The following is a 54,773-nucleotide window of genomic DNA, read 5'->3' as shown; positions in this document are numbered from 1 at the left end:
TCCAGATGCCGACGCTGCAATCGGCCGATCTGTGGCGCGAGTCGGGCCGCTATGACGGCTATGGCGAGGAAATGCTGCGGATCACCGACCGTCAGGGGCGCGATATGCTGTATTCGCCCACCGCCGAGGAGATGGTCACCGACATCTTCCGCGCGCATGTGTCGAGCTACAAGCAGCTGCCGCTGACGCTCTATCAGATCCAGTGGAAATTCCGCGACGAGATCCGCCCGCGCTTCGGTGTGATGCGGGGCCGCGAATTCCTGATGAAGGACGGCTATAACTTCGACCTCAGCAAGGAAGACGCGCTGCACGCATATAACCGCCACCTCGTCAGCTACCTGCGCACCTATGAGCGTATGGGCCTGCAGGCGATCCCGATGCGCGCCGATAGCGGCCCGATCGGCGGCGATTACACCCATGAATTCCTAGTGCTGGCGGAAACGGGCGAGTCGGAAGTGTTCTACGACAGCGAGATCACCGATCTGACCTTCGGCGACCGCGAGATCGATTACGACGACGTGGCGCAGTGCCAGAGCGTGCTGGAAGAGTTCACCTCGCGCTACGCCCGCACCGACGAGACCCATGACGAGGCGGCCTTCAACGAGGTTCCTGAAGAGCGTCGCCGCGTCGCGCGCGGCATCGAGGTCGGTCAGATCTTCTATTTCGGCACGCAATATTCCGAGGCGCTGGGCGCGAGTGTCCAGACCCCGGACGGTTCGAAAGTCCCGGTTCATATGGGCTCGCACGGGATCGGCGTTAGCCGTCTCGTCGGCGCGCTGATCGAGGCGAACCACGACGACAAGGGCATCATCTGGCCCGAGGGCGTGACGCCGTTCCATGTCGGTATCGTCAATCTCAAGCAGGGGGATGTCAGCTGTGACAGCGCCTGCGAAGCGCTCTACCGCGCGTTCCTCGATCACGGGCTCGACCCGCTCTATGACGACCGCGAAGAGCGCGCGGGCGCGAAATTCGCCACCATGGACCTGATCGGTCTGCCGTGGCGCATCACCGTCGGTCCGCGCGGGATCGCGGCCAACAAGGTGGAACTTACCTGCCGCCGCACCGGCGAGAGCGAGGAGATGCCGGCGGAAGAGGCGGTCGAGAAGATCGTGAGCATCTATGCGGGGCTTTGATCTGATCATTGCTGCGGTCGCGGCGGGCCTGCTCGCCGGGCCCGCTATGGCCGAAGGCACGGGGCAGGGCGCCCGGCAGGGCCTCGTCGCTTGGTCGAGCGACGCGCTTGGCATTGCGGCCAAGGTGCCGCAGGGCTGGACGTCGGATGAGATGCCGGGGGGTGGGATCCTGTTCTCCGCCCCCGATATCGATCCGCACAAGACCGCCCATGTCGCGCTGCGCGCCCATGCCGATCAGGGGTCTGATCTGGCGGCTGCGCATGATCAACTGCTGCACACGATCCTGCTCGATGGCGATACCGTGCTGTCGGACGATGCGACCGAGGACGGGTTTGAAATCCGCTCCAAGGACACGTTCGGCAAGGTGACGCTGCGCAAGACCCAGCGGCTCGATTGCGCGGGTCGGGCGGTGCTGGCCTCCGTCCAGACCGATTACCCCGCCGCTCTGGCCGAGGGCATGGCGCCGCTTCTGGCCGATGTGCCCGGCACGTTGGGCTGCAAATAGGGGGCTCTGCCCCCGCCCGTTCCGGGCTCCCCCGGGATATTTCGACCAAGCCGAAACAGGCGCGCTCTCGCCGCTATGACCGGACGCAGGCTTGACCTTTCGACCCCGCCGCGCCAGCTTGCGCCGAATTTTCGTGGATGGAGCCGATGGCCGCACGCACTGCCCCGTTTTCCCGTTTCGAGTTCATGATCGCATGGCGCTATCTGCGCGCGCGCCGCGCCGAAGGTGGCGTCTCGGTCATGACATGGATTTCCTTGATCGGCATCGCGCTTGGCGTCGCCGCCCTGATCGCGACGCTCGCGGTGCGCGCGGGCTTCCGCGCCGAGTTCGTCTCGACCATCGTGGGATCGAACCCGCAGATCACCGTCTATTCCGCGCCGATGGAGGTGGCCGAGGGCTCGGGCGTCTATTCCAAGCTGATCCGCGACTATGCCGAGCGCACCGAGCGGATCAAGGCGATCCCCGGCGTGGTCAGCGCCGCGCCGGCGGTGCGCGGTCAGGCTATGGTCAGCTTCGGCGACCGCTCCAACGTGGCGGATGTCTACGGGCTCGCGCTGTCGGACCTGAAGAACATCCCCAATATCGCGCATTCCGACGACGCGCAGGGCGATATCGACAATTACGGTGAAGGCATCGCGATCGGCATCGGGATGGCGCGCGATCTGGGCGTGACGGTGGGCGACACGGTCAAGGTGATCTCGCCCAATGGGGCCAAGACGCCGTCGGGCACGAGCCCGCGGGTGAACGCCTACAAGGTCTCGTATGTCTTCTCGGCCGGGCGTTACGACATCGACCAGACGCGGCTTTATATGCCGTTCAAGGAGGCCCAGGGCTTCTTCAACCGCGAGGGCGGGGTGGATGAGATCGATGTCGACGTGGCCGATCCCGAAGGCATCGCCGATTGGGAGCCCGCGATCATGGATGCGAGCGGCAAGGGCACGCTTTTGTGGACATGGAAGGACGCGTCCTCGAGCTTCCTGCGCGCGCTCTCGGTCGAGGATAACGTGATGTTCATCATCCTCTCGATCCTCGTGCTGATCGCCTCGATGAATATCACCTCGGGGCTGATCATGCTGGTGAAGAACAAGGGCCGCGACATCGGCATCCTGCGCACGATGGGGCTCAGCGAGGGCTCGATCCTGCGGGTCTTCTTCCTGTGTGGGGCCTTCACCGGGGTGATCGGGACGCTGGCCGGGCTGGCGATCGGGGTGCTGTTTGCGGTGAATATCGACCACGTCATGGGCTTCGTGAACTGGCTCAATGGCGGCGATGCCTGGGATCCGTCGATCCGCGGCATCTATCATCTGCCCGCGAAATTGCAGCCCTGGGACGTGACCAAGGCGGTGGCGCTGTCGCTGACGCTGAGCTTTATCGTGACCATCTTCCCGGCACGCCGTGCTGCGCGCATGAACCCGGTGGAGGCGCTGCGCTATGAATGACGTGCTGATCTGCGAACAGTTGGAAAAGTGCTACAACCGGGGCAAGCCGAACGAGATCACGGTGCTCAAAGGTCTCGATCTGACCATTCCGAAAGGGCAGGTCGTGGCGCTGGTCGCACCCTCGGGGGCGGGGAAATCGACGCTTCTGCATATCGCGGGGCTGCTGGACACGCCCGATTCCGGTCGGGTTCTGATCGATGGCGAGGACCTGACCGGTGCGCGCGATGGCAAACGCACGGCGGCGCGGCGCGAGAAGCTGGGCTTCGTCTATCAGTTCCACCACCTGCTGCCGGAGTTCTCGGCGGTCGAGAATATCGTGCTGCCGCAGCTGGCCAATGGCGTCAGTCGCAAGGCCGCGGAAGAGCGGGCCAAGGACTTGCTGAGCCGCGTCGGTATGGCGGGCCGGATGGATCACCGCCCCTCGGCGCTGTCGGGGGGTGAGCAGCAGCGCGTGGCGTTCTGCCGGGCGCTCGCGAACGGGCCGAGCCTGTTGCTGGCCGACGAGCCCACCGGCAATCTCGACCCCGCCACGTCTGACACCGTGTTCGACGTGCTGATGGGGCTGGTACGCGAGACGGGCCTGTCGGCGCTGATCGCGACGCATAACATGGAGCTCGCCGCCAAGATGGACCGCGTGTTGCATCTGGATAACGGCGCGCTGGAGGAGGGGATATGATCGTTTACGGGATTCCGACCTGCGACACGGTGCGAAAGGCGCGCAAAGCGCTGGAAGCGGCCGGGCGCGATGTGGAGTTTCGCGACGTGCGGGCTGAGCCTTTGACCGGGGCTGAGGTCGCGGAGTTCGAGGCGGCTTTCGGCGACAAGATCGTCAACCGCGCCTCCACGACTTGGCGCAATCTGCCCGAAGGCGAGCGCGAGAAGCCTGTCGCCGATCTTCTGGGCGAACATCCCGCGCTGATGAAGCGCCCGGTGATCCGCGAGGGCGACAAGCTCACGCTGGGCTGGGCGAAGGCCACGCAGGCCGAGTGGCTCTGACCGGACACCCCTTCGTCATAGGCTGAGACAAGAAAACGGCGCGCATCCCGCGATGCGCGCCGTTTCAAATCCTTACCGTCCGATCCTAAGATCAGAGCAGGACCAGATCCGATGCCGAGGAGCGGCCGTCACGACCCGACTGCAGCTCATATTGGATCTTCTGATTGTCATCGAGCCCCTTGAGACCCGCACGTTCGACAGCAGAGATGTGCACGAACACGTCCTTGCCGCCTTCGTCAGGCGCGATGAAGCCGTAACCCTTGGTGGAATTGAACCATTTCACGGTGCCAGTGGCCATTACCGTCTTCTCCTTCGTAGTCTCCCGGCGCGATATTGCGTCCGGGCCGTGCAGCCAGTCTCTTTCGGGTCTTCCGGCTGCCTTTTTCAGAAGCGAGGCGGTAGGAAAGTCTGTAACACACGCATATTCAAGTCTCTCCGAGAATTGCAAAAATGCAATGACATTCCGTGAGGGGCGCAAGCCCCTCACAGGTCTGTGAAAATTCCGGATCAGCCTGAATTTGCGGCAATTATCCGCGCAAATCGGGCGGCGTCGATTCGGTGGTCAACTGCTCGACGATCTCGTCGATTGCCACCGTGGAGGTGCGGGTATCGCCGAGTTTGCGGACCGACACGGTGCGTTCCTCGACCTCTTTCATCCCGATCGCGAAGATATAGGGGACCTTGCCGAGCGAGTGCTCGCGGACCTTGTAGTTGATCTTCTCGTTGCGGGTGTCGGCCTCGGCGCGGATGCCCGCGGCGCGCAGCTTCGACGTCACTTCCAGCACGTAGTCGTCGGCATCCGAGACGATCGACGCCACGACCACCTGACGCGGCGCGAGCCAGAGCGGCATCTTGCCGGCGAAGTTCTCGATCAGCATGCCGATGAAGCGCTCGAACGAGCCCAGCACCGCGCGGTGCAGCATCACGGGGCGGTGGCGCTCGCCATCCGAGCCCACGAATTCCGCATCCAGCCGCTCGGGCAGGTTGGTGTCGACCTGCAGCGTGCCGCATTGCCAGTCGCGCCCGATCGCGTCGGTCAGCACGAATTCCAGCTTCGGCCCGTAGAACGCGCCTTCGCCTTCGAAGATCTCGTAATCGTAACCGGCGGCCTTGCATGCATTGCCGAGCGCGGCTTCGGTGTAATCCCAGCTCTCATCGCTACCGATGCGTTTTTCGGGGCGCGTCGACAGCTTGATGCGCCAGTCGGTGAAGCCGAGATCGTCATAGATCCCCGAGAGGAACTTGATGAACTTCTCGGTTTCCGCCTCGATCTGATCCTCGGTGCAGAAGATATGCGCGTCGTCCTGCGTAAAGCCGCGCACGCGCATGATGCCGTGCAGCGCCCCCGAGGGCTCGTAGCGTGCGCAGGAGCCGAACTCGGCCATGCGGAGCGGCAGGTCGCGATAGGATTTGACGCCCTGATTGAAGATCTGCACGTGGCAGGGGCAGTTCATCGGCTTGAGCGCGTTGACCGTCTTCTCGCGTGCATGATCCTCGTCGACTTCGACGATGAACATGTTCTCCTGATAGTTCTCCCAGTGGCCCGAGGCTTCCCAGAGCTTGCGGTTCACCACCTGCGGCGTGTTCACTTCGACATAGCCGTCATCGCGCTGCTTGCGGCGCATGTAGTCCTGCAACGCGGTGTAGATGGTCCAGCCGTTCGGGTGCCAGAAGATCTGGCCCGGCGCCTCTTCCTGCATGTGGAACAGGTCCATCTCGCGGCCGAGCTTGCGGTGGTCGCGCTTGGCGGCCTCCTCCATCATCGTGACCCAGGCGTTGAGATCCTTCTTGGTCTTGAAGGCCACGCCATAGATGCGCTGCAGCATCGGACGGCTGGAATCGCCCAGCCAGTAGGCGCCCGCGACATGGGTCAGCTTGAACGCATCCGCCGGAACCTGACCGGTATGCTGCAGGTGCGGGCCACGGCAGAGATCCTGCCAGTTGCCATGCCAATACATCCGGATGTCTTCACCTTGCGGGATCCGGTTGATCAGCTCGACCTTGTAGGGCTCTTCCGTCGCCAGATAATGGTCGATCGCGTGTTTGCGGCTCCAGACCTCGGTCTTGATGGCGTCGCGCGCGTTGATGATCTCGCGCATCTTCTTCTCGATCGCGCCGAGGTCTTCGGGCGTGAAGGGCTCTTCGCGGTCGAAGTCGTAAAACCAGCCATTGTCGCGGACCGGGCCGATCGTGACCTTCACGCCGGGATAGAGCTCCTGCACGGCGCGGGCCATGATATGGGCGAGGTCGTGGCGGATCAGCTCCAGCGCGGGGCCGTCATCCTGCATCGTGTTGATGGCGATCTGCGCATCTTCCTGGATCGGCCATTGCAGATCCCAATGCGCGCCGTTCACCTGCGCGGAGATCGCTTTCTTCGCCAGCGACGGTGCGATCGAGGCGGCCACTTCGGCCGGCGTCACGCCCGCGTCGTAGTCGCGCGAATTGCCATCGGGAAAGGTGAGGGAGATCTGGGACATGTCGTCCTCCTCGTCGGTTTGGCGCCCACGGAACGCCCGGTTGCGGGATATATGCTTCCCGAGCCTTTTGCGCGGCTCGCGCGCGGCTGTCAATGGCTTGGGGCTGGGGGAGGTGTCGCAGGGGGCGCTGCCCCCGCGCTGACGCGCTCCCCCGGGATATTTCGGCCAAGCCGAAGCTGAAAGCCTCGTGCGCGTTCGTGTTGGCAAAAATATCCCGGGGGTGAGGTGCGCAGCACCGAGGGGGCAGAGCCCCCATGGCCATGAGCCAAGAAAAAGGCGCCGCGCGGGCGCCTCTCACTTACATCTTGTTGAGCTTGCTCTGCAGATCGGCGAGCTGCTTCTTGATCGAGTCCAACTCGCCGCGATCATCGCCGTCATCGGGCGCGGGGCCGGACGAGCCTGCCGTGCCCCAGCCGGCCATCATGTTCTGCAAGAAGGCCTGTTGCTGCGCCTGCAGCGCCTCGAAGCCCGGCATCGAGGCCATGGGGTTCGGCATCTTGTTCATGTTCTCGAGCATATGCGAGTGCCCCTCGCGCAGCATCTCGAAGCTGGCTGCGAGGAATTGTGGCACCACCGATTGCGCAGCCCCCGTATAGGAGCGCACCAGATCGGTCAGCACGTCGACCGGCAGGACATTCTCGCCGCGGCTTTCGTGCTCGGCCACGATCTGCAGCAGATATTGCCGCGTCAGGTCGTCGCCCGATTTCAGATCGACAATCTGCACCTCGCGCCCGTCGCGGATGAATTTCGCGATGTCTTCGAGCGTCACGTAATCGCTGGTCTCGGTGTTGTAGAGACGGCGGCTGGCGTAACGCTTGATCAGCAAGGGCTTTTCGTCTTCGGCCATGTGATGCGATCCTCCCCGGATTGTGCTTGTGCAGCGATTGTGTGACGCCGCGCTGCCAAAAGCAATAAAAGAAAAAGGGCGCGCCACGAGGGCGCGCCCGAGATACGCGAGGCCGACTGGGAGGAGGAAGCCGGTGCCCGCGGTGAATTCTTACTTCGCAGCCGCCGTGGCTTTCTTCGTCGCAGCGGTCATGTCGGCGGTCGCCTTCTTGACGTTTGCGGAGGCTTCTTCCGACATGTCCTTGCCGGCAGCCATCATCAGTTCGACGGTGTCCATCTGAACCTTTTTCGCGATTTCAGCGAAAGCGGCCATGTTTTCGGCAGCCATCTCGGCCGAAGCCGACGCGAAGTCGCTCATCGCCTTGGCGTAATCGGCGGGCTCTTCCTTGGTTTTGGTCAGGTCTCCCATCTTGTCGATGGTGCCCTTGGTCCATTTGGTCGAGATTTCGGTCGACTTGCCGGCAGCTTCAAGCGCCACCTGCGACATCTTCTCGCCCAGAGCCGCTTGCGATTTGAAAGCGTCTTGGAATTTCGAGGTGTCGACGGGGAAGGACGCCATCATGTCCTGCATGATCTTGGTGTAGTCTTGGGTCTTAGCCATGTGAGTGCTCCGTTGGGTTGGGGCCCGTGGTCTGGAACGTTGGCGGGGCCCTTTGGGTTACGCAACGTATATACATGCTGCGGCGCAGCATTTCAAGAGGAGAATTGCTGCGCCGCAGAAATTTTCAACCCAAACGGGAAAGTTATATCTTAACTATTTCTTTTACATAAGTGCCGGGCGCATCAGCCAAAACCGGGTGATCTGCATCGCCGGGCTGGCGTGCGGGCACCATCGCGCCGGACTTCTTGGCCAGCCATTCGCCCCAGCGCGGCCACCAGCTTCCCTCGTGGAACTCCGCCTGCGCTTTCCACTCGTTGGGATTCGCGACCGGGGCTTCGGAGGTGTAGTGGCCGTATTTCTTCTTGCTGGGCGGATTGACGATCCCGGCGATATGGCCCGATTGCGACAGGATGAAGGTCTTGTCCTTCGATCCCATCTTCGCGACGCCGTTGAACGAGGCGACCCAGGGCGCGATGTGGTCGGTCTCGCAGGCGATCGCCATCAGCGGCACGTTCACGTCCGAGACCTTGACCGTCTCTCCCAGCACCTCGAAGCCGTCGCGCGCGAAGCGGTCCTTCTGGCAGAGCCCGCGCAGATACTCGACCGCCATCTTGCCCGGCAGGTTCGTCGAGTCGCCGTTCCAGAACAGCAGATCGAAGGCGGGCGGGGATTCCCCCATCATGTAGCTGCGGATCGCGGGTCGGTAGATCAGATCGTTCGAGCGCAGGTAGGAGAAGGTGCGCGACATGAAGTAGCTGTCGAGCACGCCGTCGGCCTTGCATTGCCGCTCGATCCCGTCGACGAAATCGTCCTGCAGGAAGACCGCGAATTCGCCCTGATCCGAGAAGTCGGTGAGCGTGGTGAAGAAGGTGGCCGAGTTGATCGACTTGTCCTTGCGCTTGTTCAGCAGGCCCAGCGTCAGCGAGAGCGTGGTGCCCGCGATGCAATAGCCGACCGCGTTGACCTTCTTCTCGCCGGTGATCTTCTTCACCTCGTCGATCGCGGTCAGATAGCCCTCCTGCACGTAGTCATCCATGCCGACATCGGCATAGCTCTGATCGGGGTTCTTCCAGCTGACCACGAAGAGGGTGAAGCCCTGATCGACGATCCAGCGGATCAGCGAGTTCTGCGGCTTCAGGTCCATGATGTAGAAGCGGTTGATCCAGGGCGGGAAGATCACCAGCGGGGTCTTGTGAACCTTCTCGGTGGTCGGCGTGTACTGGATCAGCTCGAACAGGCGGTTGCGATAGACCACCGCGCCCTCGGCGGTGCCGATATTCTCGCCCACGGTGAAGGCGTCCTTGTCGGCCAGCGTCACCAGCAGGTCGCCGCGGTTCGCTTCGATGTCGCGCACGAGGTTCTCGAGCCCTTTCACGAGGCTCTCGCCCTCGGTCTCGATCGCCTTCTCCAGCGCGTCCGGGTTGGTGGCGAGGAAATTGGTCGGCGCCATCAGGTCGATGATCTGGCGCGAGAAGTAGTTCAGTCGCTGACGGTCCACCGGATCGAGATCGTCGAGCTTGTCGACCGCCTCTTTCACGCCTTTGGCCGCGATCAGATACTGCTGTTTGATGTAGTTGAAATAGGGGTGGCTGTCCCAGAGCGGATTGGCGAAGCGCGGGTCGGACGGGCCGGGATCTTCCGGTGGGCGGAACGCGCCCTTGGCGAGCGCCTCCTGCGCTTCGAGGTAATGCTTCATCGCCTGACCCCAGTAATTCACCTGGGCTTCGAGGATTTTCGACGGCTTTTCGAGCCACTCGTTCATCATGGCGGCAGAGGACGTCATGTAGAGATCGGCGCCGGGGCCTTCGAGGGCCGGGTTCATCGGTCGCTTATGCGCGATCGCGTCGACCATGCGCTCGGTCAGCTCTTCGATGCGCGCCAGATTGTCCTGCATTTTCTGCGACGCAGCAATTTTGTCCGTCTCCTCGGTTGTCATAAATGATATTCCTCCCTATCCTCTGCACCAGCATAATATCGCCGCAGTCTTGGGGTAAAGCGGCGTTTCCATTGCCGAGTGAGTGCGTGGCCCGCCCCGAGGAGTTGTATATGAAAACGATCATGTCCTACGACCTGATGGAGACCTTCAGGAACACGAACGAGTGGATGGGCGCCTCGGCGCGCGCCATGGCGTCCTACCCGGTCTGGGGTCTCGCCCCGCATCCGATGTTCAAGATCATGTCGGCCTGGGGCCGGGTGACGGAGCGTTCGTTCGCACGGATGGTGATCAAGCCCGATTGGGGCATCCATTCGATCGCGGCGGAGGACGGGCGCGATCACCTCGTTGAGGTCGAGACCGTGCTCGACAAGCCCTTCGGCAGCCTCGTGCATTTCAACGTCCATGGCCGCGAGCCGATGGAACGGCGCATTCTGCTGGTGGCGCCGATGTCGGGCCATTACGCGACGCTGCTGCGCTCGACCGTGGCCTCGCTGCTGCCCGATGCGGATGTCTGGGTGACCGATTGGCATAATGCGCGCGACATCCCCGTTTCCGAAGGCAAGTTCGATATCGAGGACTACACCCTCTACCTTGTCGATTTCATGAAGAAGATGGGCCCTGACTGCAACGTGATCGCCGTGTGTCAGCCGGCACCGCTCGCGCTGGCCGCCACTGCCTATCTGGCAGCTGAAGACCCGGCTGCGCAGCCGCGCACGCTGACCCTGATCGGCGGGCCGATCGATCCCGACGCGAAGGCGACCGAGGTTACCGATTTCGGGCGCCGCGTCACGATGGGCCAGCTCGAGCAGATGGTGATCCAGCGCGTCGGCTTCAAATACAAGGGCGCGGGCCGTCTGGTCTATCCGGGCCTGATGCAGCTCGCCTCGTTCATTTCGATGAACATGGACAAGCACGCGCAGGCCTTCCAGGAGAAGATCTGGAGCGAGGCGCAGGGCGAAGGCTCCGAGCATGACAAGCATTATCGCTTCTATGACGAATATCTCGCGGTGATGGACATGACGGCGGAGTTCTACCTCTCGACGGTGGAGCGCATCTTCAAGGGTCTCGAGATCGCCCAGAACCGCTTCGAGGTCGGCGGCAAGATGGTCGATATCTCGAAAATCACCAAGGTCGCGGTGAAGACCGTGGAGGGCGAGAAGGACGACATCTCCGCCCCCGGCCAATGCGTCGCCGCGCTCGACCTGTGCTCGGGCGTACCGGATTCGATGAAGCAACAGCACCTCGAGCCCGGCGCAGGCCATTACGGCATCTTCGCAGGGTCGCACTGGCGCAACAACATCCGCCCGCTGGTCCTCGATTTCATCGACGAGAACGCCGACAACCCGGCGCCCGGGAAGGGGAAACCCGCGACGGTCACGCCGATCCGCAAGAAGAAGGTGAAGACGGCCGAGGCGGGGTGATTTGACCGCCATTTGGAATTGAAAACGCCGCTCCGAAACGGGCGGCGTTTTTCGTTCGATGTGGATCGCAGCGTTTGGCCTCTTCGAGCCCATAGACCCGGATGCTGCGCGCAGCACCAATGTCCGCTATGGTTCGCTGTTCTACACAATGCACTATTGACGCCACTGTTCTCCCACGAAGTGGTGAAAAACTGAAGTGACAAACTCACTCTGGGCGGACTTTGCAAAATCCATGCAGATCACGCCGAGCTTGTCAGAGTTGCCGAGATACCAAGTCGCCTTTCCAAGATCATAAGGTTGAGACGCTGTAGTGTCGGTAATGTGAAAGAAGAAGCCGTTCGCAAAGATCCTAAAGAAACTTTCCTGTGCGCCGTCGGGACGGAGCATTTCGTGATTCATGGGTGTAAGGTTGTGCAAGGGTCCCTTTGTAGCATACTGAAAAAGCTTGATTGGAAAGATCTTCGGATCGAATTCGCAGTGCCCAAGGATTACTTGTCTAGCTCGTTCGAGTAGCGTCTCCGAAACCTGAAAGCTCTTCAAATCCATCATATCGGAAACTCCTGCGCGCTAGAGCACACTAATTGCGAACTTTGCCAACGTAACGTGATTGGCATCGTCAAGTGTCCTTAGGCCAATTGCAGCCCCGGCTCTGAACGGCTACATCTGAAGTTCCGACGCATCCCCCCAATACCTCCATGCAAGTTTCAGTCGCTGAATCTCTTTTATTGCATCGTCGTCTATCGACGCGAGCATATCTTCGCCTTTGCGAATTACGAGCCGTTGGTCATACCAACTGTCAAAGCGCCTTTTAGGACGTGCAAGCCCGTCCGACTGAATCATCGGGCCTCCCGGAACATCTTTTGGTGTCAACGCCTTTGGAATGACATGGGATTTAACGTATTTTCCCTGCCTCCCTGTCAGCTTGCAAACGCCAGTTTCGTGTTTCTTCAACCTACTCAATCCAGCCAACCCGAGACTTAAACCCTGACACTAAGCAAGCATAACTAATGTATCAAATGGAACAGAAGCAGACAGCTCTATCATTCTGTAGAATGGCACCTTCGTCCGCAAAACGCTCCGTCACGCCAACAATAACGGCGCCTCCAGCCAGTCGCGCAGGCCTTGGGTGATCTTCTCGGGCTGCTCCAGCGGGCTCAGATGGCCTGCGCCGAGGATCAGGCGGAATTCGGCGTGGGGCATCAGCTCTGCGAGGAATTCGTGGCGGCGGGGTGGGCAGATCTTGTCGTATTCGCCGCACATAAGCAGTGCGCGGGTTTTCGTGGCGCGCAGCGTGCGTTGCAAGTCGGGGCGGCGCATCAGGGCGCGCGATTGCGCTTCGAACGTGTCGGCGCCCAAGCCTGCCGCCATCTCCAGCATCATCGCCTGAATTTCCGCACGACCGGGATCGGGGGCGAGGCTTTCGGCGGGGATCTCTTCCAGCATCATCTCGTCGAGCCGCCCGGTGAGCGCCTTCACGATCCGGGTCTCGCGCGCGGCGGCGATCTGCGGCATCTCGGGCAGGGGGGAGACGTCGAGCAGCGCGACCTGGCTCACGCGGTCGGGGGCGCGGCGCAGGATCTCGATTGCGACGACCGCGCCCAGCCAATGCCCGACCAGCGCGAATTGCGGCGGGGCCTCGTCCAGCACGGTCTGCGCCATCTCCTCGATCGTCGCGCCGCGCAGCCGCGCCACCATCACCGAGCGCTCGGAGGACAGTTCCTGCAGCGGGTGCCAGAACAGCCGTGCGTCGCACATGAAACCGGGAAGAAAGACCAGCGGGTCGCTTGGCATCGCTCGAAACCTCAATCGCGGCGCGTTTTCGCGCTTCTCGCGTCGAGTGTGCCGCAAGGGCCGAGGCCAAGCAAATCGAAATGCCGCAAGCAGCAGATCACAGCCGGGCCAGTACCTCCGCCAGCGCGGTCTCGATCAGCGCGAGGCAGTCCGGGTCCGAGAAACGGTGATCGGCGCCTTTGACCAGGGTCAGGCGCATGTCCTCGCCCTCGGCATGCTCCAGCAGCCGGATCGCGGTCTCGGTGCTGACGGCCTCGTCGGCGGTGCCTTGCAGGAAACGCGTGGGGAAGGGCAGCGCCAGCGGGCTGCGCAGCACCAGCCGCTCGCGGCCCTCGTTGATCAGGCGGCGCGTGATGACATAGGGCTCGCCGTAATCCGACGGAATGGCGATGGAGCCTTCGCTCTCCAGCTTGTGCCGTGTTTCCTTGTCGAAACTCGCCCAATAGCCGTCCTCGGTGAAATCGGGAGCGGCGGCGATGGTGACGAGGCCTGCGACTTTCTCGGGATGTTCGCGTGACATCAAAAGCGAGATCCACCCGCCCATCGAAGAGCCCACGAGGATCTGCGGGCCTTCGGTCTTGGCCATGATCACGTCGCGCGCATCCTCGAACCAGTCGCCGATGGCTCCGTCCTCGAATGCGCCGTCCGAGACGCCGTGGCCGGAATAGTCGAAGCGCAGGAAGGCCTGGCCTTCGCGCTTGGCCCAGTCCTCGAGCGCGAGCGCCTTCGTGCCTTCCATGTCGGATTTGAACCCGCCGAGGAACACCACGCCCGGCCCTTTGCCCGGCGTCAGGTTATAGGCGATGCGGCGGCCTTCTTGGGTCTCGAAATACTCGGTCATCTGCGCTCCCTGCGATCTGTTCGTGCCCAGCCTATCGGGCGGCGCGGGTGGCCTCAACCTGTCCGCTTGTGCTCAGTGCGCGGGCTTTTCCTTGCCGGTGACGGCGCGGTAGATCGGCTGGATGATCCGGGTGACGACCGGGATCAGGACCAGACCGTAGATCAGCCCGAAGATGCCGTCGAAGAACGCGGTGACGGCCCAGCTGACGAAGCCCTCCGCCGTGCCAGCCGCATGGGCTGCGGCCTCGGCCTGATGGTGGATCCAGTCATAGGGCGCGTGCCAGCCAAGCTCTGCCAGACCGTGCAGCACGATATTGCCGCCGACCCAGATCATCGCGGCGGTGCCCACGATCATCAGGGTCTTCATCAGCCATGGCATGACTTTCACCATGCCGCGCCCGAAGGCTCGGGTCGCAGCAAGGTTCGCGTTCTCGGCCAGCCAGAGCCCCGCATCATCGGCCTTCACGATCAGCGCGACGGAGCCATAAACCACCACGGTCACGCCGATCCCGATGATCGCGAGCGCAATCGCCTCCATCCAGATCGGCTGGCCCGAGGGCAGGGCGGCGAGGCCGATGGTCATGATCTCGGCGGAGAGGATGAAATCGGTCTTTACCGCGGCTTTGACGCGCTTTTCCTCGAGATGGTCAGCGGTTTCTGCGGCAACATGGCCCTCTGCATCGGGCTCATGCGGTTTGAACAGGTGATAGACCTTCTCTGCGCCCTCAAAACACAGGTAAGAGCCGCCCAGCATCAGCAAGGGCGTGATCAGCCACGGCGCGAAGGCAGAGAGCAGCAGCGCGGCTGGCAGCAGGAAAATCAGCTTGTTCTTGATCGAGCCGAGCGCGATTTTCCCCACGATCGGCAATTCGCGGGCGGGCTTGAAGCCGTGGACATATTTCGGTGTCACCGCCGCATCGTCGATCAGCGCGCCAGCCGCCTTAGAGCCCGCCTTGGCCGCCTGACCTGCCGCATCGTCGATCGAGGTCGCCGCCACCTTGGCGATCCCCGCCACGTCATCCAGCAATGCCAGCAAGCCACTCATCGCAAACCCTTTCCCAATCACGCCCGCGTGAGCCTAGGGCGCGTCTCCCCAAGCCACAAGCGCGAAGACTTGTTCCCGAATTCTTTCCGGGCGGACGTGAAAAAGGCGCCCGAAGGCGCCTTGATCGGAATTGTTCGCGAGGCTTACAGCCCCAGCTTCTGCGCGACGATCTGGTTGACCGCCTTGGGGTTGGCCTTGCCGCCCGAGGCCTTGATGACCTGACCGACGAACCAGCCAGCGAGCTTCGGATTGGCCTTTGCCTTCTCGACCTGCTCGGGGTTCGCGGCGATCACCTCGTCCACGGCGGCCTCGATGGCGCCGGTATCGGTGACCTGAATCATGCCGCGCTCTTCCACGATCTTCTCGGGGTCGCCGCCTTCGGTATAGACGATCTCGAAGAGGTCCTTTGCGATCTTGCCCGAGATCTTGTCGGACTTGATCAGCCGGATGATCGCGCCAAGCTGCGCGGCATCGACCGGGCTCGACGAGATGTCGTGATCTTCCTTCTTCAGGCGGCCGAACAGCTCGTTGATGACCCAGTTCGCGGCGAGCTTGCCGTCACCGGCCTCGGCCACCACGGCCTCGAAGTAATCCGCGTTCTCGACCTCTGCGGTCAACACCGAGGCGTCATACTCCGACAGGCCCAGCTCCTTGACGAAGCGCGCCTTCTTCTCGTCGGGCAGCTCCGGCATGGACGCGCCGATATCGTCGACCCAGGCCTGCTCGATTTCCAGCGGCAGCAGATCGGGGCAGGGGAAGTAGCGGTAATCATGCGCTTCTTCCTTCGAACGCATCGAGCGCGTCTCGCCCTTGTCGGGATCGTAGAGGCGGGTTTCCTGCACCACTTCGCCGCCGTCTTCGACGATGGCGATCTGGCGACGGGCCTCGTATTCGATGGCCTGTTGGATGAAGCGCATCGAGTTCATGTTCTTGATCTCGCAGCGCGTGCCGAGATGGCTGAAATCCTGCGTTTCCTGATATTTCTCGTAAGCGCCCGGTTTGCAGATCGAGACGTTCACGTCGGCGCGCAGGTTGCCGTTCTGCATGTTGCCGTCGCAGGTGCCCAGATAGCGCAGGATCTGGCGCAGCTTGCCGACATAGGCGGCCGCTTCCTCGGGGCCGCGAATGTCGGGGCGCGAGACGATTTCCATCAGCGCGACGCCGGTGCGGTTGAGGTCCACGAAGGACATATGCGGGTCCATGTCGTGGATCGACTTGCCCGCGTCCTGCTCGAGGTGGATACGCTCGATCCGGACCTTGCGGGCGACGCCCGGGCCCATATCGACGATGATTTCGCCCTCGCCCACGATGGGGTGGTATAGCTGCGAAATCTGGTAGCCTTGCGGCAGGTCCGGGTAGAAATAGTTCTTCCGGTCGAAGGCCGAGCGCAGGTTGATATCGGCTTTGAGGCCCAGCCCGGTGCGCACGGCTTGCGCCACGCAGAACTCGTTGATCACCGGCAGCATGCCGGGCATCGCCGCGTCGACGAAGGCCACGTTGGAGTTCGGCTCTGCGCCGAACTTGGTCGAGGCGCCCGAGAACAGCTTGGCTTTCGAGGCCACCTGCGCGTGGACTTCAAGCCCGATCACCAGCTCCCAATCCGATTTGGCACCGGCAATGACCTTGGGTTCGGGGGCTTGGAATTCGAGATGGTCGAGCATGTCCACATCCTGTCAGTAAAGGCTTGGGCAAGCTTCTAGGACAGGGCAGGGGCGGGAGCAAGAGGGCGACCGCCCCGGATTGGGGATCAGACCACCGGCACCCCATAGGATTCGAAAATCGCGCTGAGCCGGTCGAGCGGCGGCGTGGCCTCTCGTGGCAGGTAGGCGCGGCGCCCGTCGCGCAGCGTGACCATGCATTCGTCGCCCGCAAGCTTGCGCCGCCGCAGCCGCGCCGAGTCGATCTGCGCAAGCGGGAACGTGCCCAGTTGCCGCCCGTTGCGATAGACTTCCATTCGCGCAGGCGTGATGCGCAGCAGCCCCGAGCGATTGCGCATCAGCTTGTACAAAGTGAGGGCGAGATAGATCCACGCGGCGACGTGAATCCAGGTCGTCGCAGTCAGTTTCATTGCGCCGTAAAGCAGCGCCATCCCGAAGGCGAGGGCGAGATAACCTCCCGCCCGGCGGGCTTGGTGTCGGTATTCAAATTCATTGTCGTCCATGGTCGAGCCCATCCGCGAAATTGCGTAACGCCCGCAAGGCGCGGGCGTCCGCGTTTCGTAGCGCGAGAACCCGGCACGGATGGGCCGAAAATACGGCCAATCCGTGGTGAGATGGGCGCGCCTGCGGGCGCTGAGCGGAAATCAGCCCAACAGACGCTGCGTCATCTCCGACAGGTCGCGGCTGAGGCCCGGCTGAGCGGCGATCCGCTCCAGCTCGCTGCGCATCTTCTCGCGCCGGCCTTCGTCATAGCGCGTCCACGTCTCGAAAGCGGTGGACATGCGGGCTGCGACCTGCGGATTGACCGGATCGAGCTTCAGGAGCCAGTCGGCATAGAAGCGATAGCTCGCCCCGTCCGCGCGGTGGAAGCCCGCGTGATTGCCCGACAGCCCCGCCATCAGCGCGCGGAAGCGGTTCGGCGTCTTCCAAGTGAAGAGCGGATCGCCGGTCAGCGCCTCGGCGCGCTCCAGCGCCATCTCTGGCGGGCAATTGGCAAGCTGGACGAGGAACCACTTGTCCATCACCAGCCGGTCGCCCTGCCAGCGGTCGCGGAATTCGGCCATGGCGGCGGCGTCCTGCCCGGTCTGCACCAGAGCGGCGAGCGCGCCGAGGCTTTCGGTCATGTTCTCGGCCGAGGCGAAAAGCGCCCCCGCCCGTGCCCCGCCGTCGATGCGGTTCAAAAGCCGCAGAACGGCAAGGCGCAGCGCCCGCGGACCGGCCTGCTCGGGATCGGAGCTATAGGGCCCCGTCGCTTCGGTGTTGGTGAAGATTTCCGCCAGAAGCGTCTTATGCGCGCTCGCCAGATCGCGGGCGAGCCCTTCGCGCGCCGCGTAGATCGCCGCTGGATCGGGCGTCTCGCCCTGATCATAAAGCGCCTGCGCGATGCTGTCCTCGGAGGGCAGGTTCAGGCACAGTGCACGGAAGGCCGGATCGGCGGTCTCGTCGCGCAGCAGCGCCCCGATCGCATCGGAGAAGGACGCGTCGGTCGCCTGCCCTTGCACCCGCCCGATCAGCACTTTCTGGGCCAGCGCGCGGCCAGCCTCCCAGCGGTTGAACGGGTCGCGGTCGTGGGTCAGCAGGAAGGCCAGCTCGGACGTATCGGCGTCGCGCTCCAGCCGTACGGGGGCGGAGAAGTCGCGCAGGATCGAGGGCACCGGGCGCGTCGCGAGCCCGTCGAAGGTGAAGCTTTGCTTCGCCTCGGTCATCTCCAGCACGGTGGAGGGCACGACCTCGTCGCCATTCTCGGACAGAAGACCGACTTCGATCGGAATATGGCGCGGAAGTTTCTCCGGCTGGCCGGGCGTGGGGCGCGTTTCCTGTTCGAATTCAAGCGTATATGTGCCGTCCTTGAAGCTGTCGCGCACCCGCAGGGTCGGCGTGCCCGCATCGGTGTACCAGCGCTTGAACTGGCTCAGATCGCGGCCCGAGCTGTCCTCGAAGACCTTCAGCCAGTCCTCGATCGTGCAGGCCTGCCCGTCATGACGCTCGAAATAGAGATCCAGCGCGGCGCGATAGCCATCTGCGCCCAGCAAGCGGTGCAGCATCCCCACGATCTCGGCGCCTTTCTCATAGACGGTCGCGGTGTAGAAGTTGTTGATCTCGCGGTAATGATCGGGGCGCGGCGGGTGCGAGAGCGGGCCGCGATCCTCGCGGAATTGCCGTCCGCGCAGCGAGAGGACGTCGTCGATCCGCTTCGTCGCATGGCCGCGCATGTCGCCGGTGAACTGCTGGTCGCGATAGACTGTCAGCCCCTCTTTCAGGCACAGCTGGAACCAGTCGCGACAGGTGATCCGGTTGCCGGTCCAGTTGTGGAAATACTCATGGGCGATGATACCCTCGATACGCTCGTAATCGGCGTCTGTCGCGGTCTCGGGCGAGGCGAGAACCCATTTGGAGTTGAAAATGTTCAACCCCTTGTTCTCCATCGCGCCCATATTGAAGTCATCGACGGCAACGATGTTGAAAATGTCCAAGTCGTATTCGCGCCCATAGGCCTCTTCGTCCCAGCGCATCGAGCGGTGGAGCGCCTGCAGGGCGAAGTCGCAGCGGTCCTCGTCGCCCGGACGGACCCAGATATTCGTCGCGACCTTGCGGCCCGACATCGTGGTGAATGTGCCCGAATGCGCGCGCAGGTCGCCCGCGACCAGCGCGAAGAGATAGGCGGGCTTGGGCCACGGATCGACCCATTCGGCATAGCCCTCGCGGCTCTCGACGAGATCGCCATTCGCCAGCAGCACCGGCTGGTCGCCGGTGATCGTGACGTGGAAGCGCGCCATCACGTCGGGGCGGTCCGGGTAGAAGGTGATCTTGCGGAAGCCCTCAGCCTCGCATTGCGTGCAATACATGCCTTTGGACATGTAGAGCCCTTCGAGCGCTGTGTTCTTCGACGGCGCGATCCGGGTGACGGTCTCCAGCGTGAAGGCCTGAGGCGGCAGAACATGCGCCGGGATCGTCAGGCCCGTCTTTGTCAGTTCATAGTCGTCAGGCGTCAGCGCCCGCCCGTCCACTGCGACCGAGACCAGCTCCAGATCTTCGCCATCGAGTTCCAGCGCGGCCGCCTCCTGCCGGGGCGAGAAGGAAAGACCCGCGCGCACTTCGGTCGCGTCCGGGTCGAGCGTGAAATCAAGCCGCACGGTCTCGAGGGTGAAGGGGTAGGGGCGGTAGTCGATCAGGCGCTTGGCAGGGGCGTCGGCAGCCGTCAGTTCAGCGGACATTCTTACGATATTCCTCGTTAACTTCGGGTCGTGTCACGTGGAGCGCATCCCTACCAAGGCAAGTTCGCCTTTGCGTGAGGTGCGCCTCCCGTCTCGGGCGGGGGCGATCCGGTCTGGCCTCGCTGTCCCGCAGCTGGCGGAACAGTATCTGCCCCGCTCGGGGTTTTCAAAGCGGTTTCGCGGACCGCTCGGAGAGACGCGGTGGCAGGCCGGGTGAACCTGAAGCGGGTGGGTTGCGTCACCTGAGGTGAAGGGGGCCTGTCCACCACGCAAGCGCCCGAGACCACCGGCGTCGGTACTGCTGAAAGAAATGGCGCGGCGACCGAAGCCGACCCGATCCAGCAGTGAGCTCGGTCGGGTAATGAGTGGCAGCGTTGTCCCTTGGGCGATCGGAGAGCCTCTTCTCACCCTTTCACCGTCTTAGCGTCTTCCCGCCCGCGACCGGCAATCCGCTGGACATTCACGCTCAGCGGTTTCATCTAGTACGCGACTAAGCAAACCGGGAGGGCTTAATGGCACAGCGGGTCGCACGTAACGAACTGCAGGTGGCGGTCGAACTGGCCGCCTTCATCGAGGATCAGGCTTTGCCGGGAACTGGCGTCGCGCCGGAGCGCTTCTGGGAGGGGCTGTCGGACCTGCTGCATACGCAGGGGCAGAAGAACCGCGCGCTGCTGGAGACGCGCGAGGCGATCCAGTCCAAGCTCGACGATTGGCACGCGCATCACCGCGCCGAAGGCTTTGATTTCGAAGACTATAAATCCTTCCTCAAAGAGATCGGCTACCTGCTGCCCGAAGGCGACGACTTCAAGATCGAGACGCCGGAAACCGATCCCGAATTCGCCACCGTCTGCGGTCCGCAGCTCGTCGTGCCTATCACCAATGCGCGCTATGCGCTCAACGCGGCGAATGCGCGCTGGGGCAGCCTTTACGATGCGCTTTACGGCACGGACGCACTTGGCGATCTGCCGCAGGGCAAGGGCTATGACCCCGAGCGCGGCGCGCGCGTGATCGAGCGCGCGAAGGCATTTCTCGACGAGGCGGTGCCGCTTGCAGGCGGCAGCTGGACCGGCGTGACCGCGCTGCGCGTAGAGAACGGCGTCTTCTTCGTCGAGAACGCGGTGGGCGAAACGGGGCTGGCCGATCCGGCGCAGTTCCTCGGGTTCAACATTTCCGACGAGGGCGCGCTGTCGGAGGTTCTGCTGGAAAATAACGGGCTGCATCTCGTGATCGAGATCGACCCGACCACCGAGGTCGGTCAGGCCGATCCTGCCGATATCGCCGATGTCATTCTTGAGGCCGCGATCAGCACGATCATGGATTGCGAGGACTCGGTTGCCTGTGTCGATGCCGAGGACAAGGTTCAGGCCTATGGTAACTGGCTGGGTCTGATGAAGGGCGATCTGCGCGAAAACGTCGTGAAGAACGGCGAGAAGACGGTCCGGCGGCTTGAAGGCGATTACCAGTTCACCGGCGGCGGTGGCGAGAAGATCACGCTGAAGGGCCGTTCGCTGATGTTGGTGCGCAATGTCGGCCACCTGATGACCACGCCCGCGATCCTGACCCGCGACGGCGAAGAGGCCTTCGAGGGGCTGATGGATGCGATGGTCACCACGCTTTGTGCGATGCATGACCTGAAGAAGACCGAAGGTCCGCGCAACTCGGTCACCGGCTCTGTCTATGTGGTGAAGCCGAAGATGCACGGCCCCGAAGAGGTCGCCTTCGCGACCGAGATCTTCGACAAGGTCGAAGAGGTTCTGGGCCTGCCGCGCTACACCGTGAAGCTGGGCATCATGGACGAGGAGCGCCGCACCTCGGTCAATCTCAAGGAATGCATCCGCGCCGCGAAAAACCGCGTGGCCTTCATCAACACGGGCTTCCTCGACCGCACGGGCGACGAGATCTACACCTCGATGCAGGCCGGGCCGATGCTCGCCAAGGGCGAGATGAAGGGCCAGCCGTGGATCGAAGCCTATGAGGATCGCAACGTCGATATCGGGCTCGCGTGCGGGCTGGCGGGCAAGGCGCAGATCGGCAAAGGCATGTGGGCGATGCCCGACCGGATGGCCGATATGCTCGAGGCCAAGGTCAACCATCCGCTGGCGGGCGCGAACTGCGCCTGGGTGCCGTCGCCGACGGCGGCCACGCTGCATGCCACGCATTACCACAAGGTCGATGTGAAGCGCCGCCAGCAGGAGATCGCCGCGATGAACCGCCCGGCGCGGCTCGACGATCTGCTGACGATCCCGCTCGCACGGGGCAAGAACTACTCGGAAGAGGAAATCCGCACCGAGATCGAGAACAACGCGCAGGGCATCCTCGGCTATGTCGTGCGCTGGGTCGATCAGGGTGTCGGCTGCTCGAAGGTGCCCGACATCCACGACGTGGGCCTGATGGAAGACCGCGCGACCTGCCGGATTTCCAGCCAGGCGATCGCGAACTGGCTCGAACATGGGCTGGTGAGCGAAGGTCAGGTGATGGAGGCGCTGCGCAAGATGGCCAAGGTCGTCGACCGCCAGAACGAGGGCGACCCGAACTACCGCCCGATGGCGCCCGGCTATGACGGATTCGCCTTCCAGGCGGCGTGCGATCTGTGCTTCCTGGGTACGGTCCAGCCCTCGGGATATACGGAACCGGTGCTGCATCAGCGCCGCCTGCAAGTGAAGGAGGAACGCGCATGATCACGCTCGAAAAAGCGCAGAAGATGATCGAGACCGCGCTGGCGCAAGGTGTGGAAGATGGGCTGAAACCGCTCTCGGCGATCGTGCTGGATGCGGGCGGCCACCCGCTGGCTTTCGCGCGCGCCGATGGCGCCGCGCCGGGTCGGTTCGAGATCGCGCGCGCCAAGGCTTACGGCGCGGTGATGCTGGGCATGGGCGGCAAGGCGCAGATGGCGCGGGCCGAAGCGCAGGCCTATTTCATGGCCGCGGTGAACGGCATCTATGACGGCAAGACCTGCCCGGTGCCCGGCGGCGTGCTGATCCGCGACGAGAGCGGGGCGGTGATCGGCGCGATGGGCGTCACCGGCGACACCTCGGACAATGATGCGAAAGTGGCCGTGGCCGGGATCGAGGCTGCGGGCTTTACTGCCGAGGACTGATCCTCTCGCAAGGTTCGATTTCGGGCGGCCCGGCAGGCGATGCCGGGCCGCCCGCGTCGTCTCTGCCCCCGCTTGGGCCCCGCTCTGCCCGCGCTCGGGCCATTGACGCGCCCGGCGCGCTCTGGCAGGGGAGAGCGCAAATAAGGACAATGAGAATGCACCTGTTTTCCGACATCCGCGCCGCGGTGATTGCGGCACTCGATCAGATGGTTTCCGAGGGCGCGCTGCCCGAGGGGCTGGACTACGCAAACGTCGCGGTGGAGCCGCCGCGCGATCCGCTGCATGGCGACATGGCGACCAACGCCGCGATGGTGCTGGCCAAGCCCGCCAAATCGAAACCGCGCGACATCGCCGAGACGCTGGCGGGCAAGCTGGCCGCAGATGACCGGATCGTCAGCGCCGATGTGGCCGGTCCCGGCTTCATCAACCTGCGCCTCGATCCGAAGGTCTGGGCCGATGTGACCCACGCCGTGCTGAAAGAGGGCGCGGATTACGGGCGTTCCGATCTGGGCAAGGGTGTGAAGGTCAACGTGGAATATGTCTCCGCGAACCCCACCGGCCCGATGCATGTCGGCCATACGCGTGGCGCCGTGTTCGGCGATGCGCTGGCGAGCCTGCTGGACTTCGCGGGCTACGACGTCACGCGGGAATATTACATCAACGATGGCGGTGCGCAGGTCGATGTGCTCGCCCGCTCCGCCTATGAACGCTATCGCGAAGCCTGTGGCCTCGAGCCGGAAATCCGCGAGGGGCTTTACCCGGGCGATTACCTGATCCCGGTCGGCGAGGCGATCAAGGCGAAGTATGGCGAGAGCCTGCTCGAAAAGCCCGAGGAAGACTGGCTCGAGGATATCCGCGAATTCGCGACCGAGCAGATGATGGAGATGATCCGCGGGGATCTCGCCTGCCTCGGCGTGAAGATGGATGTGTTCTCCTCCGAGAAATCGCTCTACGGGACCGGCCAGATCGAGGCGGCGCTGAAGCGGCTCGAGGATCTTGGGCTGATCTACGAGGGCGTGCTCGACCCGCCGAAGGGCAAGCTGCCCGAGGATTGGGAAGAGCGCGAGCAGACGCTGTTCCGCTCGACCGACTATGGCGATGACGTGGACCGTCCGGTGAAGAAGTCGGATGGCTCCTGGACCTATTTCGCGCCCGATATCGCCTATCACTGGACCAAGATCGAGCGTGGCTACGATCTTCTGATCGACGTCTTCGGCGCCGACCATGGCGGCTATGTGAAGCGGATGAAGGCAGCGGTCGCGGCGCTGTCGGATCGCAAGGTGACGCTTGATATCAAGTTGATCCAGCTGGTGAAGCTGTTCAAGAATGGCGAGCCCTTCAAGATGTCGAAGCGCGCGGGCACGTTTGTCACGCTGCGCGACGTGGTGGAGCAGGCGGGCGCGGATGTGACCCGCTTCCACATGCTCACCCGCAAGAACGACGCGCCGCTGGATTTCGATTTCGACAAGGTGCTGGAGCAGTCCAAGGACAACCCGGTCTTCTACGTCCAATATGCGCATGCCCGGGTCTGCTCGGTGCTGCGCAAGGCGGCGGAGGCTGGCTGGGACATGTCGGATGCGCGTCTGGCCAAGGTCGACCTGTCCGGCGACTGGCATCCGTCCGAGCTGGAACTGGTCAAGAAGATCGCCGAATGGCCGCGTCTTCTGGAGATCGCGGCGCGCGCGAACGAGCCGCACCGGGTGGCGTTCTACCTCTACGATCTCGCCTCGGACCTGCACAGCCTGTGGAACCGTGGCAATGACGAGCCGGCCCTGCGCTTCCTGCAGGATGGCAATGAGGCCGCATCGGCGGCGAAAATCGCCCTTGCCCGTGCCAGCGCCGTTGTCATTTCCGCCGGTCTTGGTATTCTTGGCGTGACCCCGGCTGAAGAGATGCGATAAACGCACGCCGCCGGGAACAGGCAAATTCCGGGTCAACCGGGCAAGGCCGGGCAACCGGCGGCGAGGCGACGAGCATGACGACCTACGACTACCGCGAGAGTGGGGGTTACGGGCATGAACACCCGCAGCCCCATTACGCGCATCCCGAAGATCCCGCTCCTGAACGTGCGCCACGAGTCGTGTCGCGATGGGTCAATGTGGCCGGCGCGCTGACATCGGTCGCGATGATCGCGGGTCTGGTGGTCTGGGGCTACAAGCTGGCGATGCGCGATCTCAACGGCGTGCCGGTGATCCGCGCGATGGACGGGCCCGCCCGGATCGCGCCCGAGGACCCGGGCGGCGAACTTGCGCGCCATACCGGTCTTGCCGTGAACGACGTCGCTGGCACGGGGCAGGCGGCGCCTGCGCCCGAGAAAGTGACGCTCGCGCCCAGCCCGGAAGGCTTCACCGACGACGACAAGCCGATGGGCGAGCTGGCGGCAGAGGCCAAGGTGGCAGGCGATGAGGCCGACGCTGCGTCCAATCCGGCCGTAGAGGCCGCGATCGCGGCGCTCGAGCCTGCTGCGCTCAATGCCGATCCCTCTCAGGTGAAGGACGCGCCCGACATTCCCGTCAAGCCCGCGCTGATGAGCCCGGCGATGCCCGAGACGCGCCCCGACGCGGTCGAGCAGGAGGCAACACCCGAGAGCGAAGCGGTCAGTGGCGTGATCCCGGCTACGGTTCCGGGCGTATCGCGCTCGCCGCGGCCGCAGACCAAGCCGATGCGCGATCAGCTTCTGGCGGCGGCGCTGGAGCAGGCGGTGACGAAGCAGATGTCGGCGGGACAGGCCGAGAAAGGTGTCGTCGATCTCGATCCGTCGGAACTGTCCGCTGGCACGCGTCTCGTGCAGCTTGGCGCCTTCGACACTGAGTCCGCCGCCAAGGGCGAATGGGACCGCATCGCCAAGCGCTTCGACGCGCTGATGTCCGGCAAGAAGCGCGTAGTTCAGAAGGCCAGCTCCGGCGGGCGCGATTTCTATCGCCTCCGCGTCGCGGGCTTTGACGATGTGACCGAAGCGCGCCAGTTCTGCGCCGCACTCGTGGCCGAGCGGCAGAACTGCATCCCGACGCAGGCGCGCTGATGGGCGTCGCCGCGATCTTCGGATGCGAGGGGACCGAGCTCTCCGCGCGTGAACGCGATTTCTTCCGCGAGGCCGACCCGTGGGGCTTCATCCTGTTCTCGCGCAACATCGACACGCCCGACCAGGTCGCCCGGCTGACCGATGCGCTGCGCGGGGCCGTGGGGCGCGATGCGCCGGTGCTGATCGATCAGGAAGGCGGCCGGGTGCAACGGATGCGCGGGCCCCAGTGGCGCGAATGGCTGCCGCCGCTGGAGCAGGCGAAGCGGGCAGGGGCGCAGGCGCCGCGCTCCTTCTGGCTGCGCTCGCGGATCATGGCCGAGGAGCTGCGTGCGGTCGGCATCGACGTGAACTGCGCGCCCACCTGCGATATCGCGGGGCTTCTGACGCATCCGTTCCTGCAAAACCGCTGTCTGGGCAAGGATGCGGCCACCGTGATCGCCAATGCTCGCGCCACCGCCGACGGACTGCTTGCGGGCGGTGTTCTCCCAGTCATCAAGCATATCCCCGGCCACGGCCGAGCGATTTCCGACAGCCACAAGGATTTGCCGGTGGTCGAGGCCTCCAAGGCCGACCTCATCGCGAGCGATTTCGCACCCTTCAAGGCGCTCTCGGATTTGCCGCTGGGCATGACCGCACATATCCGCTTCACCGCGCTCGACGCGGCCCCCGCGACGCAGAGCGCGAAGATCATCAAGATGATCCGCGAAGAGATCGGCTTCGGCGGACTCCTGATGAGCGACGATATCGGGATGGAGGCGCTGGCGGGTGGCTTCGGGACGCGCACGGCTGCCGCTCTGGCTGCTGGCTGCGATCTGGTGCTCCATTGCAAGGGCGACATGCCCGCGATGGAAGAAGTGGCGATGGCCGCCCCGGCGATGAGCGAGGCGGCAAAGACCCGCGCCGAGGCCGCGCTGGACCGGCGCTTGCCGCCCGAGACAGTTGACATGGCCGCGCTCGATGCCGAACTTGAGGCACTCTTGAGCGGCGGCATGGATGAGTGACACCGAAAATCTGTTCGACTCGCAAACGGTAGCGGATCGGCTTCAGGCCGAGGCGCTGATCGTCGATGTCGACGGGTTCGAAGGCCCGCTCGACCTTCTGCTGACGCTTTCGCGCAGCCAGAAAGTCGATCTGCGCAAGATCTCCGTGCTGCAACTGGCCGAGCAATATCTGGCCTTCGTCGACCGCGCGAAGGCGCTGCGCATCGAGTTGGCCGCCGATTACCTCGTAATGGCGGCGTGGCTCGCCTTCCTGAAATCGCGCCTTCTGCTGCCGCCCGACCCGGAGGCAGAAGGCCCCTCGGCGGAAGATCTGGCCGAGCATCTGGCCTTCCAGCTGGAACGCCTGCAGGCGATGCGCGAGGCGGCGGCGCAGTTGATGGCGCGCGACCGGCTGGGGCGCGACACCTTCGCGCGCGGCATCTCGGAAGAGGTCGAGCGCGTCCGCAAGGTCACCTATTCGGCCTCGCTGATGGACCTGATGCAGGCCTATGCGCGCATCCGCACGCGCGATGAATTCCGCCCCTATGCGTTCGATCGCACCAATGTCTTCACGATGGAGGAGGCGCTGGACCGGATGCGCGGGCTGATCGGTTTCGCGGGCGGCTGGTCGGAGCTGACCACCTTCCTGCCCGACGGCTGGACTGCCGATCCCAAACGCCGACGCTCGGCCACCGCCGCGACTTTCGCCGCCTCGCTTGAAATGGCCAAGCAGGGCCAGATCGAGCTGCGCCAGAGCGATACGTTCCAACCCATTTCGATCCGGAAGAAGACATGAACGACGAGCCGGAACAGACTGAAGAAAAAGAAGAAACCCTCTTCGCGGCGCCGCCCATCGCCGAGCAGGAGCGGATGGTCGAAGCGATCCTTTTCGCCTCTGCCGAACCGGTCCGTCTGCGCGAGATGGAAGAGCGGATGCCGCATGGCTGCGACCCCGCCGAGGCGCTCGTGCATCTGCGCAAACGCTATGAGGGGCGCGGCGTGCGCGTCGTGAAGGTCGGCGACGCCTGGGCCGTGCGCACCGCGCCTGATCTCGCCTTCCTGATGCAGAAAGAGACGGTGGAGGAGCGCAAGCTGTCCCGCGCCGCCGTCGAGACGCTCGCGATCATCGCCTATCACCAGCCCGTCACCCGCGCCGAGATTGAAGAGATCCGCGGCGTCGCCGTGTCGCGCGGCACGATCGACCAGTTGCTGGAGATGGAATGGATCCGCTTCGGCCGCCGCCGGATGACGCCGGGCCGTCCGGTCACTTTCGTCGTGACGCAGGAATTCCTCGACCAGTTCAGCCTCGAGAGCGCCCGCGACCTGCCGGGCCTCAAGGAGCTGCGCGCCGCAGGCCTGCTGGATTCGCGCCCGCTTCCGGGTGCAGGCTCGGACGACGACGAGGAGGGCGAGGAGGACGAGGCCCAGACCGGCCAGTCCGAATTGTTCGAGGATTGACAGGGGGATATCCGATGAACTTCAACCAGATCATCAACATGGTCATCCGGATGTTCCTGCGCCGCGGGATCAACTGGGGGATCAACAAGGGCGTCGGTATGGCGTCGAAGCGGGGCGGCAAGGGCAAAGCTCAGGGCCCGATGACGGCGCAGGAGCGCAAAGCCCAGCAGGGCGCGCGCGACGCGGTCAAGCGGGCGCGCAAGGCGGCGCGGATCACGCGGCGCATGTGAGGGGCTCCGGCAGCTCGCGACGCGGCAGCTTTGCGGACAAAGTTGCCATTCGCTGCGACGGCCGAACCTCCCGAAGAGGTCCGGCAAAGGGCTACCGCTCAAAGGAAATGTGAGATCAGGACGGCGCTTTCTCCAAGGTAAGATGGGGTGTGCCATCCGACGTTCTGCTGTGGCTGCACCCATCTTCGCGCAGAGTGCCACGAATGCGGGACCGCCAATTCGAGAAGCTGTCGAACCGCACCGTGTCGATCGGCTTATCCAGCGCGATTTCGACCCGGCGATGCGCGGCGGGACCCGAAAGGGCGACGATCTTTCCGCTAAAGGCTTGTCCGAGGTAGTGTCCGGTCACCCGGTCGCCCAGGGCAAGTTCCGGTGGCGCATTGCGTTGACTGAGACGGGCGTGAAGCGTGTTCCAGTCCCGCGCCCCATGTTGCCGGGCGACGAGTTCGAGAGCCTGGGCATGACTGACGGTCATACCTTGGGCCTGCAAGGCCTGACGCAGTGCCTTGGCCTGCATCTTGACGGTGTCGAGGGATGCTTGTGTCATGCGGCTTCCTTCGCGTGCGGCGTTGTGGAGATGGGCGCAGTGAGGCGGTTTCGGACGACAAGGGTTAAGGCCAGTACAAAGAGCGCGGCATCGGCGATGGGGAAGGCGAACCACAGGCCGTCGATCCCTGCCACTGCATTCAGGACAAGCAGCAGCGCGGGCGTCAGCAGCCACGGCTTGGTCAATGTGAGTGCCGCGGTCCGGAGCGGATACCCCATCGCTTGAAAATGCAAGGCGAGGACGAGGATGGGGCCGGTGACGACGTAGAGGGCCGTCATCGGCCTCAGGATCGCGGCAACTGCCGAGACGACCTCCCGGTCGTTCGAGAACATCGCGCCCAAGGGCTCGCCCAGAAAGGCTCCGGTGAGCGTCACACCAAGGCACCACAGGAACGCGCTTCCCATGGCAAGCCGCAAGGCTGCGCCCGCCCGATCCAGCCGGCCCGCGCCCGCGTTGTTGCCGGTGATGCTCTGGGTGCTCAGCGCGATCGCCATCTGTGGCAGGAAGGCCAGTCCGAGAATGCGTGTCACCACGCCGTAGGCCGCGATAAAGGTTGCATGGTTCGTGGCGGTGGTGCCGACGACGAGGAGAACCACGCTTGAAACCAAGGCCATCCCAATGAAGGTCAGGCACAAAGGGAGCCCGAGCGAGAAGATCTGCAGCCACCCCGACAGCCAGCTGTGGCGGCGGAGCGCCCCAAGGGGCAACAGGTCGCGATCGCGTTCCCGCAGGACCAGCAGCAGCGCGAGGCCGAGGGTCTGCGCGCCCACGGTGCCGATCGCAGAGCCCGCCACCCCCAATCCAAACAGCACTATCGCGATGTAGTTCGCCCCGATGTTCAGCAGATTCACGAGTACCGAGAGCATGGCGATCTGCCCTGCACGTCCCTCGTTGCGCAGGGCATCGGCGTGCAGACCCAAAGCGAACTGGATTGGCGCGCCGAGTATCAGGATCAGAAGGTAGCTCTGCGCCCCACCTGCGACCGCAGCGTTTCCGGCTGCGAGTGCGGAGATGATGACGGGCCCCACCGACAAAGCGCCTGCGATCAGCGCCGCGCTGATGGCGAGGGCCAGCCCGTGGGCACCTGCGAAGACGGCTCCAGCCTGTGTGCGGGCGCCTGCGCCCAGATGGCGGGCGAGCAAGCTCGACATGCCGCCACCGGCCAAAGTCGTCAGTGCCGTGAGCAGCATGACGACCGGAAAGGCCAGGCTGACCGACGCCAGGGCCTGCGCTCCGACGAAGCGCCCGACGAAGATCCCGTCTATGACGTTAAGCAGCCCACCCATCGACATGACCACCGCCATGGGCAGGGCATTCGACACGAACAATCGTCCGACGGGCTGTGTCAGGAGACGGTTTTCAATTGCAGTAGATGCAGGTCCAGCGGACATGGCTCACTCCTCCAGAGAGGCATTTCGGATCGGGAGGGAGCCTGCATTGCCCACCTGCGAAATGCTTCGAGGGTGAGATGTCGTCTTGTTCCGGGCTTCACCGTGACTCGCGTCCGCAGGCGGCAGGTGCCCGGCACCTACCGGCTTCTTAAGAGGGAACCCCATCAAGCGCAATAGGCCACGCAAGGTCGTGCGACCGCGCCGCCCCGAGATGCATGATTGTTACGCTATAAAGTCCAGACCCGGAGCTATGGGCTCAATCCGGACTCACCGCCCCTGACGTCGCGCCATGAAGGCCAGCCGCTCGAACAGATGCACGTCCTGCTCGTTCTTCAGAAGCGCGCCGTGCAGCTTCGGCAGCAGGCTCGCGCCTTCGCGTTTGAGGTCTTCGGGGTTCAGATCCTCAGCCAGCAGCAGTTTCAGCCAGTCGAGCACCTCGGAGGTCGAGGGTTTCTTCTTCAGGCCCGGGGTCTCGCGGATCTCGTAGAACTGGCTCAGCGCCTCGGTCAGCAAGCGGTCCTTGATGTCGGGGAAGTGGACGGCGACGATTTCGCGCATCACCTCCGGCTCGGGGAAGCGGATGTAGTGGAAGAAGCAGCGGCGCAGGAAGGCGTCGGGCAGTTCCTTTTCGTTATTCGAGGTGATGATGACGACGGGGCGGTGTTTGGCCCGGATCGTCTCGCCGGTCTCATAGACGTGGAACTCCATCTTATCGAGTTCCTGCAGCAAGTCGTTCGGGAACTCGATATCGGCCTTGTCGACCTCGTCGATCAGCAGCACGACTTTCTCGCCCGCCTCGAAGGCCTGCCAGAGCTTGCCCTTGCGGATGTAGTTCTTCACGTCGTTGACGCGCTCGTCGCCCAGCTGGCTGTCGCGCAAGCGGCTAACCGCGTCATATTCGTAAAGGCCCTGCTGTGCCTTGGTGGTGGATTTGATGTTCCACTCGACCATCTCCATCCCGAGGCTCTGCGCCACCTGCCGCGCGAGTTCCGTCTTGCCGGTGCCCGGCTCGCCCTTCACCAGAAGGGGGCGCTCCAGCGCCACGGCGGCGTTGACCGCGACGGTCAGATCGGGCGGGGCGACATAGCTGTCGGTCGATTGAAATTGCACGGGGAATACGCTCCGGTTTCGAGATCGCTGCGCAATGATCTTGCGCAAATCGTTTGCAACCTATCTGCGCCAAAATGCTGCCGCAACCCGGGCGTAAGAATTGATGAGGAAACACGCAGTCCGGGCGAATGCGGACGTGACAACACTGTGTTCTTGGGGTATTGCCTCGCCCGAGGAGAGTTGGCCGATGGCGAATGACGATCATGGTGACGCCCCCGGCACGTATGAGAGGGCAGGTATGAGAGCTGAAGTATTCCTTCCGGATGACTATCGTCCGGCCGAGAATGAACCCTTCATGAATGACCGGCAGCTGGAGTATTTCCGCAGAAAGCTTCTGGCGTGGAAGGCCGAACTTCTCGAACAATCCGCTGAAACGCTGGAAGGTCTCGCGGAATCCGCGCGCAACGTTCCCGATATCGCCGATCGCGCCTCCGAGGAAACCGATCGTGCGCTGGAACTGCGCACCCGCGACCGTCAGCGCAAGCTGGTCAGCAAGATCGACTCGGCGCTGCGTCGCATCGACAATGGCGAATACGGCTATTGCGAGAAGACCGGGGAGCCGATCTCGCTCAAGCGTCTCGATGCGCGTCCGATCGCGACGATGACGCTGGAAGCGCAGGAAAAGCACGAGCGCCGCGAACGGGTGCATCGCGACGACTGATCGCCTGCGCGCACTGCGTGTGGTGATGCACAAAACGCGCGTTGCCTTCGGGCGGGAAGGCGCGCAAAACAATTCGACACCGGCACCGCCAAGGTGCCGGTGTTCGCTTTTGAAGGAGGTCCCATGCTGATCGGGCGCAAGGTTACGGTTCTGGGTGCAGGGATCGCGGGGCTGACCGTGGCGCGGGCTCTGGCGATGCGCGGCGCGGATGTCGAGGTGCTCGAACAGGCCGAAGCGATCCGCGAAGTGGGCGCCGGGCTGCAGGTCTCGCCCAACGGGGCCGCGGTGCTGCGCGCCTTGGGGCTGGGCAAGGCGCTGGAGGCGGCGGGGCCGCGTGCCGAGGCGGTGCGGCTCGTCGATGGAGAGACCGGGAGCCAGGTGGCCAAGCTCGACATGGCGCGGCTGCGTCCCGATGCGGATTACCACTTCGTCCATCGCGCCCGGCTGATCGAGCTGCTGGCCGATGGGGCGCGCGAGGCGGGGGTGAAAATCCGCCTGTTGCAGCAGATCGAGCGGGTGGACCTGTCCGGGTCGCATCCGGTGCTGCACACCAAGCAGGGCGCCGAGATCGAGACCGACCTGCTGATCGGGGCCGACGGGCTCAATTCCAAGACGCGCGAGGCGCTTAACGGGCGGGTGGCGCCGTTCTTTACCCATCAGGTGGCGTGGCGCGCGCTTGTGCCGTGCGACGATTCCGAGCCGAAGATCGCGCAGGTCTTCATGGGCGCGGGCAAGCATCTGGTGAGCTATCCGCTGGGCCGGGGGCTGCGCAATGTCGTGGCCGTCGAGGAGCGGCATCGCTGGGTCGAGGAAAGCTGGGCGCTCGAGGATGATCCGATCAATCTGCGCACCGCCTTCGAGGATTTCTGCCCGACCGTGCGCGGTTGGCTCGATCAGGTCGAGAAGGTGAACCTCTGGGGTCTGTTCCGTCACCCGGTGGCCGAACGCTGGTTCGCGCCCGGTGTCGCGATTCTGGGCGACGCCGCGCATCCGACGCTGCCCTTCCTTGCGCAGGGTGCCGTGATGGCGATGGAGGATGCCTGGGTTCTCGCCGAGGCGCTTGCCAATTACGAGACCGACGACGTGGCCTTCGCCGCCTATCAGAAAGCGCGCTGGGATCGCTGCGATCAGATCGTGACGGCGGCGAACAAGAACGCGCGGAACTATCACCTGTCAGGGGCGCCGCGCACCTTTGGTCATCTCGCGCTGCGTGCTGCCTCGCGGTTCACGCCGGAGCGGCTGGTGGGGCGGTTCGACTGGATCTACGGGTATGACGTGACGCAGCAGGCGGGGTAGGGCGTCTCAACGGGGCTCTGGCGCGGGGCGACCAGCCCCGGGCCGCGCCCGACCCTCCCCACGGGAGGGCGCATTGGCGATGTCAGCACGGGCACGACCGACCTGCGGGCTTGCGAGATAAAGTGCCGAGCCACAAAGCGCGCAAAGCGCCAACCCGAGGCTCGGGCGCGACCCTCAGCCGCTACAGAGTCGCTGCCCCGGCCCTTCGCTTGCGCTTCGGGCGTTCGCCGGGCGTCCTTCCACTGGAAGGCCGCTTTTCCCGGCTCACCCCATCCGGAAATGCTTGGCGAGCTTCAGGCCCTGGCCCTGATAGTTCGAGGCAATGTCCTTGCCGTAGAGCTGGCGCGGCTCCTCGGCCATGCGCTCATAGACGAGGCGCCCCACCACCTGCCCATGCTCCAGCGCGAAGGGTGCCTCGTGGCAGCGTACTTCCAGTACCCCACGCGAGCCGGTGCCGCCGGCAGCGCCATGGCCGAAGCCGGGATCGAAGAAGCCCGCGTAATGGACGCGGAATTCGCCGACCATCGCCAGATAGGGCGCCATTTCGGCGGCGTGGTCGGGCGGGATCGTCACGGCCTCTCGGCTCACGAGAATATAGAACGCGCCGGGATCGAGGATGATGCGGCCATCGGAGGCGCGCACCTCTTCCCAGAAATCGCGGGCCGGGTAATGGCCGATCTTGTCGATGTCGATCACGCCGGTATGGGGTTTGGCGCGGTAGCCCACCAGATCGCCCTCGGCGGGCTTCAGATCGACCGAGAAACCCAGACCCTCGTCGATCACCGCGGGGCCATCCACGAGCGGCTCCTGCTGGTGCAGGATCTTCAGCTCGGCATCGCTGAGCGCCGCCTGACCGGCGCGGAAGCGGATCTGGTTGAGCCGCATACCGGGTCGCACCAGCACCGAGAAACTGCGCGGGCAGATCTCGGCATAGAGCGGGCCGTTATAGCCTTCGGGGATTCGGTCGAACTCGGTCCCGTCATCGGTGATCAGGCGGGTCAGCAGATCGAGCCGCCCGGTGGAGCTTTTGGCATTGGCGACCGCCGTGACGCCCTCTGGCAGCGCGAGGGTCTCCATCAGCGGCACGAGATAGACGCAGCCTTTCTCGAGCACCACGCCGTCATCGGTCAGCGCCATGCGGTGCATCTCGAAGTCATGCAGGCGGTGCGAAACCTTCTGGCCCTTGCCTGCAAGGAACGAGGCGCGCAGCCGGTACGCCACGGTGCCAAGCCGCAGATCGAGGCTCGCAGGTTGAATCTGTTCGGGGATGATGGCTGGCTCGGCGGCGATCTCACCGCGCGTGATCATGTCTTGCAGCATCGTGTCAGGCAGCACGCCGATGGTCATCCGATCCCTCCTCCGGATACACGAACGCCCACCCCGATGAAGAGGTGGGCGTTTGTCGAATTGGTCGGGCTGGCGAGATTCGAACTCACGACCTTCCGTCCCCCAGACGGACGCGCTAACCAGGCTGCGCCACAGCCCGACGAGGGGGATATAGTGCGAACCGGGCGGCGGGTGCAAGCAGTTAGTGAGAGAAATTTCACGCCAATTCGTCCGGGGTTAAGATCACTCATTCCGCCTGCGCGGAGCCATGCTGTGCGAGCCGCACCTGAAGGGCCTGCGCACGCAGGCGCAACATGCGCAGATCGCCCCGATCGGCGGGGCTCAGCCGCGCCGGATCGAGCGTGCGCAGCCCATGTAACAGCCGTGCGAGATCGGCCCGCGCGGCGATTTTCGCGGCGCGTTCCTGCGGCCCGCGATCGATCGTCATCGCCACGACAGGGGCCATCGGCTCCGGCTCGGGTTCGACATCGAGCGCCATCGGGGCCTCTGCGTCTTCATCCCACGCTTCTTCTTCCGGGGATTCGCTGGAGGCGGTCTCCGACTCGTCGAAGAAGGAAGGCTGCGACGGGGCAGGGAAGGGTGTCACCGAGCCGCCCTGATGGGCCTCAATGGGGGCGTCCTCGGCGGGGCTGAGATCGAGCAGTTCCTCGGGGCGCTCAGGAAGCGCCTCGGTCTGGGACTCGTCTTGAGCTGTATCATGCGCGCTGTCCTCGAGAGAGGCCGCCTCTTGCGGGGCTTCCTCCTGCGGCGCGATTTCTTCCAGTGCTGCCTCGGTCGACTCGGGCGTGGGCTCGCTCGGGGTCGCGTTCTGCGCCTGAGGCTCCTCTTGCGGGGTCGGGCTGTGCTGAGGCGCGGCAACCGGGGCAATCGGCTCCGGGGCGCTTTGCGTGGCCTCAATGGTCTCGCGCTCATCCTCGACGCTGACCTCGCCACGCGCAGCGACTTCGCGGATGCCTTCCTCGCGCAGGAGTTTCTGCACGCCACGGATGGTCATGCCTTCTTCATGCAGGAGATGCTTGATGCCGCCCAGAAGCGCCACATCGGCAGGCCGGTAATACCGCCGCCCGCCAGCACGCTTCACCGGTTTCACTTGCGTGAACTTGCTCTCCCAGAACCGAAGAACATGGGTCGGCGTGTCGAGAAGGTCTGAAACCTCAGAGATCGTCCGAAACGCGTCGGCGGATTTACCCATCGGCAGGACCTGTCATTTGTTATCGGGTTACTTCGAGTTGCCCGCCGCCACGCGGTCCTTCATCAGATGCGAGGGACGGAAGGACAGCACGCGACGCGGAGAGATCGGAACCTCTTCGCCGGTCTTCGGATTGCGGCCCATGCGCTTGGCTTTCTCGCGCACCGAGAAGGTGCCGAACGAGCTGATCTTGACCGTCTCTCCCTCCACGAGGGCGTCGGACATATGCTGCAGCACGCTTTCGACAAGCTGCGCCGATTCATTGCGCGACAATCCAACTTCGCGGAACACCGCTTCGCTCAGATCCATGCGCGTCAGGGTCTTCGACATCCTATCCCCCCGGATAAAGAGTTTGGCTAACAGTGACCGACCGTAATTCCCGAGTCAATATCAAGCACTTGGCGGACGGGATTGATGCGCGGGCTCACGCGCGTTTGCGCGGGTATCGCGTAAAACGAATGCAGAGAGGCCGCGCTTACCAGCGCAGGACGACCGAGCCCCATGCCAGACCGCCGCCGATCGCCTCGGTGACCAGCACCTGGCCTTCCTTGATCTGGCCGCGTTGCTTGCCGACCGAGAGGGCCAGCGGGATCGAGGCCGCGGAGGTATTGCCGTGGTCCTGAACCGTGACGATTACGCGGTCCATCGGCAGCTGCATCCGCTCGGCCGTGGCCGAGATGATACGCAGGTTCGCCTGATGCGGCACGATCCAGTCGACGTTCTCGCCCGTGAGCCCGGCCTTATCGAGCGCCTTGTGCGCGGTCTCGGCCAGTTTGGTGACCGCGTGTTTGAAGACCGCGTTGCCCTGCATGCGCAGATGGCCCGCCGTGCCGGTGGTGGAGACCCCGCCATCGACATAGAGCAGGTCCTTGTAGCGCCCGTCGGAATGAAGATCAGACGACAGGATGCCGCGATCATTCGCCGTGCCGGTGCCTTCGGCGGCCTCGAGGACCAGCGCGCCTGCGCCGTCGCCAAAGAGCACACAGGTGCCCCGGTCGGTCCAGTCCATGATCCGCGAGAAGGTTTCGGCGCCGATCACCAGCACGCGCTCTGCCTGACCCGACAGGATCAGCCCGTTCGCATTGGTCAGTGCGAAGATGAAGCCCGCGCAGACGGCCTGCACGTCATAGGCAAAGCCCGTGGTCGAGCCCAAGCCCGCCTGAACCATCGTGGCGACGGAGGGGAAGGTACTGTCGGGCGTGGAGGTCGCGACGACGATCGCGTCGATCTGGTCGACGCTCATATTCGCGTCTTCGAGCGCGGCCTCCGCGGCCTTGATCGCGAGATCGGAGGTATACTCCCCTTCGGCGGCGATGTGGCGACGCTCGATCCCGGTACGCCCGCGAATCCATTCATCCGTGGTATCGAGCGTTTTCTCGAACTCGGCGTTCTCGACAACGCGCTCGGGCAGGTAATGGCCTACGCCGCGCACCACGGATCTGATCGTCATTGGCTGCTCTCGCTTTTCTCGGCGGCTGATGGCGCGCCGGATTTGGTCTCATCCTGCCCCGAGGGAAGGGTGGTGGCAACCCGTGCGGCAAGCTTCGCGCCGAAGCCCGAGCGTGCCAGACGGGCGGCCAGTTCGATCGCGGCGGCGAAGCTGGTGGCATCCGCCGAGCCGTGCGATTTCACGACCGTGCCGTTGAGGCCGAGGAAGACGCCGCCATTGGCGCGGCGCGGATCTGTCTTGTGCCGCAGGCGCTTGAGCGCACCCATCGCGAAGAGGGCGCCCAACTTTGACATCACCGAAGAGGTCAGCGCCTCGCGCAGGAGCTCGGCCACGAATTTCGCGGTGCCCTCGCCGGTTTTCAGCGCGACATTGCCGGTGAAACCGTCGGTCACGATTACGTCGGCGCGTGCGCCGGCCAGCTCGTTACCCTCGACGAAACCCGCGAAGTCGAACTGCCCCGCCTCTTGGGCGTTGCTGATCAGCTCATAGGCTTCTTTGAGCTCGGGGCGGCCTTTGTGCTCTTCGGTGCCGATATTCAGCAGGCCGATGCGCGGACGCTCAAGTCCCAGCGCGTTGCGCGCGTAGGAGGTGCCCATCAGGGCGTAGGTCAGAAGATCCTCCGCATCGGCTTTCACGTCGGCGCCCATGTCGAGCATGACGTTCCAGCCCGCAGGCCCCCGGGAGGGCCAGAAGGAGGCGATGGCCGGACGGTTCACGCCCGGCATTTTGCGCAGCCGCATCATCGAGATCAGCATCAGCGCCCCGGTATTCCCGCAGGAGACCGCGACATCGGCCTCCTTGTCGCGCACCGATTCGATGGCCGACCACATTGAGGTGTCCTGCCCGTTGCGCAGAACCTGCGCGGGCTTGTCCTCCATCGTGACGGTTCGCTCGGCGTGGCGCAGATCGACACAGTCGCCAAGATCGTGCTTGGCGATCAGCGGTTCGAGCTGCGCGCGCGGGCCGTGGATGATGAAATGCAAATCGGGGTGAGCGCGATGCGCCTTCGCGACGCCGGCGATCGTGGCTTCGGGGCCAAGATCACCACCCATCGCGTCGACGGACAGAACGACAGCGCCGGCATTCGCCGGCGCTTTGCCCTTCTGGGCGGCTCGCATTTCTGCGGCCTTCATCTGCGATCCCGACTGCGGCTGGTCCTGCGTATCTTGCATGACGTGCGGCGCGGGTCGACGGGCTTACGCCGCGTCGTCGTCCAGATCGACCTCTTCGGTCAGAGCGACGACCTCACGGTCGGCGTAGTGACCGCAGGACGGGCAGACGTGGTGCGGGCGCTTGAGTTCGCCGCAGCTGGGGCATTCCGCCGGGTTGCCAGCGGTAAGCGAGTCGTGGGCGCGGCGCATGTTACGGCGCGAACGCGTGACTTTATTCTGAGGGACAGCCATGTCTCAACCTCGGGGTTTCGGGGGCCAGTAGCCCGTGTTTGCGGCGTTACAGCCCTGATTTTCCTTGTGGTTTCGTCACTTGGCCGAAAGCGTCTCTCGGGGTGCGAAGCCAAACGTCGAATGAGGCCGGGAACATACTCGGATTCTTTTTCCGTGCAAGCCTTTTTTCCGGCCATTTTTCAAGCGGTTTCGGGCGGTGCGAAACCGCGTCTGCCACTATGCGTCGCCCTTACCGTTTTCGCCCTTGGCAAGCAAGTCGCGCAGATTGGCAAATGGCTTCATCTGCTCGTCGCTGAGCGGCTCGGCGCCCGGCTCGGTGACCTGCGCGCCTTCCAGCTCCGCGTCTGCTGCACGCGGATAAAGCGGCAGGGCCAGCTCCATCGCCTCGAGCGCGACCACGCCGAGATTCACCGTCGTGGGCAGCGGTTCGGCGGTGTCATCCTCGGGCATTTCGACCTCTTCGGAGGTCGGCATCTCCATATCGGCGAGATAACGCCGCACGACCTCTTCGCGAATATCGGTCGTGACCGGGGCGAGGGTGATCACACAATCCTGAACCACGCGGGCCTCGAGGGTCGCGCGCAATTCCCAGTCCGAGCGCCCCTTCGGCGCAAGCTCGCCCTTGAGGCGCAGCGCCTCGACGTCGCGAATATCTGCCCAGTCGGCAATCGCCTTGAGCCGCTCTCCCTTGGCTTCGATGTCGAAGCGCGTGGGCTTGCGGCTGGGCAGATCGGCCAGCCGCATCGGCTCGCTCCAGATCGTCTCGGGGGCGGCGGGCAGGTCGGGATCGACGGGGGTCTGTGTCATGTCCGGCTCCTTGTTTTGGGTCGCTCGGTGTTGTCCTGCGACCCTTTGCATGCGCCCGAGTGCCCAATCGGCGCGCTCTAGCGCTTGAGGGCGGCGCAGTCATGATGTAAGCGTCACTAAAAGTCCGAAGTGTCAGAGGCAATAGGGGGTTGCAGGTGGGGATCGGTTCTATGATGCGCAAGGCCATGCTGTTTATCGCGTTCGGCGTGGTGCTTTTCGCGGGCGCCTGCTCTCCGATTTACCGTAACCACGGCTATGTGCCGATTGACCAAGACCTCGCTCAGATCGAGGTCGGCAAGAGCACGCGTGACGATGTCGCAGCCGCGATCGGGCGGCCCAGCTCGACCGGGCTTCTGGAAGGCTCGGGCTGGTATTACGTCGGTTCGCGCTGGAAAACCGTGACCTGGCACGCCCCTGAGGAAATCAGCCGGGAAGTCGTCGCCGTGTCGTTCAACGACAATGGCGTCGTCACCAATGTCGAACGCTTCGGTCTCGAGAAGGGTGAGGTCGTGACGCTGTCGCGCCGTGTGACCGAGAGCAAGGTCAAGGGTATCGGCTTCCTGCGTCAGCTGATGGGCTCGATCGGTCGCATCAATGCAGGTCAGGTTCTCGGCGACAACTGATCGCGGCGGGGCGGCCGGTAGCCGGCCGCCGCCATGACCCGCGAGGTCGCATGTCCCTGAGTTTCGCAAAAGGCGCCTATCAGGTCCGCGAGGCCCAAAGTCCGGATGACCGCGAGGCGGTGCTGCGCCTGCGCGCCGATGCGTTTCGGGCCGGGGCTTCCGATGCAGACCGCTTCGACCCGCTCTGCCGTCACATCCTGATTTGCGACGATCACGGACCCGCCGCTGCCGCGCGGCTTTTGCTGCTGGAGGACGGGGCGGCGCTGCCCGAGGGCTATTGCGCACAATTCTACGATCTCGCGCCGCTCGCCCAATGGGCCGGACCGATCCTCGAGCTAGGCCGCTTCTGCACCCGTCCGGGGCTGCGCGACCCGGACGTGCTGCGTCTGGGCTGGGCCGCGATCACACGGATTGCCGAGGAAAGCGGGGCCGGGTTGCTGATCGGATGTTCCTCGTTCACGGGCAGCGACTGGCAGGCGCATCGCGCAGGGCTCGCCCATCTCGCATCCCGCGCTTTGGGCCCTGCTACCTTGCGCCCCCGGCCCAAAGCGCCCGAACGCGTGGGCTATCCTGCGGCGCTGGCGGGGGAGGCCGGCGATGTCAGCGCGCTGCCGCCGCTTCTACGTTCCTATCTCGGGATGGGCGGCTGGGTGTCGGATCACGCGGTGATCGACCGCGACCTCGACACCTGTCACGTCTTCACCGCGCTGGAGATTGCCGCGATCCCTGAGGCGCGGCGACGTAGCTTGCGGGCGCTGGCGCAATAAGCCGGGCGGCAGGGCGGCTTGAGAGGGCGGAGGCCTCCGGCGGGGATATTTGTTCCAAGGGGAAGGGGGCGCGGGCGCCCATGAGGGCTGCATCGCGCATGGCCCATTGACCTTTCGCCAAGGCCCGCTTAGCTCGCGAGCATGGCACGTGCACCGCTTTTACAGCTTTCCGACATCTCGCTCACCTTCGGCGGCAATCCCGTTTTCGAAGGGCTCTCCCTCACCGTCCAGCAAGGCGACCGAGTCGCGCTGGTGGGCCGAAACGGCTCGGGCAAATCCACCTTGATGAAGGTGATGGCCGGGCTGATAGAGCCGGATTCGGGGACGCGAGTCGTGCCGCCGGGCATTTCGGTGGGCTATATGGAGCAGGAGCCTGACCTGTCGGGCTTCGCGACTTTGGGCGATTTCGCCGCCTCCGAACTGGACCCCGCCGAGGCCTATAAGGTCGAGATGGTCGCAGAGGGGCTGAAGTTCAAACCCGAGACCCTGGTCGAGACCGCCTCGGGCGGCGAGCGTCGCCGCGCGGCGCTGGCCAAGCTTCTGGCCGAGGGGCCGGAGCTGATGCTGCTCGACGAGCCCACCAACCATCTCGATATCGAGGCGATCGCCTGGCTGGAAAACCAGCTGAAGGAGACCCGCAAGGCTTTTGTGCTGATTTCGCACGACCGCGCCTTCCTGCGCGCGCTGACCCGGGCCACGCTCTGGATCGACCGCGGAGAAGTGCGCCGCAATGAAGAGGGCTTCGAAACCTTCGAGGAATGGCGCGAAAAGGCTTGGGCGGAGGAAGACGACGCCCGCCACAAACTCAATCGCAAGATCAAGGCCGAGGCGCGTTGGGCGGTCGAGGGTATCTCGGCCCGGCGCAAGCGCAACCAGGGCCGCGTGCGCGCATTGCAGGCGCTGCGCGCCGAACGCGCGGGCCAGATCAAGCGGCAGGGCGTGGCCGCGATGGAGCTCGACTCGGGCCAGCAGTCGGGCAAGCGGGTGATCGAGGCCACGGGCCTGTCCAAGCGCTATGGCGACAAGCAGATCGTGAAGGATTTCGACCTGCGCGTGCTGCGCGGGGATCGCGTGGCTTTCGTCGGTCCCAACGGTGTGGGCAAAACGACCCTTCTGAAGATGCTGACCGGCGAGGTCGCACCCGATGAGGGCGCGGTGAAGCTGGGCACGAATCTCGAGATCGCCGTCTTCGATCAGGCGAGGGCCACGCTCAATCCCGAGCAGACGCTGTGGGACGGGCTGGTGAACGACCCGGACATGGCGGTGAAGGGGCGCTCCGATCAGGTGATGGTGCGTGGCACCCCGAAACATGTCGTGGGCTACCTGAAGGACTTCCTCTTCGACGAGCAACAGGCGCGCGGCCCGATCCGGTCGCTTTCGGGTGGTGAACGCGCGCGGCTCCTGCTGGCGCGGATCATGGCGAAACCGTCGAACCTGCTGATTCTCGACGAACCGACCAACGATCTCGACGTGGAGACGCTCGATCTGCTGCAGGATCTGCTGGGCGAATATGACGGCACGGTGCTGCTGGTCAGCCACGACCGCGATTTCATCGACCGCGTCGCCAGCACGACCATCGCGATGGAAGGCGACGGGCGGGCCACCGTCTATGCGGGCGGCTGGTCGGATTATCAGGCGCAGAAGGCCGAGTCCGCGCCGGAGGCCAAGCCCACGCCGAAGAAGGATGCGCCCAAGGCAGAGGCGAAACCCGCCGCGCCCCAAAAAGCTGCGCCGAAGAAATCCGGCCTCAGCTTTACCGAGAAACATCGGCTGGAGGAGCTGCCAGGCGTGATCGAGAAGCTCGAGCACGAGATTTCGAAAATCAACGAATTGCTCGCCGATCCCGATCTCTTCACCCGCGAGCCTGTGAAATTCGTCAAGGCCACCGAGATGCTGAGCGACCGCCAGTCGGCGCTCGACGCAGCCGAGGTCGAATGGCTCGAGCTCGAAGAGAAGGCGCAAGAGGCCTAGACCCTTCGCCCGCGGCGCGGTCGGATGCCTCCGGCGGGGATATTTGATCCAAGCCGAAGGGGAGGGCATTCTTTTTCGGATTGGCAGAAATATCCCGGGGGCTGGCGGAGCCAGCGGGGCAGAGCCCCTCTGACGGGGCAATAAGGAGGGGCGCATGACCAAGCGAACGGGGGCCAAGCGGACGGGACCGCTCAGCAGGCTGCGCATTGTCGAGATTTCCGGGCTGGGGCCGACGCCGTTTGCGGCGATGTGTCTGGCCGATTTCGGGGCCGAGGTGATCCGCATCGCGCGGCCCGGCTCGGGCGGGGCCGAGAACCATGTGTTGGGGTTGGAGGTCGACGTGCTCGACCGGGGCCGCGACGTGGTGGAGCTGGATCTCAAATCCGACGCCGGGCGCGAGGCGGTGCGCACGCTGATCGCCCGCGCCGATGGGGTGATCGAAGGGATGCGGCCAGGCGTGATGGAGCGGCTTGGGCTGGGGCCTAACGATTTCCCCGATCATCCGGCGCTGGTCTATGGAAGGATGACCGGTTGGGGGCAGGAGGGGCCGCTTGCGCAAACAGCCGGGCATGACATCAATTACCTGTCTCTGACCGGGGCGCTGCATGCGATGGGTGGAGAGGCACCTGCGATCCCGCTCAATCTTCTGGGCGATTTCGGCGGTGGCGGAATTTATCTGGCCTTCGGGATGCTGGCGGCGCTGTGGCGCGCGCGAGAGACCGGGCGGGGGCAGGTCGTCGATTGCGCGATCACCGACGGGGTGGCGCATCTGATGGCGATGATCACCGGGATGGCCGGGCAGGGGGCGTGGACGGATCGGCGGCAGGCGAATCTGCTCGACGGGGCCGCGCCGTTCTACACGGTCTACGAATGTGCCTGCGGCGGGCATATGGCGGTGGGCGCGCTCGAGCCGCAATTCTACGCGGCACTGATCGCGGGGTTGGGATTCGCGCCCCAGGACTTGCCTGAGCGTGAAGCCCGTGCGAATTGGCCAGCCTTGCGTAACGCTTTTGCTGAGCGCTTCGCGACTCGCAGCCGGGATGACTGGGCCGAGGTCTTCGCGGGCAGCGATGCCTGCGCGACGCCGGTGCTGTCGATCGCGGAGGCCATCGCGCATCCGCAGAACGCCGCGCGGGAGGCGTATGTCGACCTCGACGGCATCGCCCAGCCTGCGCCCGCGCCGCGCCTCTCGGCGACGCCGGGGCAGGCGGGTGCGCAGGGGCGAAGGCTCTCTGCGGCGGAGGCGCTCGCCCGCTGGAGCGATTGCGGATAAAACCTCGTTTTTCCTTGACAGATGGGGGCTGATCCCCGATATCGGCCCGACCCGGCGGAGAGTCTTCTTTCCGCCGGGCCTCGTTTTTGCAACTTCGCTCCCATGAGGAGCGCGCAGTCCGACGGCGGGCCGACAGGTCCAACGAACTCCGATCAGGGGCCACAGGGCGCGGATGAAGAAAAGGAAAGACCCATGTTTGCGGTCCTCAAGACCGGCGGCAAGCAATACAAGGTTCAGGCGGGCGATCTGCTCCGCGTGGAACTGCTCGCAGCCGAAGCTGGCGATAAAGTCCAGTTCAACGAGATTCTGATGGTCGGCGGCGACAAGCCCCAGTTCGGCACCCCGCTCGTCGAAGGTGCGGCCGTGCAGGCGGAAGTCATCGACAACATCAAGGCCGACAAGGTGATCACCTACCACAAGCGTCGTCGTAAGCACTCGTCGCAGCGTACCCGTGGTCACCGTCAGCAGCTGACCCTGCTGCGCGTCACCGACGTCCTCGCCACCGGCGGCGACAAGTCGGGCGTGAAGGAAGCCGTCGGCACCGCGATCGCACGTCGTGCAGCGCATGGTGGCAAAGGCGAAGCCGCTCCGGACAAGCCCGCCAAGGCCGCTGCTGCTCCGAAAGCCGCGCCGAAGGCTGATGCCGCCGTCGCGGAAGCGGACGATCTGAAGGTCATCACCGGTCTCGGCCCGGCGGCCGAGAAGAAGCTGAACGAAGCTGGCATCACCACCTACGCTCAGCTCGCTTCGGTCGATCCCGAAACCTTTGAAGCTACCAAGGTCAAGCCCGACTGGGTCGAGCAGGCCAAAGAGCTCGCGAAATAAGGAGAGACACCCATGGCACACAAGAAAGCAGGCGGTTCATCCCGTAACGGCCGCGACTCTGCGGGTCGTCGTCTTGGCGTGAAACTGTTCGGCGGTCAGGCTGCGATCCCGGGCAACATCATCGTGCGTCAGCGCGGCACCAAGTGGTGGCCGGGTGAGGGCGTCGGCCTCGGCAAGGATCACACCATCTTTGCAACGGCTGAAGGCCGCGTCACCTTCCATAAAGGCCTCAAGGGCCGCACCTTCGTATCGGTCCTCCCGGCTGCGGAGGCCGCCGAGTAACCCGACCGACGAAAGTGTCACAAAATCGGGGGATCGGCTGAAAGGCCGGTCCCCTTTCTCGTTGCACTGCAGCACGCAAATGTTTGCAAACGCGGCGAGAAAATTTACCGGGTCGGGGGATGTATCGTCATCCTACTGTCCTATTTATTTACTAGGACCGCACGGCAGGAGGAGCCGCCGGTTCGTCCGCGTTTCGAGGAGGAGCGCCCATGTACCAGGAGACGATTTCCACCCAACCCGTGATCGAAACGGAGCGCTTCGTGCTGCGCCCGCTGCGGCGTTCGGATGCCGGTCTGATCGAGATGTATTCCGGCGATAAACGTGTCGCCGAAGGCACTCGCGCGATCCCGCATCCGCTGCCGCCCGGCACGGCCGAGAATTTCATAACGCGCGCACAGGCCGAAGACCGCGTCGAAGACGTCTGGGCGATCGATGGCTCGCGTCATGGCATGGGCGAGCTTCTGGGTGTCGTCTCGCTGACCCGTCTCGACGACGACCAGTCCGAGATCGGCTATTGGGTTGGACCGGGGTTCTGGAATACGGGCCTCGCCTCCGAAGCGGTCGCCGCCATCATCGAGGCGAACCCGCACAAGTCCCGCACTCTCTTCGCCGAGGTGTTTCAGGACAATCCGGGCTCGGCCCGTGTCCTGACCAATTGCGGCTTCGAGTATCTGGGCGATGCAGAAAGCTGGTCGCTCGCGCGCGGTCGCCATGTTCCGACTTGGACCTATCTGCGCAAGATGTAACGCAGGCCGAGAGCGTGGACGGGAGGGCGCTGCCCTCCCGAACCCTTCCGGGATATTTGGGCCAAGAGGAAGATGCACCGGATCGACACGCCGCGCCTTGTCTTGCGTCCCCTGACTTCGGAAGATGTCGATGCGATCACGCGTGCCGCGAATGATTTCGAGGTCGCGCGCTGGCTCGCGAAGATGCCGTATCCCTACACCAGAACCGATGCCGAGGCATTCGTCGCCGCCAATCGCGAGAATTTCGGGCGAGTCTGGGGAATCACGCGACAAGGCGATTTTTGTGGAGTGATCGGAAAGGTCGGCGCATTCGGCTATTGGTTGGGCCGGGATCATTGGGGCAATGGCTATGCCACCGAGGCCGGCCGCGCCGTCATCGCTGTGCATTTCGACGCCCCGGACGCGCGGCCGCTAGTGGCGGGGTATTTCGAAGGCAATCACCGGTCGCGCGGGGTGCTCGAAAAGCTCGGATTTCGCGCCAATGGCGAGTCGCTTCAGGAAAACCGGGCGCTGGGGCGCAAGCTCCGGCACTTCGACATGATCTGCGAGACCCCGCCGCGCGACCCGCATTCCCCTTCCTCTTGGTGAAAATATCCCGGGGGTGTGGGGGCCGCGCCCCCACGCGGCGCTTGATCCTGCGCGCGCGGGCAGCTATCCCGGCGCCTTGATGAAAGGGGCCTGACCATGAAATTCCTCGATCTCGCCAAGGTCTATATCCGCTCTGGAGGCGGCGGCGCGGGCTGCGTCTCGTTCCGGCGCGAGAAATATATCGAATTCGGCGGCCCCGATGGCGGCGACGGCGGCAAGGGCGGCTCGGTCTGGATCGAGGCGGTCGAAGGGCTCAACACCCTCATCGATTTCCGTTACCAGCAGCATTTCTTCGCAAAAACCGGCCAGCACGGCATGGGCAGCCAATGCACCGGCAAGGACGGCGATGACGTCGTGCTGAAAGTGCCGGTCGGCACCGAGATTCTCGACGAGGATCAGGAGACACTGATCGCCGACATGACCGAGGTGGGTCAGCGCGTGCTGCTCGCCAAGGGCGGCAATGGCGGCTGGGGCAACCTGCATTTCAAATCTTCCACGAACCGAGCGCCGCAACGCGCGAATCCCGGTCAGGAAGGTGTCGAGCGCACGATCTGGCTGCGCCTGAAGCTGATCGCGGATGCGGGGCTTCTGGGTCTGCCCAACGCGGGCAAGTCGACTTTCCTGGCTGCGACCTCGAACGCGCGGCCCAAGATCGCGGATTATCCGTTCACGACGCTGGTGCCCAATCTTGGCGTTGTAGGTATCGACGGGCGCGAATTCGTGGTGGCCGATATTCCGGGGCTGATCGAAGGCGCCTCCGAAGGGCGGGGGCTGGGCGATCAGTTTTTGGGCCATGTCGAGCGCTGCTCGGTGCTGCTGCATCTGGTGGATGGCACGGCGGAGGACCCGGTCGAGGATTGGCGCACGATCATCGGCGAGTTGGAGGCCTATTCGGAAATCCTCGCTCAGAAGCCGCGCGTCACCGTGCTCAACAAGATCGACGCGATTGACGAAGAGACGCTGGCCGAGCGCAAGGCGGAGCTGGAAGAGGCGTCGGGCGGGCGCGTGATGCTGATGTCGGGCGTGTCGAAGAAGGGCGTGCCGGATGTGCTGCGCGCGCTTTGGGCGGAGATCGCCAAGGACAAGCCGAAGCCGGAGGACGAGGGCGGAGCATGGCAACCGTGAGCGCGCCCGCTCTGGCGCAGGCGAAGCGTCTGGTGATCAAGATCGGATCGGCGCTTCTCGTCGATCAGAGCGGATTGCGTGCGGATTGGCTGCGCTCGCTGGCCGCCGATGTGGCGGCTTTGCGCGCCCGCGGCACGGGTGTTGTGATCGTCTCCTCCGGCTCGATTGCGCTGGGGCGTCGGGTGCTCGGTCTCGCGGGCGGCACGTTGCCGCTGGAGCAGAGCCAGGCCGCGGCGGCGGTGGGGCAAATCCGCCTCGCGCGGGCCTATGAGGAAGTGCTGGGGCCGCATGATGTGAGCACCGCGCAGGTTCTGGTGACGCTGGAAGACACTGCGGACCGTCGCCGCTACCTCAATTCGCGCGCGACGCTGGAGACGCTGCTGAGCCTCGGCGTCGTGCCCATCGTGAACGAAAACGACACGGTCGCGACCGACGAGATTCGCTTCGGCGACAATGACCGGCTGGCCGCCCAGATCGCGGTGACGATCGGGGCGGATCAACTGCTCCTGCTGTCCGATGTCGACGGGCTCTACACCGCGAACCCCAAGACCGACCCGAGCGCCGAGCATCTGCCGGTGATCGAACACATCACCCCCGAGATCGAGGCGATGGCGGGCGATCCCGTCTCGGGCCTCTCGAAGGGCGGGATGAAGACGAAACTGCTGGCCGCGAAGGTTGCGGTGGCGGGCGGCTGTGCGATGGCGATCGCAGAAGGCTTTGCCGAGCATCCGGTGGCCGCACTGGAGCAGGGCGGGCGCTGCAGCTGGTTCCTGCCCGAGGGCGACCCGCAGGCGGCGCGCAAACGCTGGATCGCGGCGATGAAGCCGCGGGGCGAGCTCTTCGTCGATGAGGGGGCCGCCAACGCGCTGCGTTCTGGCAAGTCGCTGCTGCCCGCAGGGATCACCAAGGTCGTCGGGCGCTTCGGGCGCGGCGATCCGGTCACGATTGCGGGGCCGGATCGTGCGGTGCTGGGTAAAGGGCTCGTGCGCTATACCGGTGACGAGGCGCGGCTGATCGCGGGGCACCGCTCGGGCGAGATTGAGGAGATCCTCGGCTATCCCGGCCGCGCGGCGCTGATCCATCGCGACGATATGGTCGTGGGCTGAGCGGGTTTACTCCGCCCCCTCATTCGGCCCAGTCCGGCTTGCGCTTCTCGATGAAGGCCTGCACGCCTTCCTTCGTATCACGCCAGAGCATATTCTCGACCATCACCGCGGCCGTGTGCTCATAGGCCTGCGCGAGGTCCATATTGGCCTGATCATAGAAGGCGCGCTTGCCGATCTTCACGGCGGCGCCCAGCTTGCCTGCGATGGTCTGCGCGAGCTTCTCGGTCTCGGCGCCAAGCTCCTCATGCGGCGCGATGCGATTGACCAACCCGACCTCGCGGGCGCGGGCGGCATCGATGAACTCGCCGGTGGTGAGCATCTCGAAGGCCACCTTGCGCGGCACGTTACGCGACAGCGCCACCATCGGGGTCGAGCAGAACAGCCCGATATTCACCCCGTTCACCCCGAACCGCGTGCCCTCGGCCGCCACGGCGAGATCGCAGGACGCGACCAGCTGACAGCCGGCGGCGGTCGCGATGCCATGCGCCTCGGCGATCACCGGCTGCGGCAGGGCTGGGATCATCTGCATAACCTCGGCGCAGCGGAAGAAGAGATCGGCGAAATAGGCGCGGCCCTGATCCTCGGCTTCGCGCCCGCGCTGCATCTCCTTGAGGTCATGGCCCGCGCAAAACGCTTTGCCCGCGCCGCGCAGCACCACGACCTTCACGCCGGTATCCTCGGCCAGCTCGGAAAACCGCGCCTTGAGCGCCGCCAGCATCGCATCGGACAGCGCGTTGAGGCTGCCGGGGCTGTTCATCGTCAGATGCGCCACCGCGCCATTATCCTCGCGGATCACCAGATCGGTCATTGAAACTCCTCCTCTTTGGCGAAACTCTAGGGGCGAGCGAGGGACAAGAAAAGGGGAGGGCGCATGGCGCTGGCAATGGATCGCGGCGAGCTCGCGGAATTTCTCGACGAGGCGTTTCCGCAGGTGAAAGGCGACTTCGCGATCGACGCGCTCGATGAGGACGAGCTCGTGGTGCGCCTGAAGGTGGAAGAGCGCCATTTGCGGCCCGGCGGCACGGTCTCGGGGCCGAACATGTTCGCGCTGGCCGATGTCGGGATCTATATCGCGATCCTCGCGCGGATCGGGCGCGTGGCGCTGGCGGTGACGACGAATGCGAGCATGGATTTCATGCGCAAGCCCGCCGCTGGGGCCGACCTGATCGCGAAGATCCGGGTACTCAAGCTGGGCCGCGTGCTCGCGGTAGGCGATGCGCTGATCTATTCGGAGGGCGACGACCGGCCCGTTGCGCGCGCGAGCATGACTTATTCGATCCCGCCGCGGGCGATGGGGTAGGGGTGCTACGCTCTATGCGCTTTCGCCTTGGTTTAAATATCCCGGGGGAGGCGCGAATGCGCCAGGGGCAGAGCCCCCAACCCGGCCCAACATCACGTCAAGAGATGGGGTATTTTGATACCTAATTTTTACCGTATTGTTTTTGCTGGAAAAATTCCGAAACGATGCACTTGAAAACGCGTCCGGAATCGCGCAAAAGCCCGCATCAGAATTCGAAATACCCCACAAGGGCAGATCACAGATGAAAACCTACACCGCAAAACCCGCGGAGATCGAGAAGAAATGGGTCATCATCGACGCTGAAGGCGTCGTGCTGGGCCGTCTCGCGTCGATCGTCGCAATGCGTCTGCGTGGCAAGCACAAGGCCACCTTCACGCCGCACATGGACATGGGCGACAACGTCATCGTCATCAACGCCGACAAGGTGCAGATGACCGGCAAGAAGCGTGACGACAAGACCTACTACTGGCACACCAACCACCCCGGTGGGATCAAGTCGCGCACCGCGCGTCAGATCCTCGAGGGCGCGCATCCCGAGCGCGTGGTTATGAAGGCGGTCGAGCGCATGATCTCGCGCAACCGTCTGGGTCGTGCACAGATGGCGAACCTGCGTGTCTACGCTGGTGCCGAGCATCCGCACGAAGCGCAACAGCCTGAAGTTCTCGACGTCAAGTCGATGAACAAGAAGAACACCCGGAGCTGATCATGGCCGACGATATCAAGACCCTCGACGATCTGAAATCGGTCGTGACCGGCTCGGACAACGCTGGCGCCACCGAAACCGAAACCTCCACGCCCCGTGAGCCCGTGCGCGACGCGCAAGGCCGCTCCTATGCCACCGGCAAGCGTAAAGACGCGGTCGCCCGCGTCTGGGTCAAGCCGGGCACCGGCAAGGTCGAAGTGAACGGCAAGGCGATGGACAAGTACTTCGCGCGTCCCGTGCTTCAGCTGATCGTGAACCAGCCCTTCGGCGTGGCGAACGTGGACGGCCAGTTCGACGTCTACGCGACCGTCGCAGGCGGCGGCCTCTCGGGCCAGGCCGGTGCAGTCAAGCACGGCATCTCGAAAGCGCTGCAGCTCTACGATCCCTCGCTGCGTCCGGCTCTGAAAGCCGCAGGCTTCCTGACCCGCGACTCGCGCGTTGTGGAACGTAAGAAATACGGTCGTGCGAAAGCCCGTCGTAGCTTCCAGTTCTCGAAGCGCTAAACTTCGCGAGATACGATTTGGAAAGCGGCTCCCATTCGGGGGCCGCTTTTCGTTTGGGGCTCCGCCCCCGGCGCCCCCGATCTTTTGCCCGCAAAAAGAAGAAGGCGCCCCGTTCGGAGCGCCTTCGAGCATCTTCGACCTGCGAGGGGCAGGGTTTACTCCGCCTCGTCCATCTTGGCGGCGTTGAGCAGGGCGTAATTCTGCGCGCCCACGCGGTCGTAGAGATCGAGCTGCGTCTCGAGGAAATCGACATGGCCTTCCTCATCCGCGATCAGTTCCTCGAACAGATCCTTCGAGACGTAATCGCGTACGCTTTCGCAATGGTCGCGCGCCTCGCGATAGAGGGTCAGCGCGTCATGCTCTCCTGCGAGGTCGCATTCAAGCGTCTCGCGCGGGCCTTCGCCGATGCGCAGCGGGTCGAGTTTTTGCAGGTTCGGATGGCCTTCGAGGAACAGGATGCGCGCGATCAGCTTGTCGGCGTGATGCATCTCCTCGATGGATTCCTCGCGCGATTTCTTCGCCATCGCGGCAAGGCCCCAATCCTCCTGCATCCGGAAGTGCAGCCAGTATTGCGAAACGGCCGTCAATTCGCTGCGCAGAGCTGCGTTGAGATAGTCGATAACCTTAGCGTCGCCCTTCATGTCGTCTTCCTTCCATTGGTGCCTGTCTCAGCCCGGTCAGTTCGACCGGCACTTTCAAATTGGTATTCTTGCGCATCGTGGAAAGAAAGAGCGGCATGCATCCGCCGCAATCGGCCCGCTTCCCGAGTGCGTGATAGATCTTGCCCGGGGTGATGATCGTATTCGGGTCCGAGGCTCGCATCCAGTCGATGGCGGCGTGGATGTCGCGATCTGTGATGGTCTGACAATGGCAGATGATCATGGTCGTGCGCCCTGTTTCCGGGGAGGGGGATTCCTGTCCGCCTATAGGTGAGTAGTTTTGTCGGAAATGTCAATCCGACAGAAAGAGTCGGAGATAGGGCCGCCCTCCGGCGTCCGTTTCCCGCCCCGTTTCCATCGCCGCGCAACTGGGGTAAGCACGGGCAAACAGTTCAAGAGGCCCGTATGTCCGTCTCCATGCTCTCCACCTTCGTCAAACCGATGCATCCCGAAGGGCGCAAGTTCGTTGCCATCTTCGCGGGCATCACTTTCATCCTGTTCCTGATCTGGGAGCCTCTGGGCTGGATCGGGGTCGGGTTGACCGTCTGGTGCTATTACTTCTTTCGCGATCCGCCGCGGGTGACGCCCACCCGCGAGGGGCTGATGGTCTCGCCCGCCGATGGCGTGGTCTCTCTGCTGGAGCCGGCTGTGCCGCCGGCGGAGCTGGGCCTTGGCGACAAGCCGATGACCCGCGTCTCGGTCTTCATGTCGGTCTTTAACTGCCACGTGAACCGGCTGCCCTGCGCGGGCCGGATCTCGAAGGTCGCCTATCGCCCCGGCAAATTCCTCAATGCCTCGCTCGACAAAGCGAGCTCGGACAATGAGCGCAACGGGCTTGCCGTGACGCTGCCCGACGGGCGCCAATACGGGGTGGTGCAGATCGCAGGGCTGGTGGCCCGGCGCATCCTGTGCTGGTCGAAGGAAGGCCAGAGCCTGATGACCGGCGAGCGCTTCGGTCTGATCCGGTTCGGCTCGCGTCTCGACATCTACCTGCCCGAAGGGGTGAACCCGCTCGTCTGCATCGGCCAGAACATGGTCGCGGGCGAAACCGTGATCGCCGATCTCGAAAGCACGGAACAAGCGCGCTCCGGCGGCATTCGGTAAGAGAGGCTCGAGGAGGGCGCGATGAAAGACCACGAACTCGACCCGCATGAAAAGGATCGGTTGCCGTTTCTGCAGCTGGTGCCGAACCTCGTCACGATTGCCGGGATGGGGCTGGGCCTGACCTCGATCCGTTTCGCGATGGATGACCGGTTCGAGAGCGCGGTGGTGCTGATCCTGCTCGCGGCGCTGATCGACGGGATGGACGGGTTGCTCGCGCGGCGACTCAATGCGTCCTCGGATTTCGGAGCGGAACTCGACAGCCTGTCCGACTTCCTCTGCTTCGGGGTCGCGCCGGGGCTTCTGCTTTATCGCTTCGCCCTGGGGGAGACGCACGCTTTCGGCTGGGTCTTCGTGCTGGTCTATACCGGTGCTGCCTGTCTGCGCCTTGCGCGGTTCAACGTGATGCGCGCCGAGCCCGAGTCGATGCGCCACTTCACAGGTGTGCCCGCACCCGCAGGGGCAGGGCTCGCGCTATTGCCGATGTTCATCAGCTTCGCCGATCTCGGCGATGCGCGTGCGGTGCCGGTGGTCGTGGCGGTCTGGCTGGGCTTTGTCGGTCTGCTGATGATCTCGCGGATCAAGACCTTCTCGCCCAAAGCGATGCGCATTCCGCGCCGCGCGGTGGGTGTGCTGCTGATCGGCACGGTCATCGCGGTGGGGATGGTCTTCACGCGGATCTGGCTGCTGATGGTGATCCTGGCTGCGATCTACGCGGTGATGCTGATCCCTGCGATCTGGAAAGCGCGCGGGAGAATTCTGCGCGCCTGACCTCGCGCCCTCTTCAACACTGCCGAACGCCGCTCCTCCGGGGGCGGCGTTTGCGATTCCAGGGAGGTGTGAGGGCAGGGGAGGCGATTCACCGAAAAGAAGGGGGCGATTCACCCGGTCATCAGGGCGATTTCGGGTGATTTGCGCGAAACGGAATCGGGTGACCCCGGGGCAGTATCGAGCGATTCCGTGTCTGCCCATCGGCCCCAAGCCCATCCCCTTTGCTTTTCGCCGCTTTTTTGACCAAGAAAATAAGGGTATCGAGAAAAAAGTGACGATCAGATGAAAAAACCTGTTGCGGACCCCGGTCGCTATGCGTAGAACGCCTCTCACCGAAGCGGCACACACCGCAACGGGGCGCCGGAAGGGCCAGCAACGCTGACACGGACGGCAACGAACACTACTGAGGTTTGAGGGCGGGCTGCGCTACAAAGTAAGCGCTTCCGGTTCTTTTTGGCCTCACGCTCTTTGACATTGATAGATATCTGAAGAGATATGCGGGCGGTTTGGTCGATGATCGATGCGGACCGGAGCATATC

The 54,773-nt window shown here is 64.1% G+C and carries 56 protein-coding genes and 1 tRNA gene (1 of these 57 running past the window's edge); 31 read left to right on the top strand and 26 right to left on the bottom strand.

The features are described 5' to 3' along the window. The 5 genes from proS to BMI91_RS17890 form a co-directional block, all read left to right on the top strand. On the top strand, nt 1-1,133 hold the 3' portion of the coding sequence (proS, locus tag BMI91_RS17910; protein ID WP_078571744.1) for a proline--tRNA ligase. It extends 205 nt beyond the left edge of the window; the window shows 1,133 of its 1,338 coding nt (coding positions 206-1,338); its start codon lies off the left edge, out of view; the stop codon is at nt 1,131-1,133. Beyond that, nucleotides 1,120-1,638, top strand: coding sequence for a hypothetical protein (locus BMI91_RS17905; protein ID WP_078606114.1), 519 nt, complete (start codon nt 1,120-1,122; stop codon nt 1,636-1,638). Before proS ends, BMI91_RS17905 begins: the two co-directional genes overlap by 14 nt. 146 nt (nt 1,639-1,784) lie before the next feature. After that, nucleotides 1,785-3,077 carry a lipoprotein-releasing ABC transporter permease subunit gene (locus tag BMI91_RS17900; protein WP_078606296.1) on the top strand — a complete coding sequence of 431 codons (1,293 nt, stop codon included), beginning with the start codon at nt 1,785-1,787 and terminating at the stop codon, nt 3,075-3,077. Next, complete coding sequence (locus BMI91_RS17895) at nt 3,070-3,753, top strand: ABC transporter ATP-binding protein (protein ID WP_078606113.1); 684 nt, start codon at nt 3,070-3,072, stop codon at nt 3,751-3,753. Before BMI91_RS17900 ends, BMI91_RS17895 begins: the two co-directional genes overlap by 8 nt. Further along, nucleotides 3,750-4,073 (top strand): arsenate reductase family protein, encoded by a 324-nt coding sequence (locus BMI91_RS17890; protein ID WP_078606112.1) that lies wholly within the window; start codon nt 3,750-3,752, stop codon nt 4,071-4,073. The genes BMI91_RS17895 and BMI91_RS17890 overlap by 4 nt, the downstream gene beginning before the upstream one ends. A 91-nt stretch (nt 4,074-4,164) precedes the next feature. Here BMI91_RS17890 and BMI91_RS17885 read toward each other — a convergent pair whose 3' ends face one another. The 5 genes from BMI91_RS17885 to phaC form a co-directional block, all read right to left on the bottom strand. Then, on the bottom strand, nt 4,165-4,371 hold the full coding sequence (locus BMI91_RS17885; RefSeq protein ID WP_075775516.1) for a cold-shock protein: 207 nt from the start codon (nt 4,369-4,371) through the stop codon (nt 4,165-4,167). Nucleotides 4,372-4,600: 229 nt separating this feature from the next. Next, the gene (thrS, locus tag BMI91_RS17880; RefSeq protein WP_078606111.1) at nt 4,601-6,550 is read right to left on the bottom strand and encodes a threonine--tRNA ligase; all 1,950 of its coding nucleotides are present in this window, start codon (nt 6,548-6,550) and stop codon (nt 4,601-4,603) included. Between the two features lie 298 nt (nt 6,551-6,848). Further along, nucleotides 6,849-7,397, bottom strand: a complete 549-nt coding sequence (phaR, locus tag BMI91_RS17875) for a polyhydroxyalkanoate synthesis repressor PhaR (protein ID WP_078522837.1) — start codon at nt 7,395-7,397, stop codon at nt 6,849-6,851. A gap of 150 nt (nt 7,398-7,547) precedes the next feature. Beyond that, nucleotides 7,548-7,997, bottom strand: a complete 450-nt coding sequence (locus BMI91_RS17870; RefSeq protein ID WP_078542726.1) for a phasin, PhaP — start codon at nt 7,995-7,997, stop codon at nt 7,548-7,550. 142 nt (nt 7,998-8,139) lie between these two features. After that, nucleotides 8,140-9,933 carry a class I poly(R)-hydroxyalkanoic acid synthase gene (gene phaC, locus BMI91_RS17865; RefSeq protein ID WP_078522835.1) on the bottom strand — a complete coding sequence of 598 codons (1,794 nt, stop codon included), beginning with the start codon at nt 9,931-9,933 and terminating at the stop codon, nt 8,140-8,142. A 110-nt stretch (nt 9,934-10,043) separates the two neighbouring features. On the opposite strand from phaC, the gene phaZ reads away from it, so the two are divergent. After that, nucleotides 10,044-11,354, top strand: coding sequence for a polyhydroxyalkanoate depolymerase (gene phaZ / locus BMI91_RS17860; protein ID WP_078542728.1), 1,311 nt, complete (start codon nt 10,044-10,046; stop codon nt 11,352-11,354). Between the two features lie 153 nt (nt 11,355-11,507). Here the strand turns inward: phaZ and BMI91_RS17855 are convergent, their stop codons facing one another. The 7 genes from BMI91_RS17855 to pepN all read right to left on the bottom strand — a co-directional run bounded on the left by BMI91_RS17855 (nt 11,508) and on the right by pepN (nt 19,903). After that, nucleotides 11,508-11,903 carry a hypothetical protein gene (locus BMI91_RS17855; protein ID WP_078606110.1) on the bottom strand — a complete coding sequence of 132 codons (396 nt, stop codon included), beginning with the start codon at nt 11,901-11,903 and terminating at the stop codon, nt 11,508-11,510. A 531-nt stretch (nt 11,904-12,434) separates the two neighbouring features. After that, nucleotides 12,435-13,145: an alpha/beta fold hydrolase gene (locus BMI91_RS17845; protein WP_078522832.1), complete on the bottom strand. Its 711-nt coding sequence runs from the start codon at nt 13,143-13,145 to the stop codon at nt 12,435-12,437. A 97-nt stretch (nt 13,146-13,242) separates the two neighbouring features. After that, nucleotides 13,243-13,986, bottom strand: a complete 744-nt coding sequence (locus tag BMI91_RS17840; RefSeq protein ID WP_078606108.1) for an alpha/beta hydrolase — start codon at nt 13,984-13,986, stop codon at nt 13,243-13,245. A gap of 72 nt (nt 13,987-14,058) precedes the next feature. Beyond that, nucleotides 14,059-15,030 (bottom strand): DUF808 domain-containing protein, encoded by a 972-nt coding sequence (locus BMI91_RS17835; protein ID WP_078542732.1) that lies wholly within the window; start codon nt 15,028-15,030, stop codon nt 14,059-14,061. 143 nt (nt 15,031-15,173) lie between these two features. Then, on the bottom strand, nt 15,174-16,691 hold the full coding sequence (gene gatB / locus BMI91_RS17830) for an Asp-tRNA(Asn)/Glu-tRNA(Gln) amidotransferase subunit GatB (protein ID WP_078606107.1): 1,518 nt from the start codon (nt 16,689-16,691) through the stop codon (nt 15,174-15,176). A gap of 86 nt (nt 16,692-16,777) precedes the next feature. Then, the gene (locus BMI91_RS17825; protein WP_078571758.1) at nt 16,778-17,191 is read right to left on the bottom strand and encodes a hypothetical protein; all 414 of its coding nucleotides are present in this window, start codon (nt 17,189-17,191) and stop codon (nt 16,778-16,780) included. A 141-nt stretch (nt 17,192-17,332) separates the two neighbouring features. Next, the gene (pepN, locus tag BMI91_RS17820; protein ID WP_078606105.1) at nt 17,333-19,903 is read right to left on the bottom strand and encodes an aminopeptidase N; all 2,571 of its coding nucleotides are present in this window, start codon (nt 19,901-19,903) and stop codon (nt 17,333-17,335) included. A gap of 512 nt (nt 19,904-20,415) precedes the next feature. Here pepN and BMI91_RS17815 point away from each other — a divergent pair. From BMI91_RS17815 to BMI91_RS17780, 8 genes are all read left to right on the top strand, one after another. Continuing rightward, nucleotides 20,416-22,581: a malate synthase G gene (locus BMI91_RS17815; RefSeq protein WP_078606104.1), complete on the top strand. Its 2,166-nt coding sequence runs from the start codon at nt 20,416-20,418 to the stop codon at nt 22,579-22,581. Continuing rightward, nucleotides 22,578-23,000, top strand: a complete 423-nt coding sequence (locus BMI91_RS17810) for a GlcG/HbpS family heme-binding protein (protein WP_078606103.1) — start codon at nt 22,578-22,580, stop codon at nt 22,998-23,000. The genes BMI91_RS17815 and BMI91_RS17810 overlap by 4 nt, the downstream gene beginning before the upstream one ends. A gap of 155 nt (nt 23,001-23,155) precedes the next feature. Continuing rightward, nucleotides 23,156-24,901: an arginine--tRNA ligase gene (argS, locus tag BMI91_RS17805; RefSeq protein ID WP_078606102.1), complete on the top strand. Its 1,746-nt coding sequence runs from the start codon at nt 23,156-23,158 to the stop codon at nt 24,899-24,901. 74 nt (nt 24,902-24,975) lie between these two features. After that, complete coding sequence (locus tag BMI91_RS17800; RefSeq protein ID WP_078606101.1) at nt 24,976-26,022, top strand: SPOR domain-containing protein; 1,047 nt, start codon at nt 24,976-24,978, stop codon at nt 26,020-26,022. Then, on the top strand, nt 26,022-27,023 hold the full coding sequence (locus tag BMI91_RS17795; RefSeq protein ID WP_078606100.1) for a glycoside hydrolase family 3 N-terminal domain-containing protein: 1,002 nt from the start codon (nt 26,022-26,024) through the stop codon (nt 27,021-27,023). The genes BMI91_RS17800 and BMI91_RS17795 overlap by 1 nt, the downstream gene beginning before the upstream one ends. Then, nucleotides 27,016-27,798, top strand: coding sequence for a segregation and condensation protein A (locus BMI91_RS17790; RefSeq protein ID WP_078522820.1), 783 nt, complete (start codon nt 27,016-27,018; stop codon nt 27,796-27,798). Before BMI91_RS17795 ends, BMI91_RS17790 begins: the two co-directional genes overlap by 8 nt. Beyond that, nucleotides 27,795-28,460 carry an SMC-Scp complex subunit ScpB gene (gene scpB, locus BMI91_RS17785; RefSeq protein ID WP_078547427.1) on the top strand — a complete coding sequence of 222 codons (666 nt, stop codon included), beginning with the start codon at nt 27,795-27,797 and terminating at the stop codon, nt 28,458-28,460. Before BMI91_RS17790 ends, scpB begins: the two co-directional genes overlap by 4 nt. 14 nt (nt 28,461-28,474) lie before the next feature. Beyond that, on the top strand, nt 28,475-28,690 hold the full coding sequence (locus BMI91_RS17780) for a hypothetical protein (RefSeq protein WP_078606099.1): 216 nt from the start codon (nt 28,475-28,477) through the stop codon (nt 28,688-28,690). Nucleotides 28,691-28,805: 115 nt separating this feature from the next. Here BMI91_RS17780 and BMI91_RS17775 read toward each other — a convergent pair whose 3' ends face one another. From BMI91_RS17775 to BMI91_RS17765, 3 genes are all read right to left on the bottom strand, one after another. Beyond that, the gene (locus tag BMI91_RS17775; protein ID WP_078606098.1) at nt 28,806-29,237 is read right to left on the bottom strand and encodes a glyoxalase superfamily protein; all 432 of its coding nucleotides are present in this window, start codon (nt 29,235-29,237) and stop codon (nt 28,806-28,808) included. Then, entirely contained in the window at nt 29,234-30,628 is a 1,395-nt protein-coding gene (locus tag BMI91_RS17770) for an MATE family efflux transporter (RefSeq protein WP_078606097.1), read from the bottom strand. Before BMI91_RS17770 ends, BMI91_RS17775 begins: the two co-directional genes overlap by 4 nt. 267 nt (nt 30,629-30,895) lie before the next feature. Beyond that, entirely contained in the window at nt 30,896-31,738 is an 843-nt protein-coding gene (locus tag BMI91_RS17765) for an AAA family ATPase (RefSeq protein ID WP_078522911.1), read from the bottom strand. Between the two features lie 238 nt (nt 31,739-31,976). On the opposite strand from BMI91_RS17765, the gene dksA reads away from it, so the two are divergent. Further along, entirely contained in the window at nt 31,977-32,399 is a 423-nt protein-coding gene (gene dksA / locus BMI91_RS17760; protein WP_078522815.1) for an RNA polymerase-binding protein DksA, read from the top strand. A gap of 123 nt (nt 32,400-32,522) precedes the next feature. Continuing rightward, nucleotides 32,523-33,695, top strand: a complete 1,173-nt coding sequence (locus BMI91_RS17755; RefSeq protein ID WP_078606096.1) for an FAD-dependent monooxygenase — start codon at nt 32,523-32,525, stop codon at nt 33,693-33,695. 264 nt (nt 33,696-33,959) lie between these two features. On the opposite strand, the gene BMI91_RS17750 is transcribed toward BMI91_RS17755, so the two are convergent. The 8 genes from BMI91_RS17750 to BMI91_RS17715 form a co-directional block, all read right to left on the bottom strand. After that, the gene (locus tag BMI91_RS17750) at nt 33,960-35,042 is read right to left on the bottom strand and encodes a 2'-deoxycytidine 5'-triphosphate deaminase (RefSeq protein ID WP_078547412.1); all 1,083 of its coding nucleotides are present in this window, start codon (nt 35,040-35,042) and stop codon (nt 33,960-33,962) included. A 61-nt stretch (nt 35,043-35,103) separates the two neighbouring features. Next, a tRNA-Pro gene (locus BMI91_RS17745) sits at nt 35,104-35,181 on the bottom strand. Between the two features lie 87 nt (nt 35,182-35,268). After that, complete coding sequence (locus BMI91_RS20255) at nt 35,269-36,234, bottom strand: MerR family transcriptional regulator (RefSeq protein WP_244176677.1); 966 nt, start codon at nt 36,232-36,234, stop codon at nt 35,269-35,271. A gap of 27 nt (nt 36,235-36,261) precedes the next feature. After that, nucleotides 36,262-36,561, bottom strand: a complete 300-nt coding sequence (gene ihfA / locus BMI91_RS17735) for an integration host factor subunit alpha (RefSeq protein WP_075775489.1) — start codon at nt 36,559-36,561, stop codon at nt 36,262-36,264. 145 nt (nt 36,562-36,706) lie between these two features. Further along, nucleotides 36,707-37,681, bottom strand: a complete 975-nt coding sequence (locus BMI91_RS17730; protein ID WP_078522811.1) for a beta-ketoacyl-ACP synthase III — start codon at nt 37,679-37,681, stop codon at nt 36,707-36,709. Continuing rightward, nucleotides 37,678-38,799 (bottom strand): phosphate acyltransferase PlsX, encoded by a 1,122-nt coding sequence (plsX, locus tag BMI91_RS17725; RefSeq protein ID WP_078522910.1) that lies wholly within the window; start codon nt 38,797-38,799, stop codon nt 37,678-37,680. The genes BMI91_RS17730 and plsX overlap by 4 nt, the downstream gene beginning before the upstream one ends. 78 nt (nt 38,800-38,877) lie before the next feature. Beyond that, complete coding sequence (gene rpmF, locus BMI91_RS17720) at nt 38,878-39,084, bottom strand: 50S ribosomal protein L32 (RefSeq protein WP_078522810.1); 207 nt, start codon at nt 39,082-39,084, stop codon at nt 38,878-38,880. A gap of 216 nt (nt 39,085-39,300) precedes the next feature. Further along, nucleotides 39,301-39,891 (bottom strand): YceD family protein, encoded by a 591-nt coding sequence (locus tag BMI91_RS17715; protein ID WP_078522809.1) that lies wholly within the window; start codon nt 39,889-39,891, stop codon nt 39,301-39,303. 185 nt (nt 39,892-40,076) lie between these two features. Between BMI91_RS17715 and BMI91_RS17710 the strand changes: the two genes are divergently transcribed. From BMI91_RS17710 to proB, 10 genes are all read left to right on the top strand, one after another. Beyond that, nucleotides 40,077-40,514, top strand: a complete 438-nt coding sequence (locus tag BMI91_RS17710) for an outer membrane protein assembly factor BamE (protein WP_244176676.1) — start codon at nt 40,077-40,079, stop codon at nt 40,512-40,514. Nucleotides 40,515-40,564: 50 nt separating this feature from the next. Further along, nucleotides 40,565-41,281 carry a GNAT family N-acetyltransferase gene (locus BMI91_RS17705; RefSeq protein WP_078606095.1) on the top strand — a complete coding sequence of 239 codons (717 nt, stop codon included), beginning with the start codon at nt 40,565-40,567 and terminating at the stop codon, nt 41,279-41,281. 141 nt (nt 41,282-41,422) lie between these two features. Further along, nucleotides 41,423-43,252, top strand: coding sequence for an ABC-F family ATP-binding cassette domain-containing protein (locus BMI91_RS17700; RefSeq protein ID WP_078606094.1), 1,830 nt, complete (start codon nt 41,423-41,425; stop codon nt 43,250-43,252). A gap of 154 nt (nt 43,253-43,406) precedes the next feature. Next, nucleotides 43,407-44,525 (top strand): CaiB/BaiF CoA transferase family protein, encoded by a 1,119-nt coding sequence (locus BMI91_RS17695; protein WP_078606093.1) that lies wholly within the window; start codon nt 43,407-43,409, stop codon nt 44,523-44,525. A gap of 192 nt (nt 44,526-44,717) precedes the next feature. Next, on the top strand, nt 44,718-45,350 hold the full coding sequence (locus BMI91_RS17690; protein WP_078606092.1) for a 50S ribosomal protein L21: 633 nt from the start codon (nt 44,718-44,720) through the stop codon (nt 45,348-45,350). A gap of 12 nt (nt 45,351-45,362) precedes the next feature. Further along, nucleotides 45,363-45,632 carry a 50S ribosomal protein L27 gene (rpmA, locus tag BMI91_RS17685; RefSeq protein WP_075775480.1) on the top strand — a complete coding sequence of 90 codons (270 nt, stop codon included), beginning with the start codon at nt 45,363-45,365 and terminating at the stop codon, nt 45,630-45,632. Nucleotides 45,633-45,841: 209 nt separating this feature from the next. Next, nucleotides 45,842-46,378: a GNAT family N-acetyltransferase gene (locus tag BMI91_RS17680; RefSeq protein ID WP_078571786.1), complete on the top strand. Its 537-nt coding sequence runs from the start codon at nt 45,842-45,844 to the stop codon at nt 46,376-46,378. 72 nt (nt 46,379-46,450) lie between these two features. Continuing rightward, on the top strand, nt 46,451-46,966 hold the full coding sequence (locus BMI91_RS17675; RefSeq protein ID WP_078606091.1) for a GNAT family N-acetyltransferase: 516 nt from the start codon (nt 46,451-46,453) through the stop codon (nt 46,964-46,966). A 96-nt stretch (nt 46,967-47,062) separates the two neighbouring features. After that, nucleotides 47,063-48,091: a GTPase ObgE gene (gene obgE, locus BMI91_RS17670; protein ID WP_078601858.1), complete on the top strand. Its 1,029-nt coding sequence runs from the start codon at nt 47,063-47,065 to the stop codon at nt 48,089-48,091. Then, nucleotides 48,079-49,197, top strand: a complete 1,119-nt coding sequence (gene proB / locus BMI91_RS17665; protein WP_078601859.1) for a glutamate 5-kinase — start codon at nt 48,079-48,081, stop codon at nt 49,195-49,197. The genes obgE and proB overlap by 13 nt, the downstream gene beginning before the upstream one ends. Before the next feature lie 19 nt (nt 49,198-49,216). Here proB and BMI91_RS17660 read toward each other — a convergent pair whose 3' ends face one another. Then, the gene (locus BMI91_RS17660; protein ID WP_078601860.1) at nt 49,217-50,005 is read right to left on the bottom strand and encodes an enoyl-CoA hydratase; all 789 of its coding nucleotides are present in this window, start codon (nt 50,003-50,005) and stop codon (nt 49,217-49,219) included. 63 nt (nt 50,006-50,068) lie between these two features. Here BMI91_RS17660 and BMI91_RS17655 point away from each other — a divergent pair, with 63 nt between their 5' ends. From BMI91_RS17655 to rpsI, 3 genes are all read left to right on the top strand, one after another. Continuing rightward, the gene (locus tag BMI91_RS17655; protein ID WP_078606090.1) at nt 50,069-50,497 is read left to right on the top strand and encodes a PaaI family thioesterase; all 429 of its coding nucleotides are present in this window, start codon (nt 50,069-50,071) and stop codon (nt 50,495-50,497) included. A gap of 241 nt (nt 50,498-50,738) precedes the next feature. Then, nucleotides 50,739-51,200: a 50S ribosomal protein L13 gene (gene rplM / locus BMI91_RS17650; RefSeq protein ID WP_078522797.1), complete on the top strand. Its 462-nt coding sequence runs from the start codon at nt 50,739-50,741 to the stop codon at nt 51,198-51,200. Between the two features lie 2 nt (nt 51,201-51,202). Further along, on the top strand, nt 51,203-51,703 hold the full coding sequence (gene rpsI, locus BMI91_RS17645) for a 30S ribosomal protein S9 (protein ID WP_078522796.1): 501 nt from the start codon (nt 51,203-51,205) through the stop codon (nt 51,701-51,703). Between the two features lie 155 nt (nt 51,704-51,858). Here the strand turns inward: rpsI and bfr are convergent, their stop codons facing one another. Then, a complete protein-coding gene (gene bfr / locus BMI91_RS17640) occupies nt 51,859-52,344 on the bottom strand; it encodes a bacterioferritin (protein WP_078542760.1) in 486 nt (161 codons plus the stop codon). Beyond that, nucleotides 52,328-52,585, bottom strand: coding sequence for a (2Fe-2S)-binding protein (locus tag BMI91_RS17635; RefSeq protein WP_078606089.1), 258 nt, complete (start codon nt 52,583-52,585; stop codon nt 52,328-52,330). Before BMI91_RS17635 ends, bfr begins: the two co-directional genes overlap by 17 nt. A 182-nt stretch (nt 52,586-52,767) precedes the next feature. On the opposite strand from BMI91_RS17635, the gene BMI91_RS17630 reads away from it, so the two are divergent. Both BMI91_RS17630 and pssA read left to right on the top strand, forming a co-directional pair. Next, nucleotides 52,768-53,466: a phosphatidylserine decarboxylase gene (locus BMI91_RS17630; RefSeq protein ID WP_078547370.1), complete on the top strand. Its 699-nt coding sequence runs from the start codon at nt 52,768-52,770 to the stop codon at nt 53,464-53,466. 21 nt (nt 53,467-53,487) lie between these two features. Then, nucleotides 53,488-54,234 carry a CDP-diacylglycerol--serine O-phosphatidyltransferase gene (pssA, locus tag BMI91_RS17625; protein ID WP_078606088.1) on the top strand — a complete coding sequence of 249 codons (747 nt, stop codon included), beginning with the start codon at nt 53,488-53,490 and terminating at the stop codon, nt 54,232-54,234. Nucleotides 54,235-54,773 lie beyond the last annotated feature (539 nt).

This window comes from Thioclava sediminum (assembly GCF_002020355.1).
In the GTDB taxonomy this organism is placed as follows: Bacteria; Pseudomonadota; Alphaproteobacteria; order Rhodobacterales; family Rhodobacteraceae; genus Thioclava; species Thioclava sediminum.
The sequence above is the reverse complement of the archived record's forward strand: the minus strand, read 5'-3'. Positions and strand labels throughout refer to the sequence as shown.

Bases quoted from the DNA above. Each gene is read 5' to 3' on its own strand.
- argS (WP_078606102.1), top strand. From the start codon at position 23,156: ATGCACCTGTTTTCCGACATCCGCGCCGCGGTGATTGCGGCACTCGAT.
- BMI91_RS17800 (WP_078606101.1), top strand. From the start codon at position 24,976: ATGACGACCTACGACTACCGCGAGAGTGGGGGTTACGGGCATGAACAC.
- BMI91_RS17790 (WP_078522820.1), top strand. From the start codon at position 27,016: ATGAGTGACACCGAAAATCTGTTCGACTCGCAAACGGTAGCGGATCGG.
- dksA (WP_078522815.1), top strand. From the start codon at position 31,977: ATGAGAGCTGAAGTATTCCTTCCGGATGACTATCGTCCGGCCGAGAAT.
- BMI91_RS17705 (WP_078606095.1), top strand. From the start codon at position 40,565: ATGTCCCTGAGTTTCGCAAAAGGCGCCTATCAGGTCCGCGAGGCCCAA.
- BMI91_RS17825 (WP_078571758.1), bottom strand. From the start codon at position 17,191: ATGGACGACAATGAATTTGAATACCGACACCAAGCCCGCCGGGCGGGA.
- BMI91_RS17730 (WP_078522811.1), bottom strand. From the start codon at position 37,681: ATGACGATCAGATCCGTGGTGCGCGGCGTAGGCCATTACCTGCCCGAG.
- pepN (WP_078606105.1), bottom strand. From the start codon at position 19,903: ATGTCCGCTGAACTGACGGCTGCCGACGCCCCTGCCAAGCGCCTGATC.
- BMI91_RS17655 (WP_078606090.1), top strand. From the start codon at position 50,069: ATGGCGCTGGCAATGGATCGCGGCGAGCTCGCGGAATTTCTCGACGAG.
- BMI91_RS17755 (WP_078606096.1), top strand. From the start codon at position 32,523: ATGCTGATCGGGCGCAAGGTTACGGTTCTGGGTGCAGGGATCGCGGGG.
- BMI91_RS17780 (WP_078606099.1), top strand. From the start codon at position 28,475: ATGAACTTCAACCAGATCATCAACATGGTCATCCGGATGTTCCTGCGC.
- BMI91_RS17845 (WP_078522832.1), bottom strand. From the start codon at position 13,145: ATGCCAAGCGACCCGCTGGTCTTTCTTCCCGGTTTCATGTGCGACGCA.
- BMI91_RS17835 (WP_078542732.1), bottom strand. From the start codon at position 15,030: ATGAGTGGCTTGCTGGCATTGCTGGATGACGTGGCGGGGATCGCCAAG.
- BMI91_RS17750 (WP_078547412.1), bottom strand. From the start codon at position 35,042: ATGACCATCGGCGTGCTGCCTGACACGATGCTGCAAGACATGATCACG.
- BMI91_RS17700 (WP_078606094.1), top strand. From the start codon at position 41,423: ATGGCACGTGCACCGCTTTTACAGCTTTCCGACATCTCGCTCACCTTC.
- BMI91_RS17675 (WP_078606091.1), top strand. From the start codon at position 46,451: ATGCACCGGATCGACACGCCGCGCCTTGTCTTGCGTCCCCTGACTTCG.
- phaZ (WP_078542728.1), top strand. From the start codon at position 10,044: ATGAAAACGATCATGTCCTACGACCTGATGGAGACCTTCAGGAACACG.
- plsX (WP_078522910.1), bottom strand. From the start codon at position 38,799: ATGCGAGCCGCCCAGAAGGGCAAAGCGCCGGCGAATGCCGGCGCTGTC.
- BMI91_RS17680 (WP_078571786.1), top strand. From the start codon at position 45,842: ATGTACCAGGAGACGATTTCCACCCAACCCGTGATCGAAACGGAGCGC.
- bfr (WP_078542760.1), bottom strand. From the start codon at position 52,344: ATGAAGGGCGACGCTAAGGTTATCGACTATCTCAACGCAGCTCTGCGC.
- BMI91_RS17855 (WP_078606110.1), bottom strand. From the start codon at position 11,903: ATGATGGATTTGAAGAGCTTTCAGGTTTCGGAGACGCTACTCGAACGA.
- BMI91_RS17890 (WP_078606112.1), top strand. From the start codon at position 3,750: ATGATCGTTTACGGGATTCCGACCTGCGACACGGTGCGAAAGGCGCGC.
- BMI91_RS17900 (WP_078606296.1), top strand. From the start codon at position 1,785: ATGGCCGCACGCACTGCCCCGTTTTCCCGTTTCGAGTTCATGATCGCA.
- BMI91_RS17870 (WP_078542726.1), bottom strand. From the start codon at position 7,997: ATGGCTAAGACCCAAGACTACACCAAGATCATGCAGGACATGATGGCG.
- rpmF (WP_078522810.1), bottom strand. From the start codon at position 39,084: ATGGCTGTCCCTCAGAATAAAGTCACGCGTTCGCGCCGTAACATGCGC.
- BMI91_RS17775 (WP_078606098.1), bottom strand. From the start codon at position 29,237: ATGACACAAGCATCCCTCGACACCGTCAAGATGCAGGCCAAGGCACTG.
- BMI91_RS17795 (WP_078606100.1), top strand. From the start codon at position 26,022: ATGGGCGTCGCCGCGATCTTCGGATGCGAGGGGACCGAGCTCTCCGCG.
- BMI91_RS17815 (WP_078606104.1), top strand. From the start codon at position 20,416: ATGGCACAGCGGGTCGCACGTAACGAACTGCAGGTGGCGGTCGAACTG.
- BMI91_RS17635 (WP_078606089.1), bottom strand. From the start codon at position 52,585: ATGATCATCTGCCATTGTCAGACCATCACAGATCGCGACATCCACGCC.
- phaC (WP_078522835.1), bottom strand. From the start codon at position 9,933: ATGACAACCGAGGAGACGGACAAAATTGCTGCGTCGCAGAAAATGCAG.
- BMI91_RS17885 (WP_075775516.1), bottom strand. From the start codon at position 4,371: ATGGCCACTGGCACCGTGAAATGGTTCAATTCCACCAAGGGTTACGGC.
- BMI91_RS17715 (WP_078522809.1), bottom strand. From the start codon at position 39,891: ATGACACAGACCCCCGTCGATCCCGACCTGCCCGCCGCCCCCGAGACG.
- rpmA (WP_075775480.1), top strand. From the start codon at position 45,363: ATGGCACACAAGAAAGCAGGCGGTTCATCCCGTAACGGCCGCGACTCT.
- rpsI (WP_078522796.1), top strand. From the start codon at position 51,203: ATGGCCGACGATATCAAGACCCTCGACGATCTGAAATCGGTCGTGACC.
- BMI91_RS17690 (WP_078606092.1), top strand. From the start codon at position 44,718: ATGTTTGCGGTCCTCAAGACCGGCGGCAAGCAATACAAGGTTCAGGCG.
- phaR (WP_078522837.1), bottom strand. From the start codon at position 7,397: ATGGCCGAAGACGAAAAGCCCTTGCTGATCAAGCGTTACGCCAGCCGC.
- BMI91_RS17770 (WP_078606097.1), bottom strand. From the start codon at position 30,628: ATGTCCGCTGGACCTGCATCTACTGCAATTGAAAACCGTCTCCTGACA.
- BMI91_RS17840 (WP_078606108.1), bottom strand. From the start codon at position 13,986: ATGACCGAGTATTTCGAGACCCAAGAAGGCCGCCGCATCGCCTATAAC.
- ihfA (WP_075775489.1), bottom strand. From the start codon at position 36,561: ATGTCGAAGACCCTGACGCGCATGGATCTGAGCGAAGCGGTGTTCCGC.
- BMI91_RS17895 (WP_078606113.1), top strand. From the start codon at position 3,070: ATGAATGACGTGCTGATCTGCGAACAGTTGGAAAAGTGCTACAACCGG.
- BMI91_RS17630 (WP_078547370.1), top strand. From the start codon at position 52,768: ATGTCCGTCTCCATGCTCTCCACCTTCGTCAAACCGATGCATCCCGAA.
- rplM (WP_078522797.1), top strand. From the start codon at position 50,739: ATGAAAACCTACACCGCAAAACCCGCGGAGATCGAGAAGAAATGGGTC.
- BMI91_RS17710 (WP_244176676.1), top strand. From the start codon at position 40,077: ATGCTGTTTATCGCGTTCGGCGTGGTGCTTTTCGCGGGCGCCTGCTCT.
- scpB (WP_078547427.1), top strand. From the start codon at position 27,795: ATGAACGACGAGCCGGAACAGACTGAAGAAAAAGAAGAAACCCTCTTC.
- BMI91_RS20255 (WP_244176677.1), bottom strand. From the start codon at position 36,234: ATGGGTAAATCCGCCGACGCGTTTCGGACGATCTCTGAGGTTTCAGAC.
- obgE (WP_078601858.1), top strand. From the start codon at position 47,063: ATGAAATTCCTCGATCTCGCCAAGGTCTATATCCGCTCTGGAGGCGGC.
- BMI91_RS17905 (WP_078606114.1), top strand. From the start codon at position 1,120: ATGCGGGGCTTTGATCTGATCATTGCTGCGGTCGCGGCGGGCCTGCTC.
- BMI91_RS17695 (WP_078606093.1), top strand. From the start codon at position 43,407: ATGACCAAGCGAACGGGGGCCAAGCGGACGGGACCGCTCAGCAGGCTG.
- proB (WP_078601859.1), top strand. From the start codon at position 48,079: ATGGCAACCGTGAGCGCGCCCGCTCTGGCGCAGGCGAAGCGTCTGGTG.
- gatB (WP_078606107.1), bottom strand. From the start codon at position 16,691: ATGCTCGACCATCTCGAATTCCAAGCCCCCGAACCCAAGGTCATTGCC.
- BMI91_RS17660 (WP_078601860.1), bottom strand. From the start codon at position 50,005: ATGACCGATCTGGTGATCCGCGAGGATAATGGCGCGGTGGCGCATCTG.
- BMI91_RS17810 (WP_078606103.1), top strand. From the start codon at position 22,578: ATGATCACGCTCGAAAAAGCGCAGAAGATGATCGAGACCGCGCTGGCG.
- pssA (WP_078606088.1), top strand. From the start codon at position 53,488: ATGAAAGACCACGAACTCGACCCGCATGAAAAGGATCGGTTGCCGTTT.
- thrS (WP_078606111.1), bottom strand. From the start codon at position 6,550: ATGTCCCAGATCTCCCTCACCTTTCCCGATGGCAATTCGCGCGACTAC.